The sequence below is a fragment of the Aureibaculum marinum genome (assembly GCF_003813905.1).
Classification (GTDB): domain Bacteria; phylum Bacteroidota; class Bacteroidia; order Flavobacteriales; family Flavobacteriaceae; genus Aureibaculum; species Aureibaculum marinum.
In genome coordinates this window covers 1-57,671 of sequence record NZ_RPFJ01000007.1, presented here as the reverse complement: position 1 = coordinate 57,671, position 57,671 = coordinate 1, and the positions used below count along the sequence as shown (strand labels likewise).

Genomic DNA, 57,671 nt, shown 5'->3' with positions numbered 1-57,671 from the left:
AGAATGTTTTAGTTAAGATTTTTACTTCGTTTGTTTTAAAAGTATGTAAATATTTCTACTATAAATAATAAAACCAAATAATTGCCCGATAAATAAAACAGGATCTCTTCTAATTATGGCATAACTTAAAATCATTAAAGAGCCTACAAGACTTAACATCCAAAATCCAAAAGGAAGCGTTGATTCTTTTATCCGTTCAGAATATAACCATTGATAAACAAATCGTAAAGTGAATATAACTTGACCTATACTTCCAAATAGTAATAACCAAAAAGGAATGTTTTCGTTTTTAAACAAACGTTCTATGTCTATTTGATTATTATTAAAAGAATAAGTAGCAATTAAAAAAGGAAAAGCAAGTAAAAAACCTCGTAAAAATTTTGGTAATTTTCTCCATGAACCTTGTAATTGCATATTTCTGATATAAATAAAATAAGTTAATGATTGTCCTAGCATTATGGCAAAATCGTCACGTAGCCATCCATAAATAAACAATAGAAATGAAGCAATTAAACTTAATTGCCAAAACAATTCAGGAGTTAAAACTTTTTTTACTTTTTCAGATTGAATCCATTGTAGTAACAATCTTGCAGAGAATAAAATTTGAGCTGCAAAACCTATAATATAAACAAAGTATTTGTATGAAAGCCAATCGCTCATGAATCGATTTTTGACTTTTCTATAGTATAATTAATATATCTACTTCGCATCCATCTATAAGCAAAAGTATCACGTAAAGCTTTTAAAGACCTGTTAAAAATATTAAATTTAGATTTACCTGCTATACGTTCAAAATGTTGAACTCTTAGTTGTTTGATTTTACCATTCTGAAGTAATATCAGTGCAGGAATAAAACGGTGCATTCCTTTAAAAAAAGGAATTTTTTTTGCTACATCGGTATGAATTACTTTTAAGGGGCAACCGGTATCAATTATGCCATCATTTATTAATCCTCGTCTAATGCTATTGGCAATTACAGACTGTATTTTTTTATTTAAAGTATCTTTTCGTTTACCTCTATACCCAATAACAGCTTGGTAATTATCAATTTCAGCTAATAAAAGATCAAAGTCGTATGGAGTTGTTTGTAAATCAGCATCAATATATCCTATTAATTCTGTTTTAATATGGTCAATTCCGGCTTTAATAGCAGCACTTAGGCCACAATTATTCTTAAATTTTAAATATTCAAAATCAGGATTTCCTTCACAAATTTCAGCAATTTTAGTAAAACTATTGTCTGTAGAACCATCATCAATAAAAAGTACTTTACTTTTAGTTTTACTTTTTGAAAAATAATCGGTAAATGTAGAGTATATCCTATCTAAATTGTCAATTTCATTATAAACGGGAATGATAATAGTCATTCGATATTGCATGTGATTCAAATTTTAGATAGATTGCAAATGTACAAATATTTGAAAACTACTTTAAAAAGAGATAAAAAAAATAGCTACAAACAATTTAACTATATTTGGAGCTAATTTTTAGAAATAGATGAAGAGAAGTTTAAAACAATATATTGGCATCACACTTAAAGGTGTAGCAATGGGTGCGGCAGATGTTGTTCCAGGTGTTTCAGGTGGTACAATTGCTTTTATATCAGGGATTTACGAAGAGTTGTTGGAGGCAATTAACAGTGTTAACTTTAACACTCTTAAGATTTTGAAAACAAAAGGTATAAAAGCAGCATGGAAATCTGTGAATGGTAATTTTTTGTTTTCATTATTATTAGGTGTTGGAATTAGCATTCTATCATTAGCAAAACTTATAAAATATTTATTAGAAAATGAACCTATATTGCTATGGTCTTTCTTTTTTGGATTAGTTTTGGCGAGTATCTTTTTTGTAGGTAAACAAATTAAGAACTGGAATGTTGGCACCATAATTATGTTATTTATTGGGGCTGTAGTAGCCTATTATATTACTACTTTACCACCCATGGGAGCTCATGATACGCCAGCGTGGTTTTTGTTTTTATCAGGAGCACTAGCCATTTGTGCTATGATTTTACCCGGAATTTCAGGAAGTTTTATTTTATTATTATTGGGGGCATATAAACCAGTAATTGAAGCTTTAAATCAAAAAGATATAAAAACATTAATCATAGTTGTAATTGGTGCAGTAGTTGGGTTGTTAACTTTTTCTAGAGTGTTAAAATGGCTTTTTAATAAATATAGAAATATTACTTTAGCAGTATTAACTGGTTTTATTGCCGGATCTTTAAATAAAATTTGGCCTTGGAAAGAAGTGCTTACATGGCGAGAGAATTCAAAAGGAGTTCTGGTACCTTTTATAGAAGAAAGCATTTCACCATTTAATTATAATGGAGATTCTCAATTAATAGGAGCTTTTGTTTTGGCAATTGTAGGAGTTGCAGTAATTTATGGATTAGAAAAATTTTCAAATGTGAAGGTTGGTTAAATGGCGAACGAGCGTACTTTTTCGGATAAAGTTTTCCTTTTTATTAAAGGATTAGCTATGGGGGCTGCAAATAAAGTGCCTGGAGTATCTGGCGGTATTGTGGCCTTTGTAGCAGGTTTTTACGAAGAGCTAATTTATTCGTTACAGAAAGTTAATGGTAAAGCATTAAAATTGCTTTTAAATGGTCGTTTTAAAAGTTTCTATCAATATACAAATGCTCAGTTTTTAACTTTAATTTTTGCAGGTAGTATATTTAGTTACTTCAGTGTTTCTCAAGTTCTTGATTATTTTATAAAAAATTATGAATTGTTTGTTTGGAGTGCATTTTTTGGCATGATAATCGGTTCAATTTATTATATCAGTAAACAAATTGAAAGCTGGTCTACAAAAAATATTATAGGTATTATTTTTGGTATTATTGTTGGGGTTGCTATAAGTTTTATGAACCCAGCAAAAGAAAATGACAATTTATTGTTTGTTTTTTTCTGCGGTATTATTGGTGTAACAGGTATGACTTTACCGGGTTTATCAGGCTCATTTATTTTAATACTATTAGGTAATTATGTATTGTTATTAGTTGATTCTGTTAATATGCTATACCAGACTATTGTTGATGTTTTTCAAGGGAATTTTGAGTTTTTAAAAGATGCTGTTAGAATGCGATATTTAAAAATTGTTACTGTTTTTGGAGCAGGATCAGTTTTTGGATTGGTATTTACGTCACAAATTTTAGCTTATGTTTTAAAAAGATGGCATCAGTTAGTAACAGCTATTATTATTGGATTTATAAGCGGTTCTTTAGGTATAGTTTGGCCTTGGAAACGTGCGGTATATAAATTAGATAATGGTAATTTTTTACTTGATTCTAAAGGTGAAAAAGTTATAGAAAATTATAAACGTTTTATTCCTAATTTTGCTGAAACAGAGACGTGGATTGCAATAACATTTGTTTTATTGGGAATTTCAATTGTTTTACTGATTGATTATTATGGAAAAAAATCTACAAATAAGGAAATTCGGGTTGATAGGTAAGAATATTTCCTATTCATTCTCTAGACATTATTTTACTAATAAATTTCAAGACCTGAAATTGAAAAATCATCAATATGTAAATTTTGATTTACAAGCGATTGACAATTTTTTAAAGATTAATTTGGAAGAAGTAAGTGGATTCAATGTCACAATTCCTTATAAGGAAAAAATTTTTCAGTTTTTAACAGAAGTTGATAATGTAGCTAAAGAAATAGGAGCTGTTAATACAATAAAAATTACTAATAATAATCAATTAATAGGATATAATACTGATTATTATGGATTTAGAGAATCTTTAAATCCTCTACTTAAACCACATCACACGAAAGCACTTGTACTTGGTACAGGAGGAGCATCTAAAGCCATTTTATATGTTCTTAAAGAGTTGAATATTACCTATTTAGTAGTTTCGAGATCTCCAAAAGATGGGCAAATATCCTACAAAGATATATCTGAAAAAGTAATAAATGATTATACTTTAATAATTAACAGTACGCCCTTAGGAACTTATCCTGATATTGATAAATGTCCAAATATTCCCTACAATTATCTTAGTGATAAACATTTACTATTTGATGTAATTTATAATCCAGAAAAATCTACATTTTTAAAAAAAGGTGAGCAAAAAGGTGCAACAATTATAAATGGGTTAAAAATGTTAGAATTACAAGCAGAAAAAGCATGGGAAATTTGGAATAAGTAGTAGTTTTTTTTCTCTTTTAGCTTTAAAAATATATTACGTTCCACTGTTTTTAACCTAGTGTTTTCTTGATGTCGCATAAATTTTTAACTTGTTAATAATTATTATTTTTCTTATTTTTAAGGTTGGTTGGTTTATTCAATTGTAAATCAGTGTGCTACGCAACCTTTGTGTTGTAAATGTATCTAAAATATAGAAAAATAGTTTTGTTAGTTGAAAAAGCTATTAGTATCTTTAAACACTTTTAATTTTAAAAGCGAACCTTAAACATTTAAAAAGATGTTAGACGAGAAATCAAATAATTCAGAAGTAGAGAATTTATCAAATGAAAACGTTGCTGAAAATGAAAATGTCCTAAAGAAAGAAGTAGTCATTAATGAAACTTCTAATAAACAGGATGCTGAATCAGCAGTTGAACCAAATAATGAAGAAGATATTACTTCCAAAGTTGTTGACGATAAAGAAGGTGAAAAGGAGGAAGAGTTAAAAGAAGAAGTTATATCTGAAAAGGATTTAAAAAGTGAAGATAATGATTCTGTTACAGTAGAAAAAGTTGAAACAGCTGAAAAACCACTAGTGTCTCAGATCGATAATGAAATAGAAGAGGTTAAAAAGAAGAAAACTAATTATGAAAAATTAGATTTAGAAGGGTTGGTAAGTGAACTTCAAAAATTAGTTAAAACAGGGTCTATAACTGAAATAAAAAGTGATGTTGATAGCATCAAAAAGAACTTTAATAAAAAATTTGGTCAACTTTTAGCTGAAAAAAAAGAAGCATTTATAGCTGAAGGAGGAAATGCAATTGATTTCTATTATAGTCCGGCTGTAAAATCTAACTATAATGATTTACTTTTTGAATACAAAACAAAGCGAGAAGCTTACTATGAAAATATAGCGAAAGAGCAAAAGGAAAATTTAGCAAAACGGTTAGAGTTAATTGAAGAATTGAAAGAACTTATTGAGAATGCTGACCCGTCAACCATGTATGGGTTATTTAAAAATCTTCGCGAGAGATGGCGTAGTATAGGTAAAATACCTAGTGCTCAATATAATGATACATGGCGTACGTATGAACATCATGTAGAACGTTTTTACGATCTTTTACATTTAAGTAATGATTTAAGAGATTTAGATTTTAAACATAATTTAGAAGAAAAAACAAAATTAGCAGAAAGGGCAGAAGAATTGGTTGAAATGTCTGATTTAAATGCTGCATTTAAAGAATTGCAAGTTTTACATAGGTTGTGGAAAGAAGAAGTAGGACCTGTAGCTAGAGAACATCGTGAAGAAATTTGGGAGCGTTTTAGTAATGCTACCAAAAAAATACATGAGAGAAGGCATGAACATCAAAAAGAATTAGAATCAAAGTATGAAGAAAATGTAGAAAAGAAAAAAGAGGTTATTGAAAAAATTAGAAATTTAATTGATAATGCTAGTAGTAGCTCTCATAAATATTGGCAACAAAAAATAAAAGAATTAGAAGCATTAAGGCAGCAATTCTTTAAAATTGGAAAAGTACCAAAGAGTCAAAATGATAAAATTTGGAATGCATTTAAAGAAGCTACTCGTAATTTTAATAGGCAAAAAAATTCGTATTATAAAAATGTAAAAATTGAGCAACATAATAATCTCAAAAAGAAGAAAGCATTAGTAGAAAAAGCTGAATCTTTAAAAGATAGTGAAGATTTTGATACTACTACAGATATAATGAAACAAATTCAAGCAGAATGGAAAACAATTGGCCATGTGCCAAGAAAATATTCCGATAAAATTTGGAAGCAATTTAAAGATGCATGTAATTATTACTTTGATAGGTTACATGGCAAACAAGATGAAGCAAATAAAGAGCAAATAGAAGCTTTTAATAAAAAGAAAGAATTACTAGAAAACTTAAAAAGCCAAACTGACAAAAATGAATCTTTGAGTTTAGAGGTTATTAATTCCTATATTGAGGATTGGAATAAACAGGAAACTTTACCACATAATATGCAGCATGTTGAGGCCAAGTTTCAAAAAGTAATAAATTCTTTATATGGAAAGTTAGATATGGATGAAAAGGAAATCGCCATGTTAAAATTTAAAAATATGGTTGATAATTATGTAGAAACTAACAATTATAGAAAACTTGATAATGAGCAATTATTTGTAAGAAAAAAGATAGATGAAATTACACGAGAAATTCAACAATTGGAAAACAATATGGGCTTCTTTGCAAATACAGATTCTGATAATCCACTTTTAAAAGGAGTTCAGAATAATATTAAAAATTATAATGATCAATTAGAATTGTGGAAAACTAAACTAGAGTATATAACATCATTAGATTATTAGTAGTTTTTTTCTAAATCAATTTTCATCGTAATAATTTATGACTTTTATTTTATAAAATATTACGATGAAAATTTAAAAGTAAAGTTTCTTTTTTTTTCTATTACCATCTGATAATTACACTACCCCAGGTAAAACCACTACCGAAGGCTGCAAGTACAACCAAATCGTTATCTTTTATTTTTCCTTTTTCGTAAGCTTCTGTTAAGGCAATTATAATTGAGGCAGCAGTTGTATTACCATAATTCATAATATTATTATAAACCTGTTCATCCTTTAATTGAAATTTCTTTTGAATAAACTGAGAGATTCTTAAGTTAGCTTGATGAGGTATAAGCATATCAATATCAGAAGGGGATAGGTTATTGGTTTTTAACCCCTCCATGATTACTTCACTAAACCGAACAACTGCATTTTTAAACACAAAAGTACCATCCATATATGGAAAATAAGAAGTGTCTTCTTCTGTTGAGGCTATAATTTCAGGAACCCAATGTTTTATACTTGGTGATTTTACAATTAATTTATCGGCATATTTACCTTCACTATGTAAATGAGAAGATAAAATACCCTTGTTATTGTCTTCGGTTCTTGACAACACGCAAGCTCCAGCACCGTCACCAAAAATTACTGATACACCTCGACCACGTGTAGTTTTATCTAACCCATTAGAGTGATATTCTGCACCAATTACCAAAATGTTTTTATACATTCCTGTTTTTATAAATTGGTCAGCAGTAGAAAGTGCATATATAAATCCAGAACATTGATTTCTAATATCTATGGCACCAACAGTTTTCATGTCTAACATAGCCTGAATTTGTACTCCACAGCCAGGAAAATAATAGTCAGGACTTAATGTTGCAAATACAATAAAATCGATATCATCTTTAGTTAACCCAGAACGTTCAATGGCTATTTTAGCTGCTTTAGCTCCCATAGTAGCTGAGGTGTCTTCACTGTTTTTAGGAATCCATCTACGTTCTTTTATACCAGTTCTTTCTTGTATCCACTCATCATTAGTGTCCATAATTTTAGAAAGATCATTATTAGTAACTACATTGTCAGGTACATAAAAGCCTAGTCCTGTTATTTTTGAATTGTACATTTTAGTAATCGTTTTAAAAAATGCAAGATAAGTAAAGATATCGAATGTCTAAAAAAACTCAATCATTTTTATTGTTCAAATTAGTAAGCTTATACCAATTAATAAGCCTTTTTAAGTTACCAATTTAGCGAGTAAAGTTGTCATTATAATTTTATGTGACTGACTTTGTCAATTAAGATTTGTTTTCTCTGACAAATTGGCATTTTTGTGAGAATGGTATTTTTTTTGACTACACCAAAGGAGTTCTATTTAAATTATAATTATTATTAACAAGTTTCTTACCTAACAGGTTATTCTTAGTGAAATTTAAGGTAAGAATAATACATAAAATCATAAAATTATGGCAAAAGGAAAAATTAATGTTTCAGTTGAAAACATATTTCCATTAATTAAAAAATTCTTGTATTCAGATCATGAGATTTTCTTAAGAGAGTTAATATCAAATGCTACAGATGCAACATTAAAGTTAAAACATCTTTCAACTATTGGTGAAGCTAAGGTAGATTATGGAGATCCTAAGATTGAAGTTAAAATTGATAAAGAAGGTAAGAAATTACATATTATCGATCAGGGTGTGGGGATGTCTAAAGAAGAGGTTGAAAAATATATAAATGAAGTTGCTTTTTCTGGAGCCGAAGAATTTTTAGAAAAATATAAAGATACAGCCAAAGATTCTGGAATTATTGGTCATTTTGGTTTAGGGTTTTATTCTGCTTTTATGGTTGCAGAAAAAGTTGAAATTATTACAAAATCTTATGTGGATGAAGAGTCTGCTGTTCATTGGACATGTGATGGTTCGCCAGAATTCGCATTGACTGAGGCTGATAAAAAAGATAGAGGAACAGAAATTATTCTTCATATTGCAGAAGATTCTACTGAATTTTTAGAAGAACATAGAATTAGAGAGTTGTTAGTTAAATACAACAAGTTTATGCCTGTTCCAATTAAGTTTGGTACTAAAGAAATAGATGATCCTGAGTTTGAACCTAAAACTATAAAAGACAAGGATGGTAAAGAAACTAAGGAACCACATAAAAAAATAACAGTTGATAATATTATTAATAATCCTAATCCTGCTTGGACTAAACAACCTTCAGATTTAAAGGATGAAGATTATAGTTCTTTTTATAGAGAATTGTATCCAATGCAATTTGAAGAACCTCTATTTAATATTCATTTAAATGTTGACTATCCTTTTAATTTAACAGGTATATTATATTTTCCTAAGTTAACTACCAATATAGATATACAAAAGGATAGGATACAATTGTATCAAAATCAGGTGTTTGTAACAGATAATGTAGAGGGTATTGTTCCTGAGTTTTTGCAGATGTTGCGTGGTGTAATAGATTCTCCAGACATTCCTTTAAATGTTTCTCGTAGTTATTTGCAAGCAGATGGTGCTGTAAAAAAGATATCAAGTTACATCACTAAAAAAGTAGCTGACAAATTACAATCTTTATTTAAAAATGATAGAGAAGGGTTCGAGAAAAAATGGAATGACATCAAAATTGTTATTGAATATGGAATGTTGTCAGAACCTAAGTTTTATGAAAAAGCATTTAAATTTGCGTTGTTTCCAACAGTTGATGATAGTTATTTTACTTTTGACGAATTGATAGAGAAAGTAAAACCTGCTCAGACAGATAAAGATAAAAATATTGTCTTATTATACGCAACTAATGCAGATGAACAACACAGTTATATTGAAGAAGCTAAAGAAAAAGGATATGAAGTGTTGTTGTTAGATTCTCCGATTGTTTCTCATTTAATACAAAAAATAGAAGGTGAAAATTCTGAATTGTCAGCAGAAAAACAACCAATAAAATTTGCTAGGGTTGATTCAGATTTTATTGATAACTTAATTAAAAAAGATGAGGATAAAGTTTCTAAACTGACTGAAGAAGAGCAAACTAAATTAAAAGAAATAGTAGAAGGTGTTGTTCCAAAAGAGTATACTGTACAATTAGAAGCTTTAGATTCTAATGCAAATCCTTTTGTTATCACTATACCAGAATTTATGAGAAGAATGAAAGAAATGAGTCAAACTGGTGGAGGTGGAATGATGGGAATGAGTAATTTCCCTGAAATGTATAATTTAGTTGTAAATACTAATAATGATTTGATGCAAAAAATTCTTAGAGCAAAAGGAAAAAAAGAAGAGTATGTAAATCAAGCATTAGATTTAGCTAAATTGTCTCAAAATTTATTAAAAGGTAAAGATTTAACAGCATTTATTAAACGTAGCTTTGATATTATGAAGTAGATTTCATTGATTATTTATGGGAACCGTCTTTTAAGTATTACTTAAAAGACGGTTTTTTTATGGTTCATTTTTTTCTTTTGAATAGTTGTTAAAGAAGTAAAAGGGAATTATAAAATGTAGTTAATTTTAAGTTATAACTTTGTTAGTTGAGCATATATTCTAGTAAATGTAATACAGCTTTCTTTAGGTTAATAAACTATCTTTGTGATGTGATTAGTTATGGTAAAAGAATTGTTAAAATCGGTAGAGTTATTTTTTAAAGGGGCTAGTTTTTACAGAGGTGTTGTATTAACTATAGCTGTTGCACTTCCCTTAGTGTTGTTTTATGCTATTAATTTATTAGATTTTGTACTTCCTGTATTAATGGGCATTTTTGTAAATGCACCAAGTGATATTCCAGGAAGTTTAAAACGTAAAGTTAATGGTATTCTAATCAGTATTGCGTTAACGGTAATTATTACTGGTATCGTTTTATTTTTAAAACCTCATTTTTTATTGTTGTTAGTAGCACTGGCACTATTGTCTTTTTTTAGTTCTATGATAGCGGTGTATGGTTTTAGAGGTTCATTAATTGCATTTTCGGGGTTGTTGGCAATCGTATTAGCATTAGCTGTAAGAAATGAACTTCATGGAGTTGAAATAATTATACACATGGGGCTTTTAGCTGTTGGAGGATTGTGGTATTTGTCTATTTCTCTTTTGCTCAATAGATTAGCTTCAGGAAAACAAGAAAATCAGTTATTGTCAGATACTTTAGCACTCACAGGAGAGTATCTTATTCTAAGGGGTAGAATATTTACGGAAAGGGAATCTCATGATGTTTTATTTAAAAAATTGTTAGAACTTCAAACTCAGATAAGTGAAAAATATGAAACCTTACGTGAATCACTACTACTAACTAGAAAAAATACAGGGCGTTCACATCTTGAAGAAAAAAGGTTACTTATATTTATTTCGTTAGTGGATATTTTTGAGTTAGCAATGGCAAATACTGTTGATTACTCAAAAATTGATGCAATTTTTGGTACACAAAAAAAGTATTTATCAGCTTTTAGCAGTGTTAATGAAACCATGGGAAAACACTTAATTGTACTTTCCGAGGTAATGATAAAGAAAGGTAAAATACCAACAAAAAATAAATTGTTAGATGTTTATGCTCAGGCAGATAAAGCTATTAATAATTATATAGAAGAGGTTGGTTTGCCTAAGGCTAGGGAGGGAGTGTTAACATTGCGAAATCTCCATACTTATCAAGGGCAATTGTTAGAACAGGTTAGAGCAATTAGGCGTGTAATGGCAAATGTTGGCAACGCTTCAAAGCTGTCATTAAAGCCTAAAGAAGCCAATCAATTTATTACCTTACAAGAGTATCGATTTGGGTTAATATTGGAGCATTTAAGTTTTAAATCAACAATATTTAGGCATGCGTTAAGATTAAGCATTACAATTATTGCTGCTTATTTATTAGGGAATTTTTTAGATATTAAAAATGCTTATTGGATTATTTTGACTTTAGTTGTGATTATGCGTCCAAATTATGGGCTAACTAAAGCACGTTCTCAAAATCGTATTATTGGAACCGTTATTGGTGCTGTAGTCGCTGTGTTGATAATTTTTGCGACTCAAAACACTATGATTTATGGAGCTTTAGCATTATTTTCATTGACTTTTGCTTTTTCGTTAATCCAGCAGAGTTATAAAACAGGAGCTGCATTTATAACTATTCATGTTATTTTTGCCTATGCGATACTACAACCAAATGCTTTGGAAGTGGTTGGGTATAGAGTGTTGGATACTTTAATAGGTGCAGCATTGGCTATTGTTGTTAATTATGTTCTTTGGCCTTTATGGGAATTTAAAAATTTAGATCAATTTATATTACCAGTAATAAAATGGAATAGTAAGTATTTAAAAGCTACTCAAAAATTATATGGTTCAGGTTCTGAACCTAATAATCAATATAAAATTCCTAGAAAAGAAGCTTTTTTAGCTATGAGTGAGTTGAATGCTGCCTTTCAACGTATGTCGCAAGATCCAAAATCAAAGCAAAAAGAATTTGAACTTATTTATGAAATTGTAACATTAAACCATACCATTGTTTCTGCAATTGCATCATTAGGTAGTTTTATACAAAAACATAAAGTTACTTCCATAAAAAATCAATTTGATGTTTTTGTTGTTCATATTACGAATACCTTAAAAGAAACTGCCAATATTTTAGATAAGAATAGAAAGTTAGAGTTGTCTACCCAACAGAGTATCGAAGAAGCAAAAGAAGAGTTATTAGATAACTATATTAATTTGGCAAATGAAAGAGATAGGGAAATACAGGCAGGTATGTTAGATGTAAATGAAGAAAAAGTAATTGGTTTACAAGAAGCACATCTGCTATATAATCAACTTGTTTGGTTAAAAAATTTGACAAATAATTTAAAAAAGGCTACATATAAATATAAAAAGGTTATAAAATAAACGGATAATAAATATTGATGTTACCTTTAATCTTTCTAACGTATAATTTTGTTTTCTTTTGAAGTTAAATTAAACGTTGTATTAAGAAATAAAAAAAACCGTATTAATGCGGTTTTTTTTATTGGGTTTGGGTTGATTGTTTTTTTATTCTATTGAAAAATCGAAATAGGTATCAGGGTAAGGTTCATTTGCTAGGGTAAAATGCCACCATTCTTTTTCGTGAGGCTTAAAACCGTGTTTTACCATTCTTCGTTGCAACATTAACCTTATAGATCGTTGATTTTTCGTGATGTTTTTATAATTTGTGGCAGATTTTTCATCAAATAAATCAAAAGGGCTACCTAAGTCTAGTATGTGGCCGGTTTTTAAAGATACAATGGTTAAGTCTACAGAACTTCCTCTACTATGCCCTGATTTTGCAGCAATATACTGTTCTTTAAATAAATCTTTTTTATCAAGATTAGGGTAAAATTGTTCCTTCATTCTCGTATCAGTTGAATCTTGAGCCCATTTTACAAATTGATTTACAGCACGCTGTGGACGATATGCGTCAAAAATCAATAAACCAAAGCCTAATTTTTCAAATTCTTCTTGAACATTTTTTAATGCTAAAGCGGCTTCTTTTGTTAATATACATTTTGGTTTTTTATAACCATCAATAGGTTCTCCAATAAAATTATTAGAGGAGTAATAGCGTAAATCTGTTCTAAGTTTAGGTATTATTTCTTTAACATAAACAAAACCATCTGGAAGTGTTCCTGATTTTTCTTGAGCTTGAATTTTGTAAGAAAGGCTAACTAATAAAAGAACTGATAAGAGTTTTATGAAATACGATATTTTCATTAATTTAATCTTTTGGGTTAAGAGTTTAACGCTAAAGTATTCAATATATTTTATAAAATGGCGTAATGATTTGTGTATGGTAAAATGATAGCTGTTATCTAATTATATGATAAAAGTAATTAAAATTAGTTAATAATCATTGCTTAATTAATGTATCAGTATGTGTCAATTGCTTTTAATTACTATATTTATTAAAATTTTAAAAGGTTAAAATGAATCAGAAATTAATGTCAAAGAAAAAACCTGCTTTTCCTATAACTGATAAGTTGTCGGCATATTTAACAAGGCATGGTAGAAATATAAAAATTCCTATTTTTTATGACGATTTGCTACGCTTTCAAGGAGCAATAGAGATATTTGATGAAGATGGAAATGATACATTATGGGTTAGTGTTTATTTTGCGGAACATGAACGTGGAGAAATTGAACTAAGCTTAAAACGTATATATACTATTTTATGTGCAGATGGAAGTGATACACTTATTCCTTATTTAACTGTTGATAGTATTGATTTTTGTACGTTTGGAAATTCAAAGCCTTTTAGGATAAAGGTTAGAAATATTTTAAATGATATATATACTTATTTTTATATTAAAAAAGCCGATGCATCTCGTATCTATGGATTAGAATTAGAACATCTGTTATCGCCAAACTACATTTACTTTTTAGTTTATAAAGACACATTAATTGAAGAGCATATTTCAGGTATACCTGGGGATATTTTTATAGACAAGCATCTTGATCAGTGTTCAGAGCAAGATAAAAGAACTATTGCTAAAGAGTTTGTGAAATTTAACGAAAGGTGCTTTGTGCGTTTGCTGGGGGATATGCGTTCTTACAATTATGTAATGGTTTTAACACATGATTTTGACAGAATACTTTATAGAATTAGGGCAATTGATTTTGATCAGCAAAGTTTTGAAGGCAATCCTAAAGTATATAAACCTCAATTTTTGAAAGAAAATAATAAGTTGGTAGAAATGACTTTAGAATTGCTTCATCAAGAGTCTATTGATCAGTATAAATTGGAAGAGCGGTCTCTTTTGGCAAAAAGGGCAGCAAGCGAAGATGTTCGGTTGAAAGAAGTATTAGGTTGTATGAGCGAAGATGTGTTGTCTACACCTGAAAAAGTTAAAGAACTTAAAAGTGGCTTGTTAGAACTTACCGGAGATGTTGCATTTAAAAAAGCAACAAATATGGGAGATATTTTAAATAGTGCTTTGGCTTTTGTTAGTCGAAATTATGAAAACTTGAATCCGCATTTAATAAGAGATAAGCATTTGTAATTTTACATAATTGAAAAGAGTAGTGTGGCTAACCTATTAAAGTCTAAGGAAGAAAAGCGAAATACGCATAACTAAAATTAAAAAAACTAAACTTACATTTTAAAGGGTAAGTCAATAAGCACTAAGCTATCATCCAAATATATCATTCAATAGTTTTGCTAATCTAATACCAGCTAACTGTAATTGATGTCTTGCAGTATTAAAATGGTCATAGTTGTATTGGTAACGTAAATTTTCCCCAACTTTAACAGAGTTATAAACTTTTTTAGTTGTTTGGTGTACTTCATTTACCCAATCTATTACAGTTCCTTGTTCAATAACTTTTATTTGTGCTTTAGACAAATCTTCAGCGTTATCGGCTAATTCTAAATAACTCATTCCCCATTCTTTAATCATGTCGCTATCCCAAACTCTATGTAAATTTGTACCTCGACCAAACCATTGTACTTGAATAGTGTTTCCACCTTTATCCTCAGGTCTTCCAATGTGCATCGGTTGATGTAAGTCTCCTACTAAATGAACTAACATTTTTAGGTAAAATGCTTTATCTTCTTTAGTACTATTGTTATCTTTTAAAACTTCAATACACTTGTTAATTCCAGTTACAAGGTCTCCTTTAGGATTTTTTTTAGAGGTTTCATATGTTTTATCAAAGGGCATATTTATATAATGCCAACTGTAGAATTCATTATACCTCTTATCAGATTTTATTTCGTCGCCAAAAGTTGATACAAAAGCTAAACTTTGTCCATCTAATAATTTATCAATTTTTTTTAGCACTCTTTTTTTAAGGTGACTTTCTGCTATTTTTCCTGTGGTTCTATGTCCTGTTGGGCCCCATTCATTTAATGAAGCAAATAATGAGTTGGACACAAGCCATGCAGCTACAAATACTAATATTTTGGAATTCATAAGTCTAAATCTTTTTACAAAAATAGGAAATATATTAATGATAATATTTGGAAATGTTAAAAAATATTTTATATCTTTACGATATTAAAATGATATCATTTTAAAATTTAAAACAATATTAAATAAAATACATATGAAAGAAGAGAAAATTATTAAGGTCCGTAACGGATATTTTATGCTGTTTTTAGTAGCTCTATTAATACTAGGAGGTGTTTATGGGTTTTCTAGTATTGATATGGCGTTTATTGTATCCATAATTGTTGGAGTTTTATTGCTTCCTGGATTTTTCCTAGTAAATCCAAATACTTCTAAGGTGCTTTTGCTTTTTGGAAAGTATATTGGAACGGTAAAGGAGAATGGTTTCTTTTGGGCAAATCCGTTTTATACCAAGAAAAGAATTTCTTTACGAGCAAGTAACTTTGATAGTGAACGTGTAAAGGTGAATGACAAACTAGGTAATCCTATTATGATAAGTACTATTTTGGTTTGGAGAGTTCAAGATACATATAAGGCAGCTTTTGATGTTGATAATTTTGAAAACTTTGTTCGTGTTCAAAGTGACGCTGCGGTTCGAAAATTAGCAAGTTTATATCCTTACGATAATTTTGCTGATGAAGGATTAGATGAAGATATTACATTGCGGGCTAGTGTAAATGAGGTAAGTGAGGCTCTTGAGTTGGAGTTATCTGAACGTTTGGCAATGGCAGGTATTGAGGTGCTTGAAGCTAGAATAGGTTATTTGGCTTATGCTCAAGAGATAGCTAATGCAATGTTAAAACGTCAACAAGCTACAGCAATAGTGGCTGCACGTCATAAAATTGTTGAAGGTGCTGTGAGTATGGTAGAAATGGCTTTGGAGGAGTTAAGTAAAAAAGAAATTGTTGATTTAGATGAGGAACGAAAAGCTACTATGGTAAGTAATTTAATGGTGATATTATGCTCTGATAAAGACGCAACTCCTGTGGTAAATGCAGGAACTTTAACATAGTTACAACTATTTAAATTAATAATAAAATGACTAAAAAAAGAAAAAAGTTAATGGTAACCTCATTAGTACTAGCTCTGATTTTGGTAATAATTAGTTTAATTTTTAAGTAAAGTAAATGAAAGAATACAAAGTAATTAATTGGAAGCAAGGTTTAACAGGAAATAATAAAAGGTTAGAAGATACTTTAAATCAATATGCACAATCTGGATGGAGGGTTTGTCATTTAGCTGAGCATACTGCTAGAATAGTTTTTGAAAGAGATAAAAATAGGTGAGTAGAGTTGAGTGTTAAATGTACTTGAGAAAGTTTAAAAATCTATTATTTTTAATATCATATAATGAAAGTATTTACAGAACAACAACGATTTAATCAATGGTGGCTTTATGTTATTTTTGCTCTCTTTTTGATTGGGATTTTACTTCCTTTAAAAATAAATTTTGAAGAAGTAAAAGCCGAAGGTACAGATAGAATTTTATTTTTGATTTCTTTTTTAATAATATTCTTGGCAGCCATATTTATATTCTTGATGCGACTAAATACTAAAATAGACGAAAAAGGGGTTGGTTATCAGTTTTATCCTTTTCATAGAAACTATAAGATACTATATTGGAAAGATATTAATGCCATTTATGTTAGAAAGTATTTGGCGATAAGTGAATATGGAGGATGGGGGTTTAAGAGCGGTATTTTTAATATTAGAGGTCGTGGTGTGGCTTATTCAGTAAAAGGTGATAAAGGGATTCAAATAGTACTCAATAATGGAAAAAAAATATTGATAGGTACGCAAAAAGAAAATGAGGCTAAAAGAGTAATTAATACTTATAAATCAAATATTAAAGAATAATTAAATGAAAAATATAATTTTAATATTGTTGTTGTTTATAAGTTTTATAGGCTATTCTCAAAAAGATGATTATATAGAAAGAGAGCTTCAAATTCCTTCTAAAAACATCTCTGTTAATGGAACTTTAATGATGCCAAAAACTATCAAAAGTATGCCTTTGGTTATTATAATTCCAGGCTCTGGTATGGTTGATAGAAATGGTGGTGATGGTAATTATTTAAAACAATTAGCCTTGGGGTTGGTAATGAGAGATGTTGCAACCTATCGTTATGATAAAAGTTCTATAGCATTAGCCAAAATAGAAGGGTTTAAAGAGGAAAATGTCTCTTTTGACGATTTTATAAATGAGGCTATCACTGTAATAAAGTATTTTAAAAAACAAAATCTATATTCTAAAATAATTGTAGCAGGTCATTCTCAAGGAAGTTTGGTGGGTATGGTTGCAGGTCAATCACGTATTGATGGATTTATCTCTTTAGCAGGAGCAGGACGTACGATTGATAAAATATTAATTGAGCAGGTAGTTAATCAATCTCCGCAGTTTAGAGCAGATATGGAAAAGACTTTTGAGATAATAAAATCAGGAAAAATTGATGAAAATTTTAATCCACTATTGGTTTCTGTATTCAGAAAGTCATTACAGCCTTTTTGGGCCTCTTGGATAAAATATAACCCTCAAGAAGAACTTAAAAAGTTAGATGTACCTGCATTAATAATTAATGGCACTAAAGATATTCAAGTTCCTGTAACCGATGCAGAGTTATTGCATAATGCTTATGATAATTCGCAATTATTAATTATTGATAAAATGAATCATGTTTTTAAAGAAGTAGAGAGTGATAATAGAATGGAGAATATAAGTACTTATACCAAGGCAGATTTACCAATTAGTAAAAAGTTAGTTGAAGGGATTATAACATTTATTACCCAAAAAGTGTAGGTAAATAAGTAATAAAGAATTATGTCGAAGAAAAAAGCGTTTGCATTACGGATAAATGAAGAAACTTTTAGGGCTATTGAGAAATGGGCCGCGGATGAATTCCGAAGTACCAACGGTCAGATAGAGTGGATACTTCAACAAGGATTGAAATCTGCCAAGCGATTGCCAAAGAAAAAAGAAGGTGATTAGAGTTTTTTTGTAAATTTTTCTAATTTTTTTTCTTAATTTATTGTATACATTTGATGCTATAAAATTAAATTATGAAAAATATATTATTTTTTATTACACTATTAGTATTCTCTATTAATAGTTTTTCACAATCAAAATCTCCAAAAGAATTTTTAGGATATGAACTCGGAGATAGATTTACAAGACATCATCAGGTAGTCGATTATTTTAATCATATTGCCACAGAAAATAACAATGTAAAGTTGGTCAAGTATGGTGAAACTTATGAAAATCGCCCCTTACATTTAGCATTTATTACAGCTCCTAAAAACTTTTCTAAACTAGAAAATTTAAGAACAAATCATTTAAAATCTATAGGAATTTTAGAAGGTATTGGAAATTCAGATGTAACTATTGTTTGGTTAAGTTATAATGTTCATGGTAATGAAGCTGTAAGTACTGAAGCAGCTATGAAAACCTTGTACGCTTTAGTTGATCCAACTAATTCTGAAATTAAGAAATGGTTAGAAAATACAATTGTTATTATCGATCCATGTCTAAACCCTGATGGACGAGATCGTTATGTAAACTGGTATAATCAATATCAAAATAAACCATTTAATATTAATCCTGATTCCAAAGAGCATCACGAGCCTTGGCCTGGTGGTAGAGCCAATCATTATTTATTTGATTTAAATAGGGATTGGGCTTGGGCATCTCAAGTTGAAACTCAATCAAGGTTAAAAGAATATAACAAATGGATGCCTCATATTCATGTAGATTTTCACGAACAAGGTATTAATAATCCTTATTATTTTGCACCAGCAGCTGAACCTTATCATGAAATTATTACTGATTTTCAACGTGATTTTCAAGTAGAAATAGGTAAAAACCACGCAAAGTATTTTGATAAAAATGGCTGGTTGTATTTTACCAAAGAAGTTTTTGATTTATTATACCCAAGTTATGGAGATACTTATCCGCTGTATAATGGAGCTATTGGTATGACTTATGAGCAAGGTGGTAGTGGAAGGGCCGGACTGGGCATAAAAACTGCCGATGATGATGTATTGACATTAAAAGATAGAATAGAGCATCACTATACTACAGGTTTATCAACCATTGAAATGGCATCTCTTAATGCTGATAAATTACAACAAGAATTGATAGCTTACTTCAAAAAAGCAACACAAAATTCTTCAGGAAAATATAAAAGTTATGTGATAAGTAGTAACAATTCAAAAGATAAAATAAATAGTCTTAAAAAATTATTAGACACGCATCAAATTAAATATGGTTCGCCAAGTTCTAGCAGTTCAGCAAAAGCATTTGATTATAAAAATAACAGTACAAAAAATGTAAGAATTAAAGAAAATGACTTAGTTATAAATACAAATCAACCAAAATCTAACTTTATAAATGCGTTGTTTGAGCCACAAACTAAATTAGTAGACTCTCTTACGTATGATATTACAGCTTGGTCTATTCCTTATAGTAGAGGGTTAGAAGCGTATGCTCTAACCAAAGCATTAGTATTAAAAGAAGTATCAACTAATGTGGTCGAACCTAATGTAAGTGGGGTGAAAAAACCTTACGCTTATTTAACCAAGTGGAATAGTATAGAAGATGCTTCTTTTTTAGCATACTTGTTACAAAATAAAGTAAAAGTTAGGTTTTCGACATCAGCTTTTTCTATTGAAGGAAAAGAATATGGAGCTGGAACATTAATTATTACCAGAAAAGGTAATGAGAAGTTAGGTAATAAATTTGATGTTATAGTTAGTAATGCTGCTAATAAATTTGATAGAAAAGTAATTGGGGTTACATCCGGATTTGTTTCTAAAGGAAAAGATTTTGGATCTAGTTCAGTACGATATTTAAAAGCTCCAAAAGTGGTAGTTCTCTCTGGAGATGGAGTTTCTTCTTTAGGTTTTGGAGAAGTATGGCACTTTTTTGAACAACAAATTAATTATCCGATAACTGTTTTAGATACTGACTATTTTAATCGTGTTGATTTGAGCCAATATGACGTGTTGGTTTTACCTAGCGGTTATTATGGTAGTATTTTCAATAAAAATAAATTAGATGAATTAAAAACGTGGGTTCAAAAAGGAGGTAGAGTTGTAGCTATAGATAGAGCTTTGTCTACTTTTGCCAGTAGCGATGCTTTTGAATTGTCTAAATATAAAGATGATGACGAAAGAAAAGCAAAAGAGAAAGAAAGAAAAGAACAACAAGAAAAATTAGTGTTAGAACGTTATGATAATCTTGAACGTAAATCATTATCAAATATAACTACAGGTAGCATTTTTAAAGCAAAAATGGATAATTCATATCCACTTGGTTTTGGATATGATAATCATTATTATACGTTGCGTCAAGGGAATAATAATTTTGCGTATCTAACAGAAGGAGTAAATGTAAGTGTTATTGTCAGTAAAAATGATTTGGTTAGTGGATTTGCAGGGGTAAATGCTCTTAAAGATATTGAAACTTCTTTAGTCTTTGGCGTAGAAGAAAAAGGAAGAGGTGCTGTAATTTATTTGGCAGATAATCCTTTGTTTAGAAGCTTTTGGGAAAATGGAAAATTGATTTTTTCTAATGCTATTTTTATGGTGGGTCAGTAGCTATAATTCTTATAATTAGGTTGTTAGCATTATTTTATCTTGAAACTAGAACAAAAAAAATAGTTTTCTGTGAGTTAAGATAGAGGATATCCATGTCGTTTGGAGAAAAAAATAAAGAAAATTATGATAAAAGATAGAATATCTTAAATTAGCAAAAATTAAAATACACACAAAAGATATACAATCAACAACTATGGATACAACCCCTATTTTCACTAATGACACTATCGTTTTCGGACTTTTAATGCTAGCCTTAGGTTTTATTTTTTATACTTCTTCTAAAAAGGATGGTTTTTGGTCAAAGTTTTATGCTATTATACCAGCCTTATTTGTAGCTTATATGTTGCCAGCTGTTTTTACAACTTTAGGGTTAATTGCTCCAGATTGGCAAACGGTTTCAGATAGTGGAGAGGTTACAAAGCATAGCACTAAGTTGTATTATGTGTCTAGTCGTTATTTGTTGCCAGCAGCTTTAGTATTAATGACATTAAGTATTGATTTAAAAGCAGTATTTAATCTTGGCTGGAAAGCATTAGCTATGTTTTTTACAGGAACAGTTGGTATAATTATAGGTGGACCCATTGCAATTTTAGTAATTTCTATTTTTTCTCCAGAAACAGTTGGTGGAGCTGGTCCAGATGCTGTGTGGAGAGGCTTAGCAACCTTAGCTGGAAGTTGGATAGGTGGTGGAGCTAACCAAACTGCAATGCTTGAAATTTATGGATTTAACCAAAAATTATATGGAGGAATGGTGTTTGTTGATATTGTGGTAGCTAATCTTTGGATGGCTATCATTTTAATTGGTATTGGTAAATCTAAACGTATTGATAAATGGTTAAAAGCTGATACTTCGGCTATAGAAAGTTTAAAAGAAAAAGTATCTAATTATTCTGCAGAAATTGAAAGAAATCCTAGTTTGTCAGATTTAATGATTATGGCTGCTGTAGCCTTTGGAACAGTTGGTTTTGCTCATTATGGAGCAGGATATTTGGCTGAACTTTTTTCAGGTATTGTTAGTGGTATTGAAAATCCCACTACTAAAAATATTTTTACTTTTTTAGATTCTGAATTCTTTTGGATGATTAGTATTTCTACAATAGTTGCTATTTTATTGTCTTTTACAAAAATTAAGAATTATGAAGGAGCCGGTGCAAGTAAATTTGGAAGTGTTTTTATATATATACTTGTAGCTTCTATTGGTATGAAAATGGATTTAACGTTAATTTTTGATAATCTTGGTTTATTAGCTATTGGCTTAGTTTGGATGGCAATTCATGCAGTACTTTTAATAACGGTAGCCAAATTAATTAGAGCCCCATATTTCTTTTTGGCAGTGGGTAGTCAGGCAAATGTAGGAGGTGCTGCATCTGCACCAGTAGTAGCCTCTGCATTTCATCCATCATTAGCTACAGTTGGTGTTTTATTAGCAGTGTTTGGCTATGCGGTTGGTACTGTTGGAGCCATTGCATGTACTATTTTAATGCAAATAGTGGCTCAGTAAAAAGGAAATTAATTTGTCATCATTTTAAAAATGGTATAAAAACTAATTGATCATACTTTGTAATTTAGAATAGTACTATTAGCTAAAGACTATTATATTTGCATCGATAAAACATAGATTAACTCAATGAAAAAAATAATTAGTATTGCATTGGTCGGTTTATTGGCTTATGCTTGTGGTAAGGATTCTGAGAATACGATGATTGTACAAGGTAAGATTAAAGATTTGAAAAAAGGCACATTGTATCTTCAAAAGCAACAGGATTCTGTATTTGTAGTTGTTGATTCAATAACTCTTGATGGAACTGATACGTATACATTAAAAGACGAGGTTGAAAGTCCTGAAGTTTATTATTTATCTTTAGATAAATCTCCTAGTAAGGAAATTGCTTTTTTTGGAGAAAAAGGAACCATAACTATTAATACGAAGTTAGATAAATTTAACTATGCTGCTGAAATTAACGGATTGAGTAACCATAAGTTATGGGAAGAATTTAAAGAAGTAAAAAGTAAATTTACGGGAAAACGGTTAGATTTGTTAAAAGCTGATTTTGAAGCAAAAAGAGATAGAGATAGTGTTAAAATTGATTCAGTTTTAAATGCAATAAATAGATTGATAAAAAGTAGATATCGTTATGGTATTAATTTCGCTATCACTAATAACGACCATGAAGTAGCTCCTTTTGTTGCGTTAACAGAATTTAGTGATGCCAATATTGTTTGGATAGATAGTGTACATAAAAGTTTAACTCCTAAAATAAAAGAATCTAAATACGGCAAAATGTTGAGTGAATTTATTCAAGAACGAAAGCAAAATAATAATTAATCTTTACGGCTAATTTTTTGAGAATTATACTCAGTTTTATAGAGGTTTAGTGATTTTACAATAACAATTAATAATATACAAGAAGAGGCTCAGCTATTTGTTTGTGCCTCTTCTGTTTTTAGAACCTATTATCTCCATCTAATAAATCTCCTATTCCGCCTAAAATACTACCTTCACCTTTGTTTTTATTTCCAGTTTGAGGGGCAGACGAAATAATTCTACCAGCAAGTCGGCTAAATGGTAAAGATTGAATATAAACAGTACCTGGACCTGTTAATGTTGCAAAAAACAAACCTTCACCTCCAAATATTGTATTTTTTATTCCTCCTACATATTCTATATCGTAATTTACGTGTTGTGTAAAACCTACTAAACAACCGGTATCTACTTTTAATTTTTCTCCAGCTTGCAATTCTTTTTTAGAAATTGTTCCACCAGCATGCATAAAAGCCATACCATCACCCTCTAATTTTTGCATTATAAATCCTTCACCTCCAAACAATCCTCTACCAAGTTTTTTAGAGAATTCTATTCCTACAGAAACTCCTTTTGCTGCACATAAAAAAGCATCTTTTTGACAAATAAATTTTCCATTAAAATTAGTGAGATCAAGAGGAATAATTTTACCTGGATATGGTGAAGCAAAAGCAACTTTCTTTTTGCCGCGTTCAGCATTCATAAAAACGGTCATAAATAAGCTTTCGCCAGTTAATAAGCGTTTACCGGCTGAAAATAATTTGCCTAACACACCTTCGGTTTGTCCAGACCCATCCCCCAAAATTGTATCCATTTTAATACCATCATCCATCATCATAAAACTACCAGCTTCAGCAACAACGGCTTCTTGAGGGTCTAACTCTATTTCAACAAATTGCATTTCTTCTCCATGTATTATATAGTCTATTTCGTGTGATGTCATAGTTTTTAATTTTTAGTTGTTGTTAGATTGTCGCTTTTAAAATTACTTAGAATTATACTAATATGTACGGTTTCAGTTAAAAATGTTACAACCAAAAAAAAGGTTTATTATAAAGATATTATAATAAACCTTTTGATTGGTACATCACAAAAGAATAACCACAAGAGAGTTAATTCTTTTTAACGTTATAAAAAATAGATGAAGTTTTTTTAATGTTCACTATTTTAGAGCCTCTTCAATAGCATTGCTAAATAATTTATCCAAGGGAATTCCTGCTTCCTTGGCTTGCATAGGCAATAGACTGTTAGAAGTTAATCCGGGTACTGTATTTATTTCAATAAAATAAGGTTCGTCTCCAATAAAGATGTATTCTGCTCTCGAAAAACCTTTCATTCCTAATGCTTTATATACTTTTTTTGCTACGGAATTTAGGTTTTTAAGTTTTGTTTCAGAGATTCTTGCAGGGGTAATTTCTTGACTTTTACCTAAATACTTAGCTTCATAATCAAAAAAGTCATTCTCAGATACTATTTCAGTAGGAGCTAATACTTTTAGTTTTCCTTCATATTCAATTACTCCAATAGAGACTTCAGTTCCATCCAAGAAAGATTCAATCAATAATTCAGAATCTTCTGCAAATGCTTTTTCAATAGCCTTTTTTAAATCTTCTTTTTTAGATACTTTAGAAATTCCAAAGCTAGAACCAGCATTGTTTGGTTTTACAAAGCAAGGTAAACCAACTTTTTCAAAAATTTCATTTTCGTTAATTGTGTCCCCTTGATTTAAATATACAGAAGTTGCAGTTTTTATTCCATAAGCCTTTACTACACTTAAAGTATCACGTTTATTAAAGGTTAATGCCATTTGGTAGAATGGAGCAGAGGTGTGTTTGATTCCTAGCAATTGAAAATACGCAAGGATAACTCCATTTTCTCCAGGACTGCCATGTATAGCATTAAAAACACAGTCAAAAGTGATTTTTTTATTATTAATTTCCGTAGAAAAATCATGCTTGTTTATAGGGAATTCCATATCATTATCATCTAATACAACCCATTTCTCTTTTAAAATATGAACGCGATATGGTTTGTATAATGCTCTATTTAAGTTGTTGTATACAACATTTCCACTTTTTAATGAAATTTCAACTTCGGAGGAATAGCCTCCCATGATTATGGCTATGTTTTTCATTTTTATAAAATTTAACCAATATGCTTATTGTTACTTGTCTATATTGGTTTGTGTCGTACGAATTGTGCAAAAATCTAAGCAGATTTTTGATGTTTAATAAACAGGAAAACAAAAGTATCAAAAAAACAAATAGCTTTTTTCTTTTTTGTGTAAGTTTGTAAGGTTAATTTATCAGATATGAGAATCTTGAAGTATTTAAAAAGTAAAATTTTTATTAGAACCATTATTTTAATGGTTATTTTTATAGTTAGCTTGATTTTTGGTTTAAAGGCGTTTTTGGCGTATACAACAAATCACAATCAAAAAATATTAGTTCCAGATTTAAAAAAAATGTCTTTAGAAGAGACTGAAACTACATTAAAAAATTTAAGTCTTAATTATATAATACAAGATTCTGCAAGTTTTAATCCTGAATATCCTCCTAAATCGGTTATAGACCAAGATCCTGAAGCAGGTGATTATGTAAAAGAAAATAGAAAAATATATTTAACATTAAATCCGTCTAACTATAAAAAAATTGCTATTCCAGACTTGTTAAATAAGACAAAAAGACAAGTAGAAACACACTTAACTTCTATTGGATTTCAAATTGGAAAGTATGAATATATTCCAGATTTAGGTAAAGATGTTGTTCGAAAAATGAAATTTAAAGGAAAAGAGCTTGAAATGGGAGATTTAGTTCCTAAAAACTCAAAAATTGACTTGGTGTTAGGAGATGGGTCCTTAGATGGAGCAGCAGATGATTTAGAAAAAATAGAACAAGATGAAGTTGTTGAGAACTAGTACAAATTAGGATGTCAAATTACGATACTGATCAAGATCAAGATGAGCTTTACGAGCACTATAAGTTTACTGCCGCTGTGGGGCAAGAACCCTTGCGAGTAGATAAGTTTTTAATGAATTTTATTGAAAATGCCACTCGAAATAAAATACAACAAGCAATAAAAGCCGGCAATGTATTGGTTAATAATGCGGTTGTAAAATCGAATTATAAAATTAAACCTTTTGATGTGGTTAGAGTGGTATTGGCACATCCACCACATGAAAATTTATTGGTTGCTGAAAATATTCCTTTAAATATTGTTTATGAAGATGATGAGGTGATGGTTGTTAATAAACCTGCAGGTATGGTAGTGCATCCTGGTCATGGTAATTATAGTGGAACTTTGGTAAATGGATTAATTTATCATATAGAAAATTTACCTACCAATTCAAATGAAAGGCCGGGGTTGGTACATCGTATTGATAAAGATACTAGTGGATTGTTAGTGGTGGCAAAAACGGAATTTGCCATGTCTCATTTGGCAAATCAATTTTTTGATAAAACAACTGAAAGGTTGTATTATGCCTTAGTTTGGGGTAATGTAGAACAAGAAGAAGGCACAATAGAGGGACATATTGGTAGAAGTTTTAAAAATAGACTTCAAATGGATGTTTTTCCTGATGGTGCTCATGGTAAACCTGCCATTACGCATTATAAAGTGTTAGAACGATTTAGTTATGTAACCTTAGTACAATGTAAATTAGAAACAGGTAGAACTCATCAAATAAGAGCTCATTTTAAATATATTGGGCATCCATTGTTTAATGATGAGCGTTATGGAGGTGATGCTATTTTAAAAGGAACTACCTTCACAAAATACAAGCAGTTTGTAGATAACTGTTTTAAGTTATTGCCAAGACAAGCATTACATGCTAAAACATTAGGGTTTGTACATCCAAAAACTAAAAAGAATATGCAATTTAATTCTGAGTTGCCAGAGGATATGCAATTGGCTATTGAAAAATGGCGAAATTATACGGTACACCAAAAATAATAATTACTTTTCTAACACATGCTTTTCTAATACAAAACAAGTAAAATTACCTTCAAAAACTAAACTGTTTTTTTGGTTTGTAATTTTTACAATTACAGTAAACTTCTTATCATTTATTTCTGTAACTTCAGCAATTGCAGTTAGTTTATCATTTAATATTACAGGTTTTAGAAACTTTGTTTCAGCTTTGCCTAATACAACAGTTGGTTTGTTGATAGCAACCATAGCAGCATAATCAGCTAACCCAAAAGTAAAACTGCCATGTGAGAGGTTATAACTATCTACAACCATTTCTTTGGTTATTGTCAAAGAAACTATGGCTTTGTTTTTTGTAATAGAAATTACAGATCCTATTAGCTTTTTTGAAGCTAAAAGGTGCGTGTTTTGTGTAAAAGAAGTCATTGTTTTATTTCATTTAAGAGCTAGATTGCGAATTTCATTTTTTTTAAATTAAGAATGAAACTAAATAGTTCTAATTCCTATTTTTTATTAAAATAAGCATTTTCTTCGTCAGTCAGTAATCTTGAATGAATTAAAAATCGTAGTTCTAAAGGTATTTCTAAAGAAAAACTAGCACCACGACCTTCTGTAATGTCCACGGTTAAATGAGTATGTTTCCAATATTCAAACTGATCTTGGTTCATGTAAAAAGAAACCCCCGATACTTCACCTAAAAGTACATCACTTTCGTCTATATAAAAGTCTTCTTTTTCTAAAAGCATTGGTGCTGACCCATCACAGCAACCTCCACTTTGATGGAATATTAATTCGTTATGTTTCGCTTTTAATTGCTCAAGAACTTTTGCAGCTTTTTCTGTAATTGTTACTCTTTGCATAATTTAGTCGTGTTTGATTTAATAGATTTAATCTAGCCTGTTAGTTAACGATTTTTATAGCCGATAGTAAGATATAATGTTTATAGAACAACTACAAGATATTACTAGTTTTTAAAGTGTTATTTTCTTGTGTTAGAGTTTGGTATTAAGTTATTCTAAAAAAAAGAAGGCTGAATATACATTCAGCCTTCTACTCTAAATACTAACCATTAAAAGAAACCTAATTTATTTTTGTCATAAGAGATCAGCATGTTTTTGGTTTGACGATAGTAATTTAGCATCATTACATGATTTTCTCTTCCAAATCCTGATTTTTTATACCCTCCAAATGGTGCATGTGCAGGATAAGCGTGATAGCAATTCACCCAAACACGACCTGCTTTAATGGCTCTTGGTATTTGATACAATTGGTGAGCATCACGTGTCCAAACACCAGCTCCTAATCCATACATAGTATCATTTGCAATTTCTAATGCTTCTGCTTCATCTTTAAATTTAGTGACACAAGCAACTGGACCAAATATTTCTTCTTGAAAAACTCTCATTTTATTATGACCTTCAAGTAAGGTTGGTTTGATATAGAAACCATTTGCCAAATCTCCGTTTAATTTATTGGCTTCACCACCAGTAAGTACTTTGGCACCTTCGTCTTTACCAATTTTAAAATAGGATTGTATTTTTTCGTATTGATCATTAGAAGCTTGTGCACCAACCATAGTACTAGGGTCATATGGATTATCTTGTACAATGGCATTTGTTCTTTCAATTACACGTTCCATAAAGGCATCATAAATATCTTCTTGTACTAAAATTCTAGAAGGGCAAGTACATACTTCACCTTGATTAAATGCAAATAAAACAGCACCTTCAATAGCTTTATCTAAATAAGCATCATCAGCATCCATAACACTATTAAAGAAAATATTAGGAGATTTTCCTCCTAATTCCATCGTAACAGGATTTAAGTTTTTAGATGCATATTGCATAATTAATTGTCCTGTTGTAGTTTCGCCAGTAAAAGCTACTTTATCTACTCTTGAACTCGAAGCTAGTGGTTTACCCGCTTCAGGACCAAATCCATGAACAACATTAATAACACCAGGAGGAAATACGTCAGCTATTTTTTCCATAAGTAATGTTGCAGAAGAAGGGGTTTGTTCTGCAGGTTTTAATACCACACAGTTTCCTGTAACTAATGCAGGAGGTAATTTCCAGGATAACATTAATAAAGGAAAATTCCAAGGAATAATTTGACCTACAACTCCAAGAGGTTCTTTAATATTCATAGATAATGTATGTTGGTCAAGTTCTGTAGCACTTCCTTCTTCTGAACGAATACAGGCAGCAAAATAACGCCAATGATCTATAGCTAATGGTACATCTGCATTTAAGGTTTCTCGTATAGGTTTTCCATTATCGCAAGTTTCAACCACAGCAAATTCTTCTAAATTGGCTTCAATAATATCTGCAACTTTATTTAATAAGGAAGAGCGTTCAGCAGCAGAAGTATTTCCCCAAGCTTCTTTTGCAGCATTGGCAGCATCTAAAGCCAATTCTATATCTTCTTTTTGTGATCTTGGATATTGTGCAATTAAACTATTATCAATAGGTGAAGTATTCTCAAAATACTGACCTCCTATAGGCTCGACAAATTTTCCATTAATAAAATTGGAGTATTTCTCCTTAAATTTAGGTTTTGAATAACTCATAAATATATTTTTTTAGTGATTAATAATATGATAATGAATTCCTGTTATTTTGTGGATAATTCATTTTTATAAAAGTATTATTTCGATATTAGAAATTATTGAACATATTTATTAATAAACTGAACATATCTATTTTTTTAAATATTTTTTGTATCATTGTGTGTGGGAAAGCTCTTAAATTCACATAAAAGCAATAGAAAAATAACTACTTTAGTAGAAAACAGAACTACTTATAGTGCTGAATATGCGGAGTTAAACATTTTTGAAACGCATAAAGTTGCAGAAAAAGTAAAACTTACTTTTGACTTTCCTGTAATTGCTAGTATGCTTACTGGAAAAAAAATAATGCATTTGGAAGGTTGGCCCAGTTTTGATTTTTTTCCGGGTGAGTCTGTGGTAATGCCAAGGAGTAAACCAATGGTAATTGATTTTCCTGTGGCTAGTGAAAATGACCCAACGCAATGTTTGGCTTTGGGTATAGATGAAAAGAAAATTAGTGATGTTGTTTTAAATTTTAATAATTATGTTGCTATTGAAAATGAAAATAATAATTGGGAATTGGATGCAAACAGTTCTCATCTAAAAAATAATCATGCTGTAAATCATTTGGTAGAACGTTTGGTATATACATTTACCAATAATAATAGATCTAAAGATGTATTGTTAGACTTAATGATTCAAGAATTAATTATACGATTGCTTCAAACTAAAGCCAAGGCTTTAATTTTAAACGACTCACAAAATGTTTTAAACGATACTCGAATTGGCCAAGTTGTTCAGTTTATAAAAGAGAACTTAACTAATAAGGATATTACTGTAGATATGCTGGCTGAAAAAGCATGTATGAGCACTTCTCATTTTCATAAAAAGTTTAAAAATACCTTAGGTATTTCTCCAATAGATTATATTAATTCTGAAAAAATAAAGTTTTCTAAAAAATTAATTAAGGAGAAAAAAAGTTTTCAGATGTCTGAAATTGCTATTAAATCTGGTTTTAATAATACCAGTTATTTTTATAGGCAATTTAAAAAAATGGAAATGATGACACCACAACAGTTTAAAAAATCTATTTCTACTTGATAAGAAACTTAAAAGCTAATTGTACTTAATACTATTTTAAAAATTTAATTAGTTGGGTTTTTAAACTTTTTTAAATTACTAATCCATTTGTTAGGAGATGTTCGTTTTAATTTAGGTTTATCTTTAGAAAATACCTTTATAAAATATCCCCAAGTTCCTAGAGCAAGCATTACGGAGAAAAAGATTAATAATAAAGTAATGTACCAAGGTACTTTATTACCATAAAATATTCCATAAATTAACAGTATATTAAATCCAATCATTAAAAAGGGAATAAAGAAATAAACACCTGCTTTAGAAGAAAAATTAATAAATTTCTCTAGGTTATGGCCTAAAGCATATTTTACTATTCCAATTGAGAGAATGGTAAGAATAAAGAAAAAAATAAAGGAACCTACAAGTTTCATTACCAATGTAAAACCTAGTGTAATTACACTATCATTTGATTTGTTATAATTGATTTTATAGGTATCGCCTATTTTAAGGTCTGATGTAGAAAAATCTAGAGTTTTTTCTATTACTTTACCTGATTCAGTGGTAAATTGAACCGTTGGTTTATACATGGTATAATATCTATTATCGTCAGAGTCATAACGTTCTTCTTCGGTATAACTTACAACTGAGGCTTGGTATATTTTACCTGTTGTAGAAACTAAATAAATATCTTTTAAACTGGTGTACATAAAAAACCAAGATGCAAAAGTAAGAGAAGTAATACTGAATATAAGTATAGCGATATATCCGATAGACATACAGCCAAGTTTGCCTAGTCTTTTTAAAAACAGATAAGTAATTAAAACTACTAGTATTAGATAAAGTATAAAATATATTAAATTCATTTTTTTCTAGTGATGCTACTCAATTTTAATCAATGTGTAAAGTTTAAAATTAATAAAATAAAAAAACTCAAGATTGAATTCAATCCTGAGTTTTTAACACTTATTAATTAGTAGTTTAATTTTTAGTTAATAATAATTTGTTATACTGTTTTAAAGCTTTTAAAATTGAATAAGCTTCTGGTATTCCATCAACTCTCATAATTAATTTGTGTTTCTGCCATGTATTACTTGCTTTATCTGCCAACATTGAAACCCAGACATTGACAAAAGCTTTTTTATCTGATCTTTCTGAAACATTATGAAACTTATAGACATTTGAAAAATCATATAATATACCTTCCTTTGACTTGGCAATTCCTTTTTTATCTAAAACTATTAATTTTAAATAATCTCCTTCAAAAGAAGCTTTGTATTTTTCTTTAAAGCTATTTCTTTCAAAACCATGTTTGTTAATTGTATTTATAATTAATTCTTTTGTTTCTTCAATTTTAATATCAATATCACTTATGTCATTACCAAATGATTTTATAATTCCATTTTCAAATACTATTTTATTGATATTATTTTTTTCCATGATATATGATGGTCCATCTAAATGATTGTACCTTTTATACTTGATTTCATCTTTTTCAATTAATTCAACTTTAGCTTTTATTTTTTCGCCATTTATCTTAGTGATAATGTCTTGTGAATATGAAAAAGTATAGCTATTTAAGCATAAGAATAATAAACTTATTTTAATAATGATTGTATTGGGTTTAAATAAGTGCATAATAAATATGTTTAGAAATTATACAAATTTTTTCATGGTTTTAGCCTAGCGTTATGAGAGCTCTCAAAGGCTTTGCTTAATATTTATTTAACGTTTGTTTGTTTTATTTAGTTTTTTTTAGAGGTAAGAAAATTCTAGATCAGGTTGATTATTCGACTAAATAGATGTTTTTAATATTTGTGCAATATTCTAAATAGTACTTATTTTAATACATTTCTAAGAATTTCAATTTTATGAATTTTAAATAAGTTTAAAGTTCTAATTGAATATTTTATAATTCTAAGTTTGATTTTTCGATATGATTTATTATAATATCTGCAAACTCTCCAACTTTTTGTTTTTAATTGTTGTCATAAAACCTCACCGTATTTAAGAGTTGTTGTTCGAAGAGGTAAATATCGTCAACTGAATTGATTTTTTCTCGTTTTTCATTTTTGTCTTGGTCAAACAGACTGATATACTTAACTCCACCGTTTAAATGTAGTCGACAAATTGGTTTTCTGTTGTTGTTATCTAATAAAACTCCAAAATATGATTGTGTATCACGATAAGCAATTCTATCTCTACTAATTTGTCTTCGCAAAATAGCAACAACAATTTGATAGCCTTCTAATTCCTCTTCCGTTGTTTCAATCTTACTTTTCGGCAGATCCTCAACATTCTCTTCAGCTTGCTGTTTTTCCTGTTCTTTATTCAATGCAGAATTCAGTCTGTCATTCACTCTTTCACTTATAATTTGGTTAAAAGCCTTATTTACAATTTCTGTGAATTCTTCTAATACCTTTGAAGTTAGTCGTCCGCTATAAGCTCTGTTCGCAAATAGTTTTACAAAGCTTTGAGAGGGGGCCGTAATTTCTTGATTAATCAGAGATTTAATTTCACGAGTATATTTTAAATTACTTGCATTGTCAACAATTGATGAAATGTCAAATTTTGATTTATGGAACTTCTCAATTTCTTTGACAGTACTTTCTTTAAGTTTAGTAATATCAAATTCCAAAAAAGGTTTTTCATCCATTTTGTTTGTTTCATCCAAATCTGTATAAAATCTATATTGAATTCCATTTGTCAAAAGTGCAAAACGGGTTTTGGTTACGTGGAAATATCTAAAAAGTTGTGAATTATGCACATCTAAATTTTGTTTCCAATGTTTACACTCTATGATTAGAATTGGATTTCCATTTTGAAATATAGCATAATCAACTTTTTCTCCCTTTTTCATTCCTAAATCAGCTGTAAATTCAGGTACAACTTCAGTAGGGTTGAAAGTGTCATAACCTAAAATATTAATAAATGGTAGGGTAAAAGCGTGTTTAGTTGATTCTTCTGTGTCGATTTTGTCTTTCAGCTGGTCTACTTTTTCTGAAAGCCCTTTTAGTTGACTATGTAATTCCATGTTTTTGTTTTTAGTTAGTTTTTTAGATGATTTGTAATGTTCACTTTAATACATCTTGATTATATTCATAATTTAAATAGCTAAAATGAGAAGGTACTTCAATTGGGTTGAAGTAGGAGATTTATTTAGCGACATGTTCCCAAATTTAAATAATTTAACATAAATTAACAAATTTGGTTGAATATATTAATAAGTGATTAAAGGTTTTTTGATCTTGGTGTTACTATTCTTTAATTACCAATCAGAATCTTTTTCTGTTGTTTTGCCTGTTACATAATTATAGAAAGATTTTGAAAGACTATTCATTGTTAATTCTAAACTAGGAACAGCATCTTTGTATGATTTTCGAACATCTCCATTTTTTTTGAAGAAAGTTCTGTAGTCATAAAGTACTTTTTGTCCACCATCAATATAAAATTGTCCAATTATGTATTCAAATCGGTAACGTCCATCCTTAAATGAAATCTCAATTGTATATTCCATATTGTAAGAATTTCTGATACCTAATGATTTATACCACCACGCATCAGTTGCAAATCCGTCTATTCTAATTTTTTTATCTGTAATATTAGCTTTAAGAACTTTGTTTGGGTTTTTATATGTTTCTTGCACCCAGTTTAAAGCATTTTTATATGTTTCAGATGCAGTTAAACTATCAACTTGAACTACTATTGGTTCTACACCGTTTTGTGTTAATTTTAATTCAGGAATTTCTTGACCAATTGATAGATTTGATATTAAAATTGAAAGTGTTATAGTTAAAATTATCTTCATTTGCTTTTGATTTTTTGTTGTCTTCCTATTGTAAAATATAAAAGAGCTCCTAATACGTTTAGGAAAATAACTACAATTATCCATACAATTTTATTATTTCCTTCAAATTTACTTTTTAAAATATCTACCAAAGCTTATAGTTAAACAATAGTTAATATTTAAATAGCACCTAAGATTAATGTAAGTTGAATAGGGGTAATTAAATTCATAGTTTATTTTTGAGTTAGGATTAAATTTAATACTTATGTGTTTAATAAATCTTATTTATACTCTGTCATTTTTTCTAGTAGCAACCTATGTAAATTATCAAAGTTTGTTTTTAAACTATTGGCAGAAATACTAATAGGGGAACCATAACTTTTTAAATTCATTTTTATAGCATTTCTTTTTATAGGGTTTGTTACTTTATCTACATAATCTTGAGGGTTTTTAACAATAAACATTAAAAATTTTTGGTTCATAATTTTTAATGCTCTAATCTCTTGGATGTCTGTCCAAGGAATTAGTCCTGCTGACACACCACTTGAATTATCAGTAATACCTTGTTTGCTAATAATTAATCCAGGTTTCTTGTCTAAAAGTTTACGTATGACAGTTATTGCTATAAATCCAAAAAATAGAATTGCAATAAGGCCAATTATAAAAATAAAGGTTTCATTGCTAAGAATTGGACTGTTAGTTTTAGATGAATTTACCAAAAACCAAATTCCAATTGCTACAAAAGTGATGGAACCCAACAATGTTAATATCAATTTGTTTTTACTTAAAGGAATTTCAATTTGTTCTTTTTTATTCATTTTTATAGAGGTAAAATATAGTTGAAAGTTTATTAGAGCGTTTCTTTTAGCCATTTATAAAATTCATGTTGCCAAATTAGAGCATTTTGAGGGGTTAAAATCCAATGGTTTTCTTCTGGAAAATATAAAAGTTTACTTTTTATGCCTAATAATTGTGCCGCTTGATAAGCACTTAAACCTTGTTCAATAGGTACACGGTAATCTTTACCTCCTTGAATAATTAAAATGGGTGTATTCCATGCAGATACTTTTGTAATTGGATTAAACTCATTATACGCTTTTTGAGCTATATCATTATTTTTATCCCAATAAGCACCTCCAAAATCATGGTTTACAAAGAATAATTCTTCTGTGGTTCCGTACATACTGCGGGTGTCAAAAACACCATCATGTGCAATAAAAGTTTTAAATCTATTGTTGTGTATTCCTGCTAAATAGAATACTGAATAGCCTCCAAAACTGGCACCAATTGCACCCAAACGATTGTTGTCTACATAAGGTTCTTTTGCAAGTTCATCAATTGCGGTTAGGTAATCGTCCATAACTTGACCACCCCAATCTTTACTAATTGCTTCGTTCCATGCTACACCATGACCAGGCATTCCTCTTCGGTTAGGAGCTACAATTATATACCCTTGCGAGGCCATTAATTGGAAGTTCCATCGGTACGAATAAAATTGTGATAATGGAGATTGTGGTCCACCTTGTGCATATAATAAAGTAGGATACTTTTTAGTAGCATCAAAATTTGGAGGTAAAATTACCCAAACTAACATTTGTTTACCATCAGTGGTAGTTACATATCGTTTTTCAACTTTTGGTAAATTAATGCTGCTGTATAATTTAGTATTAATATTTGTTATTTGTTTAAAACTCTTGTTTTTTAAATTAAAACTATAAATCTCAGCAGCATGGTTCATATCCGTACGAGTAACCAGTAGTGTATTTTTATGTTGAGCAATAATACTAGTGATGTCAAATTGCCCTTCAGAAAGTTGTTCTACTACTGGAGCAATACGTTTTTTACCAGGATAATTTACTTTAAAGAGTTGCTTGGTTCCATTAACTGGTGCCGTAAAATAAATGTCTTTACCATCATTACTCCATAAAAAACCGTTAACAGTACCATCCCAGTGCTCAGTTAAATTCATTTGAATACCATTGTTTAAAACTACAATATCATTTTTATCACTTTCGTAACCATCCGTTTTCATTTGTAACCACGCCAACGTCCCTTTTGTAGAAAATGCTGGATTGGTATCGTAACCTTTGTTGTCTTTAGTAATATTTATAGTGGTTTTAGACTCTATATTGTATTTATAAATATCAGTATTGGTGCTGGTAACATAGGCTTTGCCTTTAAGTTTTTTACTTACATAGTAAATGTTTTTACTATCAGGCGACCAAATATAGTCTTCGTCACCACCAAAAGGACGTTGAGGGCTATGGTATGGCTCATTAGGCATAATATCAGTACCATTTGTATTTTCAGAATCTATTTTTTTATAGAATACATGATTGTAGCTGCCATTTTGCCAAGTATCCCAATGCCGAATGTCTAAGTCAGAATAAATGTATACATCTGATTTTTCTAAATCTTTATATATATATTTACCTTTAATATTTTCAAGATGAACTTCCTTGTTAAATAAAATATAGTTGCCATCAGGCGAAATGTTTTTGTCTATGGCACCAATCTCATCTTTTGGTATTTCAACGGCCGTACCTCCAGTAACTGGAATTTTATAGTATTTGTGCCCAAAGTTATTTTCTTTAATATTTGGGGTAGTTACTCTATAAAATAGTGTTGAACCTTCGGCATTAATACCTATTACCCCTAAACGTTTAACTTGCCATAATAGTTCTGGCGTCATATTTTGTTGGGCTACGGTTAAGCTACTACTTAGTATTAAAATAAAAAGAAGAAGTAATTTTTTCATTATTAAAACTTTTGTTATTGTGCGATTGTCTAATTTGTTCATGACTTTTTATAGGAGGATTTAGTTTTTTACAGAGGTTGTAAATTTATAATTTTCTTTTTGGTATCAGAAATAGCTATTAGATTTTACTCAGTAAAAGTGATACGAAGTTACTTTAATTTTAATAAAATAGCTAAAGAATAGCGTATGTCTTTTGAGTATAAATATTTTCTATATCTACATCAATTATTAAATTAACAAAGCATTTGAATAGTAAAATTTGCGTTGTATTTTTACCAATATAAAAAAGAACTAAAATGAAAATTATAATATCTCCAGCAAAATCTTTAGATTTTGAATCAGAAGTTTCTACAAATAAATATTCTCAACCAATTTTTTTAGAACAGGCAGAAAAATTGAATTCTGTTTTAAAAAAGAAAAGTGCAAAACAACTCTCTAAGTTAATGAATATTTCTGAAAGTCTAGGGCAATTAAATTTTGAGCGAAATCAACAATGGAGTTTGCCATTTACACCAGAAAATTCTAAACAAGCAATTTTTGCCTTTACAGGAGCTGTTTTTCAAGGTATTGCTATAAAAACGTTGCCAGAAGATAAATTAGATCAGTTACAAGATAAACTGAGAATAATTTCAGGGCAATATGGGTTGTTAAAACCATTAGATTTAATGCAACCTTATCGATTAGAAATGGGAACTAAATTAAAAGTAGGTAAAAAAGATAATCTTTATAAATTTTGGGATACTTCTATTACTACAGCTCTAAATAACGAGTTAAAAGAAGGGGAGCCTGTAATTAATTTGGCTAGTAATGAGTATTTTAAGGCTATAAAACCGAAAGAATTAAAATCTGATATTATAACTCCTGTTTTTAAAGATTTAAAAAATGGTGAGTATAAAACTATTATGACGTATGCTAAATTAGCTAGAGGCTATATGGTACGATATATTATTGATAATGATGTTGATACTATTGAAGGACTTAGAGGTTTTGATGTTGAAGGGTATGCTTATGACGCTAATTTGTCTTCAGAAAAACAGCTGGTTTTTACAAGGTAATACAACGGTATTAATTCTAAATAAGAGAAATGTTTTTATTAAATAGGTATTTTTCTTGATATACAATCTTACCAAAAAAACTCCCCCTTAAAAAGGAGGAGTTTTTTTATAGTATAATATTACTTCACATAAATTTCTGCTTCACCAATATTGTTATTTCTGCTAACAGGAATAACAATAAAAGTGGTTCTTTTTCTAAAGTCACGTTTGTTAATGTTTATGTGAGATAGACCTGTTAAACCTATTATTTTTGAAGAATTATTAAGGTCTATATTTTCATTTCTATCAAATTTGTAGATTAAAAATTTTACAGCTTTTTTTTCTTCGTTTTCAGGCATGGCTTTCCATGATAATTGATAAATGCGACCTTTAATTTTAGTTAGTTTTATATTTGAAACCGATTCTGGTATAAATTTTTTAGTATGATTTGTTGGTGGTGGTAAGGTAGGGTATTGGTAATAATTCTCTTTTAAAATTTTATTAATATTAAAAGTGTTTTTAAGAAAGCTTTTCGCACTAAAATAAGTAGAGCCTTTTATGGTCGACAAGGATTTATTTAAATCTAGTTGTTTTTCAATTTCTGTTTTGTTTTGCTGTTTCCAAGCTTCATCTGTCTTGCCGCCTAATCGATACATGGCTTGACCAATGTATAAGTTGGTGTTGTAATTATTTTTTATCCACCATTCTGCTATGGTTTTATAATCAGCTTTATCATGTCCAATTTGCCAATAAATTTGAGGTAGTATATAATCTAGCCATCCATTTTTAAGCCATAATAACACATCAGCATATAAATGATCATAATTGGTTTGACCAGCATCGGTATTAGAACCAGCAGGATCATCACTTTTATTTCTCCAAACCCCAAAAGGACTAATACCAAATTGTACCCAAGGTTTTATTGATTTTATAGTGTTGTGTAGTTCTTTAATAATTGTGTTAACATTGTTTCTACGCCAGTTGTCTAATTGATTTGGATAAAATTGTCCTCCATATTTTTTAAAAGCATCAGCATCGGGAAAAGATTCATTTGCAATTTTATAAGGATAAAAATAATCATCAAAATGAATAGCATCTATATCGTAATTTTGAACAATATCTGCCACTATTTTATTCGTGTATGCTCGCACTTCTGGTACACCTGGATTAAAATATGTGGTGTTTCCGTAATTTATAAACCATTCAGGTTTTTCTTCTATTAAAGCTAATGGAGTAGTTGTCGTTTTTTTGTAATCAATTAGAACGCGATATGGATTTAACCAAGCATGAAATTCCATTCCTCGTTTATGTGTTTCTTCAATAGCAAAGGCTAAAGGGTCGTAGTATGGAGTAGGAGGGCTGTTAATACTATCAGTTAGATAAGACGACCAAGGTTCGTAATTAGAATTGTAAAAAGCATCAGCAGCAGGACGAATTTGAAAAATAATTGCATTAAAGTTTAACTCTTTAAACGTATTTAAAAGATCAATAAGTTCGTTTTTTTGTTTAATTGGATCTAGATTTTTTTTACTTGGCCAATCAATATTGTTGACTGTTGCTATCCAAACACCTCTAAATTCGTGATTGATTTGTTGCGAAAAAATAAAATGAGTTGCAAAAAATAATATTAGAGTTAAAGTTATTTTTTTGTACATGAGAATTAAATTGATTGCTTTGTTGATTTTAATATTGATTACAAATTTACTATAAGAATAATAAAACTTGTTGTAGATTTTTCTATTACATGAAACTTTTTAATGTAAAATTTAGATGATAAAAGCTGTTACTTTGACAGTTTGAATATAAATTTAATTAACAATCTGACAACGCTACATTAACAGCTAAACCTCCAGTAGAAGTTTCTTTATATTTTGTATTCATGTCCTTTGCTGTTTCCCACATAGTATTTACCACTTTGTCTAAAGGTACTTTTACATTTTTAGGATCTGTATCTAAAGCTAATTCTGCAGCATGAATTGCTTTAATGGCTCCCATAGAATTTCGTTCTATACAAGGTACTTGAACTAAACCACCAATAGGATCGCAAGTTAATCCTAAATGATGTTCCATAGCAATTTCTGCAGCAATTAATACCTGATCAGGGGTGCCACCTAATAACTCTGTTAATGCACCAGCTGCCATTGCAGATGACACGCCAATTTCTGCTTGACAGCCACCCATAGCTGCAGAAATGGTAGCCCCTTTTTTAAAGATACTTCCTATTTCACCTGCTACCAATAAAAATTTTTTAATATGTTCAAAATCAGCATTGTGATTTTCTATTACCATGTAATACATTAATACAGCAGGTATTACACCTGCACTACCATTGGTAGGAGCAGTTACCACTCTGCCTAAAGAGGCATTTACCTCATTAACACTTAAAGCAAAGCAACTAACCCATTTTAGTATTTGTCTAAATTTAACTTCTGTTTTTCTAATGGCAACTAACCATTCTTGTGGTGTTTTGTAAGGGGTTGTACCAATTAAAGTTTTATGAATATCAAAAGCTCGTCTACGAACATTTAATCCGCCAGGTAAATTTCCATCAGTATGACAGCCTATATACATACATTCTAACATCGTATTCCAAATACGATGAAACTCATAGTCTATTTTTTCTAACGGTTTAATAGATTTTTCGTTTTCTAGAACTACTGCAGAAATGGGTAAGTTCAAATCTTTACAATAGGTTAATAATTCTGTGGCTAATCGAATTGGATAAGGAAACGTATTTAGAAATATTTGCTTGTTTTTTTTAGAGTTTTTTCGTTCTTCTTTTACTACAAAACCACCACCAATTGAGTAAAGAGTAGAGCGAATTTTTTTACCATTAACAAAGGCTGTAAATGTTATTCCATTGGCATGGTACGGTAAAAATTTTTTATTAAAAATAATATCGGTATCAGGATTAAATGGGAGTGGTTTTTCATTATTAAAGAGTATTGTTTTACTGTTTTTTATAGAAACAATAGTATTTTCTATACTTTCAATAGGTATCAATTCAGGATCAGCACCACTTAAACCTAAAAGTACAGCATAATCAGTAGCATGTCCTTTACCTGTCAGAGATAAAGAACCATATAAATCAACAGTTATTTTTTGAACTTTGTCAAATTTTTTAGAGGTCTTTAATTCTTTAATCCAACGTTCAGCAGCCCTCCAGGGGCCTAAAGTATGAGAACTAGACGGGCCCACACCGATTTTAAGCATATCAAAAACAGAAATACATTCCATAGAGTATAGTTAGTGTTTGAATAATCAAAAATAGACAAAAGAAATGAATGGTACTAACTGATGAAAAAGTTAAAAAAATATGATGTAAAAAGAAAATGTTATCAGTTTAACTGTATGAAAAAGCGTAAAAGTTTACTTTTTTAGATTTTAAATCTGCCACTCTGTCATTAATGTAAAAAAAATACTGTCAAAATCTTAAAATATCTTCGTTGGCATAATGATTGACTATTAAGAATCAGTAATCAAAAATTATAATCTAAAAATTTAATACATATATTATGAGTAAAATTATAGGAATAGATTTAGGAACAACCAACTCATGTGTTTCTGTGATGGAAGGGAATGAGCCCGTTGTTATCCCTAATGCAGAAGGTAAAAGAACAACACCTTCTATAGTAGCATTTGTTGAAGGTGGCGAACGTAAAGTTGGTGACCCTGCTAAAAGACAAGCAGTAACTAATCCTGCAAAAACAATTTACTCTATTAAGCGTTTTATGGGTAACAAATATTCTGAATCTAAAGAAGAAGCAGAAAGAGTATCTTATAAAGTGGTTAAAGGAGATAACGATACCCCAAGAGTTGATATTGATGGCAGACTTTATACGCCACAAGAAATATCTGCCATGGTATTACAAAAAATGAAAAAAACGGCTGAAGATTACTTAGGTCAAGAGGTAAAAGAAGCAGTTGTTACAGTTCCTGCTTATTTTAATGATGCACAACGTCAAGCTACGAAAGAGGCAGGTGAGATTGCAGGTTTAAAAGTAAGTCGTATAATTAATGAGCCAACCGCTGCTGCTTTAGCTTATGGTTTAGACAAATCAGGTCAAGATAAAAAAATTGCAGTATATGATTTAGGTGGTGGTACTTTTGATATCTCAATTCTAGAAATTGGAGATGGCGTTTTTGAAGTATTGTCTACACATGGTGATACACATTTAGGTGGTGATGATTTTGATCAAGTTATTATTGATTGGTTAGCAGATGACTTTAAAAAAGAGGAAGATATAGATCTTAGAAAAGATCCAATGGCTTTACAACGTTTAAGAGAAGCTGCAGAAAAAGCGAAAATTGAGTTGTCATCTAGTACACAAACTGAAATTAATTTACCATATGTAACGGCTACTGCAAGTGGTCCTAAACACTTAGTAAAAACATTAACTAGAGCACAGTTTGAAAAATTATCAGACAGTCTAGTAAAACGTTCTATGGAGCCTGTAAAAGCAGCTTTAAAAGATGCAGATCTTAGTACTTCAGATGTTGATGAGGTAATTTTAGTAGGTGGATCAACTCGTATTCCAAAAATTCAAGAAGAAGTAAAAAAATTCTTTGGCAAAGATCCACATAAAGGGGTAAACCCTGATGAAGTAGTTGCGGTTGGTGCTGCAATTCAAGGTGGAGTATTAACAGGTGATGTAAAAGATGTATTGTTATTAGATGTTACTCCATTGTCTTTAGGTATTGAAACTATGGGTAATGTAATGACTAAATTAATTGAGGCCAATACAACAATACCAACTAAAAAATCACAAGTATTTTCAACTGCGGTAGACAATCAACCATCAGTAGAAATTCATGTGTTGCAAGGTGAACGTGCTATGGCTGGTGATAACAAAACTATTGGTCGTTTTCACTTAGATGGAATTCCACCTGCACCTAGAGGAGTACCTCAAATTGAAGTAACTTTTGATATTGATGCCAATGGTATTATTAATGTATCTGCTAAAGATAAAGGTACAGGTAAAGAGCATAATATTCGTATCGAAGCTTCTTCAGGATTATCAGAAGAAGAAATTAAAAAGATGAAAGCAGATGCTGAGGCTAATGCTGAAGCTGATAAAAAAGCTAAAGAAGCTGCAGAAAAAATCAATGGTGCTGATGCAATGATTTTCCAAACTGAAAAACAATTGAAAGAGTTTGGAGATAAATTATCTGCAGATAAAAAAGAACCAATTGAGTCTGCTTTAGCAGAATTGAAAAAAGCACATGAATCTAAAGATTTGGCACAAATAGATGCTGCCATGGAAACGATAAATGAAGCTTGGAAAGCTGCTTCTGAAGAAATGTATAAAGCTCAACAAGAAGGACAGGCCGGTGGAGCTACTGCAGGTGCAGGAGATGCTGCTGGAGCTGAAGGTTCAACTGCTGAAGGTGATGATGTACAAGATGTTGATTTTGAAGAAGTAAAAGAAGATTAACCAAGTATTGGTAATCTAATAAATTAAAAAATCCCATTTCAATATTTGAAATGGGATTTTTTTATAAAATTTATTGAAAAAAGTGTAAAACATTAATTGTCTTTTCTTAAATCTTTTACTAGACTTATTGTAAAATAGAATATAACTATTCCAGCAATAGCAATACAAAGCCACATAAACCAAGGTTTTTTCCAAAAATCAGTTGCTATTTTAGAAGGGGTAGTAGGCATATTTTTAATTTCTATATGTTCTATATCGACTCTTGGTAATGTATTTGAAATTTCATTTTTAAAAAAAGAAAGATCGTATTGCGGTGCTTTTAAACTTTTGATTCCTGTTTTTACAGTATACGTTTTATTGGCCTTTAAAGGAACTACAATGTATAATGGGTTTTGGTAAAAAAGTACATCTTTAATTGTTAAAGGACTATTATCTTTATTCTCAATTTCTATATAAACATTATTTTCATGTAATTCGGGTATTTTAAAGCTATTTGTGCTATTTGAATTTAAGTAAAATTGAGTAATATACTGTTTATAATTTTCCTTTTTTCCTTTTACTTCTCTAGTGTCTATTTTATAAATTTTAGCACGTCTATTGTAAAGTTCAGGTTTAGTTATTTTAAAGAAAACCTGATTGATAATTTCTTTATTTTTAAAGTCAAAATGAACTTTTGTAATTTTTTTATCTGAAATTTCTGTAATCACCTTTGAAGTATATTTAACTTCTTGTAGCGGTTCATTTCTATAACTATTTTTAGAATTTCCTATGTTTAATATGTTTATTGGCAATGAATTGGTGTTATTAAAAATAATTTTTAAATAACTGTACGTACACTTAGGAAAAGAAATTCTTTTAAAAATAGAAGTTTTGTTAGGATGTTGTAATTCTGATAAACTTGAACTGTTTACAATTCCAAACCATTCTTTTTGATTGTTGCTTCCTAATAGTTTATAATTTTTGGAGCCATTGTAATTCGCAATTTCAAGAACCAGTTGGTTTAGTGTTTTATAAGGAGATTTTATCACATAAACAGAAATAGAATCTTTAACTATTTGTTTTGTAATAATTTCAAATTTTTCAAATTTATTGATTGTAATAGTCTCGTCTTTATGACGAATAAAATAAGGAATCTCATTATCAGAATCATCTACAATTCTAAAATTACTTAAATTTCTATTAGAAAAAGAACGTATTTCATTCGGTATTCTTATTTCATATAACCCATCATTATTCACGTTGCTTAATGTACCCATTACATATTGTTGGGCAGTAACAAACGTTGAAAATAATAGCAATAGAATAAAATTAATTGTCTTCATTTTCATGTTTTAATTTATCATCATCAATTATTAGAACTTTTATTTTTTGGTATACAAAAGAGATTATTAGTATTAATATACCTAATAGGATAAATGCTATAATTTTACCAGTTTCAGAAACATTAGTTATATCATATAAAAATAATTTTACAATGGTAATTGCTAATAAAACTAACGCGATAATACGCAATGTTTTTATTTGTTTTTTTATACCAATTAGTAAAAATATAAAAGCCAGAATACCCCACAATACAGGAAAACTTGTTTTAATTATTTTTAGTTTAGTCTGATTTATAGTTGATGTAGCTATTGAATCGTATAGATAGTTGAGGTTATCTTTGTATAAATCGTAATATTCACTCGCTTCTACTTCTATGGCTGTTACAGGTGAATTTAAAATTTTTAAACCGTGTAACATCACTTCGTTACTAAAAATATAAATTACAACTAGAGCAGCAATCCAAATAAAGGCCTTTTTTTTATATACAGGAAAAGTTAGTTGTAGTTTATTGGTTATATAAATTAAATACCCAAAGAAGCATATTAAAGCAAGTGATAGGTAGTGTAAATAAAATGCAATTTCTATGTTTATTCCAGAAACTAAATACGCTTTATGTTCTCCATAAGTTAATATTGAAATAGAGAATAGATATACTATAATATTAAAAATGGCTATTACATTTACAAGTTGATTGCCAATCAGAGTTCTCTTTTTATAACTAATAAATGATACTATTGCAGTAAAAAGTAAATGATAAATTGCAGGAATTGAAAGTGCAGAAGCAATATTATCTATAAAATAGAAAGATTGATATAAAACTTCAAACAAACCAACAAAGTAACTCAATAAAATTCCGGCAGTAAAAATTAAATTACGATAAACATTAGGATTAAAAGTGAGTTTCCATTTGTGTAGAGACTCATGTTCATTTTTTAATAAATAATACACTAAAAATAATGAGGCTATTCCAAAAAGTCCAGTAGCAAATATAGGATTGATAACAATAGTTAAGGTAGTTACACTATTGTATTTTTGTTCCCAATCCATTGCTAAACTAACAAGCATTAAAACATGTACTATTGCAGAAGCAAATCGATAACTTTTAATTTTAGATTTTTTTGCTAACCACATTAATAAAACGGCTTCTGCTGCCCAAAATAGAGTAATGTAATTTCCTTCAAATTGAATTGGTATTGCTAAGGTTATAAATGTTAAAGTTAGGCCAATCAATAAGTAAACAGCTATTTTGTCTAATTTAAACTTTTTATAGAGTAGCCATGCATATATAAAGTTAAGAACGCCTAATCCAACAGTAAATAATCCTTTTAATTCGGTATGGTATTCATTAAAAATTACCATACCAATACTATAAAATATAAACGTGTTAAAGATTAATATACCTAGTTGTATTTTAGAAAAAGAGCCTTTAGTTGATATGTTGTTAATAATATTAGTAATGATGAAAATAAGATAGAAAGCAAAAGCAAAAAGCAGGGCTCCTAAATACTGTGGTTGATCACTGGCCATTTCTTTAATAAACCAGCCGCCAAATAATAAAGTAGTAAAAATAAAAGCCAGTATATTAACTAAATTCCATTTTTTATAATAGGCTATTGCTAGTATACCAATATTAAGAATAAAAATGTAAGTAAATAAAACAATATAATTCCCAGTACCACTACTAATCATAAAAGGAACACCAAAACCACCTATTAAAGAGAGAATGGCTAATTCTATTCTGTTGTACGATATAGATATGATACTGCTAAAAGTAGTAATTATAACCATTAAGGTAAAGGCTATATTTTGATTAAATAATTGATATTCATGATAAGCAATGCCAATGGTAAAATATAATATAGCTATAGACCCTGCAACTAACACAGAACTGAAAGCACTATACTTTTTACGTAGTTTATGAGCAATTACTAGAATTAATGCACCCGCTAAAATACCTATACCTACTCGGGCAGGCTCATTTATCCAATTTTTATCAATAGCATATTTTACAAAATAACTTATACCTAAAACAAGTATCAATATTCCAATTTTATTAATTAGGTTTTCACCAATAAATTTCTCCAAATCTGGATTTTTTTCTTTAAACTTTTGCCAAAAAGATTTCCGGGTAGGAGTAGGGCTTTGAATTTCTTCAGGTTCGTTTATTGGTTCTTGAACTTTTTCAGAATCGTTAGTTATTGGTTTTGAAGTATAATTAGCATTGCTTAGATTTATTTCTGTTACTTCTTCAATTTCTTTCTTAGTAGGAGGAGTAACTTTTTCCGTTTCTATCTGTTTTTTACTTTCTTCAACTTTTTCTTCTTTAATGATAGAGGTTTTTTGAGGGGAGTCAAATTTTGCTTTTTGAGTTTCTTTTTCTTGAAACTGATATTTGCTTAAATTATCAATTTTTTGGCTTAGTTCGTCTATGCTTCTTTTTAAAACAGTATAATTAGCACTCGTTTTATTACTCAAAACAATTAGTAAAACTAAAATAAGTATCAATAAAAAAGCTGTCATAATATTTGATATAGGTTTGTAGTATACAAATGTAGTTATTTCTTAATCTTACAACCCCCCTGAAATCCGTTATATTACAACCTTAAACTGAATTAAAAGTAAAAATCCCATTTCTAATATAGAAATGGGATTTTTACGGTTTTTGGTTCTGATTAGTATCAGAAAATTATAAATAAGTATTTAGCGGGTCGATTTCTTTTTTTGGTTGAATTATATAACAGTAAAATTTAACTTTTAGTATATTATCTATAAAATAATTGAGTAAAATAATATGTGCCTTTAGCGTTTTTTACTGCGGCAATTCCAGTATGAGTGAAATTTCCTTCAATATTCTCTTTATGAATAGAACTTTTTAACCAAGCAGTTACTACTTCGTTTGCGGTATAGTATCCATATGCCACATTTTCACCTATCCCTTGTGCTTTTTCCATTTGTTTTAGGTTGTCAGTTCTATTTTTAAAATTGTCGTGACTGATTTTGTTTTCGGAAATCATATATTTACTATGCTCTATTGCTAAATTATCAGCAGTACTATTTCTAACTAATTTTTCGAGCCCCTTACTTTCTCTATGTTCATTTACTAATGATAGTATAGCATCTGTAATGCTTACTTCTACAATCATTTCATTACTATCATCTTCTGAACATGAAACAAAAAAAACTAATAACAGCAGTATTGAACTATATTTTATTAGGGTTTTCATAGGTTTAAATATAAATTGGTAAGTACTTAACTAATAAAAATAAAATTTAGTACATCTAGAGTTGTTATTATTAATTTTAATCAATAGATGTCTTATTTTTAATTGCTTATATGTTGTTAATTGAGTTAAAATTATATGATATTCTTAATGTTGCATCGATATTTGTTGTAAAAATAAAAATTATTAGTAAAAATTAAATAAAATAATAATTTAAATTCTTATTTGTTTTTTTATAGATTTTCTTAATCAGTATTCTACGAAAAAGTGAAATATGAAGTATGTAGAATTTATTTAAAACTTAAATTCCAGTATATTAGGCATTTTAATCTTTTATGAAAGAGCTAAATCTTGTTTTTAACGATATTACTTTTTAGATTTATCATTATTTGTTAAATAGTTAGAGGAAAAATAATTGATTAAAGTGTTTTCTTATTGTTATTTTTTTTGATGTAAGTAGTTTAAAGTGTTGATTATCAGTTATTGTATTTTGTTTAGGTATTTTTGATTTATGGTTTGTGCTCTCTTAAAATCTATTACCTTTGCCAACGTTAAAATTTGAAAATTGAACTTAAAAGCATATACATCTGAATTTCGCTATAATTTAAAGCTGGCATACCCTGTTATGTTAGGTATGATTGGGCATACATTAGTTAGCTTTATAGATAATATAATGGTTGGTCAATTAGGTACAGCAGAATTGGCTGCTGTATCTTTAGGAAATAGTTTTGTTTTTATAGCAATGAGTTTAGGCATTGGTTTTTCTACTGCAATTACACCTTTGATTGCTGAGGCTGATGGTGAAAAAAACATTTCTAAAGGAAAGCAAGCATTTAATCATGGATTAATTTTATGTACCATTTTAGGTGTGGTTTTATTTTCGGTGTTGTTAGCTATAAAACCATTAATGTATAAAATGGATCAACCTTCAGAAGTGGTAGATTTGGCTATGCCTTATTTAGATTTAGTGGCTTTTTCATTAATTCCTCTTATAATTTTTCAAGGATTTAAGCAGTTTGCTGATGGGTTGTCACAAACCAAATATTCTATGTATGCTACAATTATAGCAAATGTGATAAATGTTGTACTTAATTATTTGTTAATTTTTGGAAAATTTGGTTTTCCAGAAATGGGGATTATTGGAGCTGCAATAGGAACCTTAGTTTCAAGAGTTGTAATGTTAACATATATTTGGTTGTTATTAAAATCTAAAGACAAGTTTAAGCCTTATTTTGAGAGATTTAATTTTAATAACATCAAGAAAAATATTTTAAAAAAAATAATAAGTCTTGGTTTTCCTTCGGCTTTACAAATGTTTTTTGAGGTAGCCATATTTACTGCTGCAATTTGGTTAAGTGGTGTTTTGGGTAAAAACCCACAAGCGGCTAATCAAATAGCCTTAAATTTATCTTCTATGACATTTATGGTGGCTATGGGATTAAGTGTAACAGCAATGATTAGAGTAGGTAACCAAAAAGGGTTAAAAAACTTTAAAGATTTGAGACGTGTAGCATTTTCTATCTTTTTATTAACTTTTTTTCTAGATATAATTTTTGCATTATTATTTTTAATATTTAATCAAGACTTACCTCGTATTTATATAGATGAGCATGATGTATTGAATCAAATAGATAATATTGAAGTTGTAAGTATTGCAGCTAAATTATTATTAGTATCAGCTGTTTTTCAAATTTCTGATGGGTTGCAAGTAGTGGTATTAGGAGCATTAAGAGGAATGCAAGATGTAAGAATACCAACCCTTATTACTTTTGTGGCATATTGGCTCATAGGTTTTCCTATCTCATTTTATTTAGGAAAGGAAACTATGTATGGAAGTGTAGGTATTTGGTTAGGATTGTTAGCAGGTTTAACCGCTTCAGGGGTACTACTTTTTATTAGATTTAATTATTTAACAAAAAAATTAATCTCTATAGCATAAATTATAGCCATAATAATTAGTAGTGGTATTATTATTTTTTTTGAGCCATTAATAATAATTATTTTTATCATTTAAATAATACTTGTTTTAAAAATAACTTTAAAAAAGACTAACAAAATCTCTAATGGGCATCGTATTAAAGCAATCATTTACCAATACCTTAATTTTATTTTTAGGATTTGCCATTGGAGGAATAAATGTTCTGTTTTTGTATACCCATTTTCTGCATGAAGATTATTATGGTTTAAATACTTTTTTATTATCAACAGCTAATATTTTATTGCCTTTATTGGTTTTAGGAATGCAGCATACGATTATTAAATTTTATACGTCATATCGAACTAAATATGAGCAAGATCAGTTTTTAACTTCGGCGTTGCTACTTCCTTTATTTATTATAATACCATTAGCAATTTTAGGTAGTTTTTTTTATGAAACTATAGCCAATTGGCTGTCTAAGGAAAATAACATTATTAAGCCGTATACGTATCTCATTTTTTTAACAGCGATTTTTATGGGATATTTTGAAGTATTTTATGCATTTAGTAAAATTCAATATAAATCTGTTTTTGGTAATTTTTTAAAGGAAATTTTTTCACGTATATGTACTTCTATTTTATTAGTTGGTGTTTATCTGCAATGGATTACAGATGTGCAATTCATTTATGCTATTGTAATTGTTTATGGTATTAGAATGTTAATAATGATGTTTTCGGCTTTTAAATTATATAAGCCTGATTTTATTATAAAATTTCCAGAAAACAGTAAAGAGATTTTATCGTATTCTTTTTATATCATATTAGCAGGTTCTGCAAGTGGAATTTTATTAGATATAGATAAGTTTATGATTCCACAAATGGAACAAATTGCTGAAGTTGCTTATTATGCAGTTGGTATTTATATAGCATCTGTAATTGCTATTCCTTCGCGTGCAATGCAGCAAATTATAAATCCGCTTACGGCTAAAGAACTTAATAGTAATAATTTAAAAGAAGTAGAAAATCTTTATAAAAAAAGTTCAATTACACTTTTAGTAGCTGGTGGATTATTGTTTTTGTTAATTAATTTAAATATTAATGATTTATATGCCTTTATTAATAAACCTGAATATGCTGTTGGTGGAATGATTGTGTTAATGATTTCTATAGCTGAACTTTATAAGTTATCATTAGGTACCAATGGTGCTATTTTAACAAATTCTAACCATTATAGAGTATTTTTCTATTTTTCAATTGCCATGGCAATAAGTGTTGTTTTTTTAAATAGATGGTTAATTCAGCTTTTGGGTATAGATGGGGCAGCTTTGGCTACTTTAATTGTGGTTTTAATTTTTAGTACAGTTAAAATTATTTATGTGCAATTAAAGTTAAACATGCAACCTTTTACAAAAAAAACAATACTTGTACTAACAATTATTTCAATATTATTTTTGATTTTTTATTCAATTACTATTCCTTTTCACCCTATAGTGAATATGGTTTTAAAATCATTAATAATTACAATAGTTTATATTTTTACCATATATAAATTAAATATATCAGAAGATATTAATGTGTTAATAAAAAAGTATTTTAGGTTATAATATGGATTTTATATTACCCCTATTATTAGGTTTTTTTTCTGCTTTTGTTGGGCTGTTGGCACCAGGAATGTTGAATATGACAGCTGTAAGAACCGCTATTGAACAAGGTAAGAAAGCGGGATATTTATTTGCAACAGGTGCGGCTTCTGTAGTTTTAATTCAGGCTACAATAGCATTGTTATTTGCCAATTATATTAGTAAAAACCTTCATATATTAGATAACTTAAGAGTTGGGGCAATCGTTGTTTTTTTTCTACTAGCCATTTTCTTTTTTACTCAAGCTAGAAAAAAATTTAAAGCTGAAGGAAAAGTTAAAAAAGGTAATATGTTTTTAATTGGTATTATTATGTCATCAATAAATATGTTAGCCATTCCTTTTTATTTTGGACTTTCTACTTATTTTACTGCTAATGGCACATTGGTTATGAAACAACCCTATATCTCATTATTCGTTATTGGTGCTTCTTTAGGATCTTTAAGTATATTTTATATGTATGTGTATTTTGCAAATTTAATTTCTAAAAGAGCTAAATTTATTGCTTCAAACATTAATTATATTTTAAGCGGATTGTTTTTATTATTAGGTTTGGTAACCTTATTAAAGATGTAACTTACCTATATATTTTTTATAATCTCTTTTCTAAAACCTAAAATCTATTTAGCACAAATAAATTATTATCTTTGTTAATTAAGGTTAAAATTTTACTATGATTGATGCTATTGTAAATAATTTAAATAGAGGAGTTAAATTACTAAACGCTATAAGTGACAGTGAATATTCTAATACCTCTGTAAAACCTTACCATTCAAGTATTGGTGTTCATATACGTCATGTTTTAGATATTTTTGATTGTGTTTTTTGTGGGTTAGAAAATAAACATATCAATTTGGCTATAAGAAAACGGAATCAAGAAGCAGAGCTTAAAACAGATGCGGGTCTTCAATATTTTAATGATATTATTGGTAAATTACAAGAGCTAAAAAATACCAATTTAGATGATGAAGTTTACGTTATAGATGATTTAGGATTGGGTACAGTTAAAACAAAGTATACTATAGGAGCAATATTATCTCAAGCTCATAGCCACGCTATTCACCATTTTGCGAGTATAGGATACATTATTTCTCAATTAGGCATTGAATTGCCTGATACTGATTTCGGATATAATCCTACTACTCCCAAAAATGATGTTTTAGCTTAATAATTGATATAAACCCAACCTCTATAAGTTTTATATTTGTTAGTTACTTTATCTTTTAATTTAAGAATAAAAAAGTATGTGCCAACCGGAACAACTATTCCTTTATCAATAGTTAAACTATTTTCTGAAATACCTCCCCAATCGTTATTGTAATTTTCAGTTTCGTAAACCAATTTGCCCCAGCGGTCATAAACTTCAATTGAATTTTCTTGAGATAAATCTAATCCTGTTATTTCAAAATGGTCATTCAATCCATCTCCATTAGGTGAGAATCCAGTGTTTATAGTAAAATCATTTCCAGCTGGTTCAGCAGCTATTGTGAGTACTTCATAATCATCTGGTACAAATGAAACAGAAGTAATGTCTCCCTCTTCTAAATCTCCAGAAACATCATTTCTACCTAAACTATCCCATCTTAGTGTTTTTGTATTCCAACCTACCACTCTTAACAATTCAATATCATCGGTTAGGTTTTTAAGATCACTATCCAAATCCCAAGTAAGAGTAACTTCTACAGGTTCATCTCCATCTAAATCCCAAAACTCTTTGTCATTTACCTTAGAAAGTATAGGGGCAAAGCTATTGGTATCAAAAAGAGTTGTAAATGTAGTAGGACTATTAGGATTCTCATAAAAATAGGCACTCTTAAAATTTGATATTGAGTTTGGTTTCGATATAGATAAGGGTCTTAATTTATCTTCATCACCAATCGGAAAAGTGAAATCTATAGCCCCAAAAAGAGCAGCATACCCATCTACATGTTCAAAATCAGACTCACCTTTGTAATTGGCTTGTAAAAAATCTAATGTTATATTAGAATCGGTTCTTGGAGTAAAAACTTTTCCATTTATAAATTCAAGAGTATTGTAAACACCCATTGATGTTTCTAGATATAGACCATCTAGAACATCAATTTCTGAGTTGTAAAACTCAGCAATTGATGTACCTGAAACGGTTAATTGATTCTCTCCGTAAAATCCTGCTAGTCCCAAATTGTTATTAAACATACCGTCGTTAACTAGGTCGGTATGAAATCCTATTTTACCAGTATCATGTATTTGAATATCTCCAAAATTATGAAATGCTTCTTGGGCATTTAATTGTTGAAGTACAGTAAATAGGATTACTATAAATAAACTATTTATACTTTTGCTCATTTCTTATTTATTTTGTAATTCTAAAATGGCTTTCTCTAAAGCATCAAGTCTATCTTTCATGGATTTGTTTTCTTCCTTTAAAGATTTATTTTTATTTTCTAATTCTTTAACGGCGTTAATTAACATGAAAGTAACTTCATTAGCATCTACTTGTTTAAAATCTTTAATGCCGTGCATTTCTGATTCTATTACCATAGTAGGAACAATTTTTTCAACTTCTTGAGCTATAAAGCCTACATATGTTTTGTCTCCAAAACCTAATTCCTTTTTGTATTGGAAACTTACAGGTCTTAATTGACGCAATTCATCTAAACCTTTGTTGTAATCTAAGATATTATCTTTTGAACGTCTGTCTGAAAGAACGGCCCAAGTACCACCACCAGTTTTCATAGCAACACCATTTACATTTAATGCTCCCGTTCCTCCCGTAGTTCCTATTCCAACTTGATTTTGAAAGTAGTTTTTTGTGTTGGTATCCCCTGTTTGATAAATACCCCAAGTATTAGCTGCTACACCGGTAGAACTCATAATCACTCTGACACCAAAATTACTTCCTGCTATAGTACCACCAGTTGAACCCGCATGAATGTAGGCTCCATAATTGCTTCCACCAATTGATCCTGTATTTCTCGTTCTAGCAATAGAATAAATACCATAGTTAGCACCTTTTACTTCGCCTAAATGATCTGCATTAAAATACCCTGCATAATTGATCCCAACAGAAGAACTTGCATTACCAGGTGTATACGAATAAACACCAAAGTTAGCACCTGTTACTTTACCTCCAACATGACCTGTATGCGTATATACTCCATAATTTGAACCGCCTAACGTACCTCTTACTCTAGAAAAGTTTTGTGAGCCATAGTTGTGTCCAGCAACATCACCATAAATATCAGTTAAATTAACGGTACCATAATTGCTACCCCCCACTTTTGAACCAGCAGGAATAGTTACATTGTTGTAAGTACCAAAATTTGATCCCCCAATGCTACCACCAGAAGTAGGTTGTACATAATTATAAATACCATAATTGGATGCAGTTACAGTACCGCCATGCCTAGCTGTATTATAAATGCCGTATACAGTTCTACCTGTTGCACCACTAGCAACAGCAACATTAAAGTTACCTCCAATAGATGTTGCCCCAACGCTTCCGCCACTTGATATATTTACAGTACCAACTACACCATATGCACTACCAGTTACGGTACCTGCAATTGTATTTCGGCCATATAAACCATGGGTGTTCGTAATTGTTGCTCCACTTGGCATATTAACATCACCAAATACACTATAGTTATTACTTACCTTACCTGTTGAAGTAGGAGTACTATTTGAATAAATACCGTAGTTTGAAGATGCACTACCCGCTACTGTATTAGAAATGTTTGTACCTACTTGCGTTGAAACACTACCTGTTGAACTTGAGTTTATATCTAATTTATAACGAGGTGCATTTGTACCTATTCCTACATTACCTGATACAGCCGAATATTGGTTATTACCTGAAACCGTCCAGTCATTATCTGCAAGACTAGAAGGGTCTTCCCAAGATCCTGTACCGTTCGCATCACTTACCATAACTTTGCCAACACCTTCATTACCATCAGTCATTCTGATACTTCCATTTACTTCTAATTTTTCATTAGGTATTGTTGTACCAATACCAACATTACCATTGCTATTAACTATCATTCTTTGTTGACCTTGTGTTATAAAACCGATTTGATCATTGCTTGTAAATCCATTTTGACCACCAAGAGTAATCATTGTCGCAGCACTTCCGCGTTGATCTCCTTCAATGGCTCTTGCATATACCCAAGGAGTTGCAACAAAACCTGCATTATTTAAAGGACTGGCAGCTTGGAAAGCACCTTGTCCACCTAAAGTAGAATCAAGATTTGTATCGCCTATTATGGCAGCACCTTTAACTGTTAAAGCTTCTGAAGGTGTTTTAGTTCCAACACCTAATCTGTTATTAGTATCATCATAAAATAAATTAGCATTGTCTTCAGTAGGTTTACCATCCGTATCAGCAAAAAATATAGAGCCTTTAGTTCCAGTAAGATCAGCACCATCAGCACCCGTGTCACCTTTAGGACCTTGAGCACCAGTAGCACCTGTCAATCCTTGTATTCCTTGTTCACCTTTTTCACCTTGATCTCCTTTATCACCTTTGGCACCATCTTTACCATCGATACCATTTGTACCGTTAGTTCCGTCTGCACCAGCTGCACCGGTATCACCTTTAGGACCTTGAGCACCAGTAGCACCTGTTAATCCTTGTATTCCTTGTTCACCTTTTTCGCCTTGATCTCCTTTATCACCTTTGGCACCATCTTTACCGTCGATACCATTTGTACCATTAGTTCCGTCTGCACCAGCTGCACCCGTGTCACCTTTAGGACCTTGAGCACCAGTAGCACCTGTCAATCCTTGAATTCCTTGTTCACCTTTTTCACCTTGATCACCTTTATCACCTTTGGCACCATCTTTACCGTCGATACCATTTGTACCGTTAGTTCCGTCTGCACCAGCTGCACCGGTATCACCTTTAGGACCTTGAGCACCAGTAGCACCTGTTAATCCTTGGATTCCTTTTTCACCTTTTTCGCCTTGATCTCCTTTATCACCTTTGGCACCGTCTTTACCATCGATACCATTTGTACCGTTAGTTCCGTCTGCACCATCAGCACCATCAGCACCCGTATCACCTTTAGGACCTTGAGCACCGGTAGCACCCGTTAATCCTTGAATTCCTTGTTCACCTTTTTCACCTTGATCTCCTTTATCACCTTTGGCACCGTCTTTACCGTCGATACCATTTGTACCGTTAGTTCCGTCTGCACCAGCTGCACCCGTATCACCTTTAGGACCTTGAGCACCGGTAGCACCCGTTAATCCTTGAATACCTTGAATACCTTGTTCACCTTTTTCACCTTGATCACCTTTTTCGCCTTTGGTACCCGTATCACCTTTATCGCCTTTGGCACCATCTTTACCATCGATACCATTTGTACCGTTAGTTCCGTCTGCACCAGTTGCCCCAGTATCACCTTTGGGACCTTGAGCACCAGTAGCACCTGTCAATCCTTGAATTCCTTGTTCACCTTTTTCACCTTGATCTCCTTTTTCGCCTTTTGTACCATCTTTACCATCGATACCATTTGTACCGTTAGTTCCGTCTGCACCATCAGCACCGGTAGCACCTGTTAATCCTTGGATTCCTTGTTCACCTTTTTCGCCTTGATCACCTTTTTCGCCTTTGGCACCATCTTTACCATCAATACCATTTGTACCGTTAGTTCCGTCTGCACCAGCTGCTCCGGTATCACCTTTAGGACCTTGAGCACCAGTAGCACCCGTTAATCCTTGTATTCCTTGTTCACCTTTTTCACCTTGATCTCCTTTATCACCTTTGGCACCGTCTTTACCGTCAAT

At 30.0% G+C, this 57,671-nt stretch carries 48 protein-coding genes; 24 read left to right on the top strand and 24 right to left on the bottom strand.

All coding sequences use genetic code 11. The features are described 5' to 3' along the window. Positions 1–21: 21 nt before the first annotated feature. Positions 22–660 carry a lipid-A-disaccharide synthase N-terminal domain-containing protein gene (locus tag EGM88_RS06845; RefSeq protein ID WP_123897240.1) on the bottom strand — a complete coding sequence of 213 codons (639 nt, stop codon included), beginning with the start codon at positions 658–660 and terminating at the stop codon, positions 22–24. Beyond that, entirely contained in the window at positions 657–1,379 is a 723-nt protein-coding gene (locus tag EGM88_RS06840) for a glycosyltransferase family 2 protein (protein ID WP_123897239.1), read from the bottom strand. Before EGM88_RS06840 ends, EGM88_RS06845 begins: the two co-directional genes overlap by 4 nt. 118 nt (positions 1,380–1,497) lie before the next feature. On the opposite strand from EGM88_RS06840, the gene EGM88_RS06835 reads away from it, so the two are divergent. From EGM88_RS06835 to EGM88_RS06820, 4 genes are all read left to right on the top strand, one after another. Next, the gene (locus EGM88_RS06835) at positions 1,498–2,424 is read left to right on the top strand and encodes a DUF368 domain-containing protein (protein ID WP_123897238.1); all 927 of its coding nucleotides are present in this window, start codon (positions 1,498–1,500) and stop codon (positions 2,422–2,424) included. Continuing rightward, on the top strand, positions 2,425–3,456 hold the full coding sequence (locus tag EGM88_RS06830) for a DUF368 domain-containing protein (RefSeq protein ID WP_123897237.1): 1,032 nt from the start codon (positions 2,425–2,427) through the stop codon (positions 3,454–3,456). Continuing rightward, positions 3,413–4,159, top strand: a complete 747-nt coding sequence (locus tag EGM88_RS06825) for a shikimate dehydrogenase family protein (protein ID WP_123897236.1) — start codon at positions 3,413–3,415, stop codon at positions 4,157–4,159. Before EGM88_RS06830 ends, EGM88_RS06825 begins: the two co-directional genes overlap by 44 nt. Before the next feature lie 276 nt (positions 4,160–4,435). Next, complete coding sequence (locus EGM88_RS06820) at positions 4,436–6,487, top strand: DUF349 domain-containing protein (RefSeq protein ID WP_123897235.1); 2,052 nt, start codon at positions 4,436–4,438, stop codon at positions 6,485–6,487. A gap of 100 nt (positions 6,488–6,587) precedes the next feature. On the opposite strand, the gene EGM88_RS06815 is transcribed toward EGM88_RS06820, so the two are convergent. Further along, positions 6,588–7,592, bottom strand: a complete 1,005-nt coding sequence (locus EGM88_RS06815) for a 3-oxoacyl-ACP synthase III family protein (RefSeq protein ID WP_123897234.1) — start codon at positions 7,590–7,592, stop codon at positions 6,588–6,590. A 340-nt stretch (positions 7,593–7,932) separates the two neighbouring features. Here EGM88_RS06815 and htpG point away from each other — a divergent pair, with 340 nt between their 5' ends. Both htpG and EGM88_RS06805 read left to right on the top strand, forming a co-directional pair. Further along, positions 7,933–9,858, top strand: a complete 1,926-nt coding sequence (gene htpG / locus EGM88_RS06810; RefSeq protein WP_123897233.1) for a molecular chaperone HtpG — start codon at positions 7,933–7,935, stop codon at positions 9,856–9,858. A gap of 219 nt (positions 9,859–10,077) precedes the next feature. Further along, positions 10,078–12,330 (top strand): FUSC family protein, encoded by a 2,253-nt coding sequence (locus tag EGM88_RS06805; RefSeq protein WP_123897232.1) that lies wholly within the window; start codon positions 10,078–10,080, stop codon positions 12,328–12,330. Positions 12,331–12,474: 144 nt separating this feature from the next. On the opposite strand, the gene EGM88_RS06800 is transcribed toward EGM88_RS06805, so the two are convergent. Further along, a complete protein-coding gene (locus EGM88_RS06800; RefSeq protein WP_123897231.1) occupies positions 12,475–13,173 on the bottom strand; it encodes a M15 family metallopeptidase in 699 nt (232 codons plus the stop codon). Positions 13,174–13,385: 212 nt separating this feature from the next. Between EGM88_RS06800 and EGM88_RS06795 the strand changes: the two genes are divergently transcribed. Then, complete coding sequence (locus EGM88_RS06795; RefSeq protein WP_123897230.1) at positions 13,386–14,459, top strand: hypothetical protein; 1,074 nt, start codon at positions 13,386–13,388, stop codon at positions 14,457–14,459. 129 nt (positions 14,460–14,588) lie between these two features. Here the strand turns inward: EGM88_RS06795 and EGM88_RS06790 are convergent, their stop codons facing one another. Next, positions 14,589–15,371 carry a S1/P1 nuclease gene (locus tag EGM88_RS06790; RefSeq protein WP_123897229.1) on the bottom strand — a complete coding sequence of 261 codons (783 nt, stop codon included), beginning with the start codon at positions 15,369–15,371 and terminating at the stop codon, positions 14,589–14,591. 133 nt (positions 15,372–15,504) lie between these two features. Here EGM88_RS06790 and EGM88_RS06785 point away from each other — a divergent pair, with 133 nt between their 5' ends. The 8 genes from EGM88_RS06785 to EGM88_RS06750 all read left to right on the top strand — a co-directional run bounded on the left by EGM88_RS06785 (position 15,505) and on the right by EGM88_RS06750 (position 23,264). Then, positions 15,505–16,359, top strand: a complete 855-nt coding sequence (locus EGM88_RS06785; RefSeq protein ID WP_123897228.1) for an SPFH domain-containing protein — start codon at positions 15,505–15,507, stop codon at positions 16,357–16,359. A gap of 115 nt (positions 16,360–16,474) precedes the next feature. Next, positions 16,475–16,633 carry a DUF4177 domain-containing protein gene (locus EGM88_RS06780; protein ID WP_123897227.1) on the top strand — a complete coding sequence of 53 codons (159 nt, stop codon included), beginning with the start codon at positions 16,475–16,477 and terminating at the stop codon, positions 16,631–16,633. Positions 16,634–16,696: 63 nt separating this feature from the next. Further along, positions 16,697–17,203 (top strand): hypothetical protein, encoded by a 507-nt coding sequence (locus EGM88_RS06775; RefSeq protein WP_123897226.1) that lies wholly within the window; start codon positions 16,697–16,699, stop codon positions 17,201–17,203. A 4-nt stretch (positions 17,204–17,207) separates the two neighbouring features. Next, on the top strand, positions 17,208–18,143 hold the full coding sequence (locus EGM88_RS06770; RefSeq protein WP_123897225.1) for an alpha/beta hydrolase: 936 nt from the start codon (positions 17,208–17,210) through the stop codon (positions 18,141–18,143). 21 nt (positions 18,144–18,164) lie between these two features. Beyond that, on the top strand, positions 18,165–18,332 hold the full coding sequence (locus tag EGM88_RS06765) for an Arc family DNA binding domain-containing protein (RefSeq protein WP_123897224.1): 168 nt from the start codon (positions 18,165–18,167) through the stop codon (positions 18,330–18,332). Positions 18,333–18,403: 71 nt separating this feature from the next. Further along, positions 18,404–20,938: a M14 family metallopeptidase gene (locus EGM88_RS06760; RefSeq protein WP_123897223.1), complete on the top strand. Its 2,535-nt coding sequence runs from the start codon at positions 18,404–18,406 to the stop codon at positions 20,936–20,938. 193 nt (positions 20,939–21,131) lie between these two features. Next, positions 21,132–22,439, top strand: a complete 1,308-nt coding sequence (locus EGM88_RS06755) for a DUF819 family protein (protein WP_123897222.1) — start codon at positions 21,132–21,134, stop codon at positions 22,437–22,439. A 126-nt stretch (positions 22,440–22,565) separates the two neighbouring features. Further along, positions 22,566–23,264, top strand: a complete 699-nt coding sequence (locus tag EGM88_RS06750; RefSeq protein ID WP_123897221.1) for a DUF4369 domain-containing protein — start codon at positions 22,566–22,568, stop codon at positions 23,262–23,264. Positions 23,265–23,382: 118 nt separating this feature from the next. Here the strand turns inward: EGM88_RS06750 and EGM88_RS06745 are convergent, their stop codons facing one another. After that, positions 23,383–24,183: a TIGR00266 family protein gene (locus EGM88_RS06745; protein WP_123897220.1), complete on the bottom strand. Its 801-nt coding sequence runs from the start codon at positions 24,181–24,183 to the stop codon at positions 23,383–23,385. Positions 24,184–24,402: 219 nt separating this feature from the next. After that, positions 24,403–25,374, bottom strand: coding sequence for a D-alanine--D-alanine ligase (locus tag EGM88_RS06740; RefSeq protein WP_123897219.1), 972 nt, complete (start codon positions 25,372–25,374; stop codon positions 24,403–24,405). 177 nt (positions 25,375–25,551) lie between these two features. Here EGM88_RS06740 and EGM88_RS06735 point away from each other — a divergent pair, with 177 nt between their 5' ends. Together EGM88_RS06735 and EGM88_RS06730 are read left to right on the top strand one after the other, a co-directional pair. Beyond that, entirely contained in the window at positions 25,552–26,157 is a 606-nt protein-coding gene (locus EGM88_RS06735) for a PASTA domain-containing protein (protein WP_123897218.1), read from the top strand. Positions 26,158–26,168: 11 nt separating this feature from the next. Beyond that, the gene (locus EGM88_RS06730) at positions 26,169–27,191 is read left to right on the top strand and encodes an RluA family pseudouridine synthase (RefSeq protein WP_123897217.1); all 1,023 of its coding nucleotides are present in this window, start codon (positions 26,169–26,171) and stop codon (positions 27,189–27,191) included. A gap of 3 nt (positions 27,192–27,194) precedes the next feature. On the opposite strand, the gene EGM88_RS06725 is transcribed toward EGM88_RS06730, so the two are convergent. The 3 genes from EGM88_RS06725 to EGM88_RS06715 form a co-directional block, all read right to left on the bottom strand. Continuing rightward, on the bottom strand, positions 27,195–27,593 hold the full coding sequence (locus EGM88_RS06725; protein ID WP_123897216.1) for a hotdog domain-containing protein: 399 nt from the start codon (positions 27,591–27,593) through the stop codon (positions 27,195–27,197). A 77-nt stretch (positions 27,594–27,670) separates the two neighbouring features. Beyond that, complete coding sequence (locus EGM88_RS06720) at positions 27,671–28,027, bottom strand: DUF779 domain-containing protein (RefSeq protein WP_123897215.1); 357 nt, start codon at positions 28,025–28,027, stop codon at positions 27,671–27,673. A gap of 209 nt (positions 28,028–28,236) precedes the next feature. Further along, positions 28,237–29,736, bottom strand: a complete 1,500-nt coding sequence (locus tag EGM88_RS06715) for an aldehyde dehydrogenase family protein (RefSeq protein WP_123897214.1) — start codon at positions 29,734–29,736, stop codon at positions 28,237–28,239. Positions 29,737–29,898: 162 nt separating this feature from the next. Here EGM88_RS06715 and EGM88_RS06710 point away from each other — a divergent pair, with 162 nt between their 5' ends. Continuing rightward, on the top strand, positions 29,899–30,816 hold the full coding sequence (locus EGM88_RS06710) for an AraC family transcriptional regulator (RefSeq protein WP_123897213.1): 918 nt from the start codon (positions 29,899–29,901) through the stop codon (positions 30,814–30,816). A 44-nt stretch (positions 30,817–30,860) separates the two neighbouring features. Here EGM88_RS06710 and EGM88_RS06705 read toward each other — a convergent pair whose 3' ends face one another. The 7 genes from EGM88_RS06705 to EGM88_RS06675 form a co-directional block, all read right to left on the bottom strand. Then, complete coding sequence (locus EGM88_RS06705; protein ID WP_123897212.1) at positions 30,861–31,655, bottom strand: DUF3592 domain-containing protein; 795 nt, start codon at positions 31,653–31,655, stop codon at positions 30,861–30,863. A 115-nt stretch (positions 31,656–31,770) separates the two neighbouring features. Then, positions 31,771–32,427: a hypothetical protein gene (locus EGM88_RS06700; RefSeq protein ID WP_123897211.1), complete on the bottom strand. Its 657-nt coding sequence runs from the start codon at positions 32,425–32,427 to the stop codon at positions 31,771–31,773. A gap of 340 nt (positions 32,428–32,767) precedes the next feature. Beyond that, positions 32,768–33,823, bottom strand: a complete 1,056-nt coding sequence (locus EGM88_RS06695) for a type I restriction endonuclease (protein WP_123897210.1) — start codon at positions 33,821–33,823, stop codon at positions 32,768–32,770. Positions 33,824–34,057: 234 nt separating this feature from the next. Beyond that, positions 34,058–34,597 (bottom strand): DUF4468 domain-containing protein, encoded by a 540-nt coding sequence (locus EGM88_RS06690; protein ID WP_162497551.1) that lies wholly within the window; start codon positions 34,595–34,597, stop codon positions 34,058–34,060. Further along, positions 34,594–34,728, bottom strand: coding sequence for a PLD nuclease N-terminal domain-containing protein (locus EGM88_RS16010; RefSeq protein WP_238988397.1), 135 nt, complete (start codon positions 34,726–34,728; stop codon positions 34,594–34,596). Before EGM88_RS16010 ends, EGM88_RS06690 begins: the two co-directional genes overlap by 4 nt. Before the next feature lie 129 nt (positions 34,729–34,857). Next, a complete protein-coding gene (locus EGM88_RS06680; RefSeq protein ID WP_123897208.1) occupies positions 34,858–35,394 on the bottom strand; it encodes an STM3941 family protein in 537 nt (178 codons plus the stop codon). A 32-nt stretch (positions 35,395–35,426) separates the two neighbouring features. Next, on the bottom strand, positions 35,427–37,334 hold the full coding sequence (locus EGM88_RS06675; protein ID WP_123897207.1) for a S9 family peptidase: 1,908 nt from the start codon (positions 37,332–37,334) through the stop codon (positions 35,427–35,429). Between the two features lie 296 nt (positions 37,335–37,630). Here EGM88_RS06675 and yaaA point away from each other — a divergent pair, with 296 nt between their 5' ends. Continuing rightward, on the top strand, positions 37,631–38,389 hold the full coding sequence (gene yaaA / locus EGM88_RS06670) for a peroxide stress protein YaaA (protein WP_123897206.1): 759 nt from the start codon (positions 37,631–37,633) through the stop codon (positions 38,387–38,389). A 119-nt stretch (positions 38,390–38,508) separates the two neighbouring features. On the opposite strand, the gene EGM88_RS06665 is transcribed toward yaaA, so the two are convergent. Then, complete coding sequence (locus tag EGM88_RS06665; RefSeq protein ID WP_123897205.1) at positions 38,509–40,023, bottom strand: glycoside hydrolase family 10 protein; 1,515 nt, start codon at positions 40,021–40,023, stop codon at positions 38,509–38,511. A gap of 157 nt (positions 40,024–40,180) precedes the next feature. Further along, the gene (locus tag EGM88_RS06660) at positions 40,181–41,605 is read right to left on the bottom strand and encodes an L-serine ammonia-lyase (protein WP_123897204.1); all 1,425 of its coding nucleotides are present in this window, start codon (positions 41,603–41,605) and stop codon (positions 40,181–40,183) included. 278 nt (positions 41,606–41,883) lie between these two features. Between EGM88_RS06660 and dnaK the strand changes: the two genes are divergently transcribed. Next, on the top strand, positions 41,884–43,803 hold the full coding sequence (dnaK, locus tag EGM88_RS06655; protein WP_123897203.1) for a molecular chaperone DnaK: 1,920 nt from the start codon (positions 41,884–41,886) through the stop codon (positions 43,801–43,803). Between the two features lie 92 nt (positions 43,804–43,895). On the opposite strand, the gene EGM88_RS06650 is transcribed toward dnaK, so the two are convergent. From EGM88_RS06650 to EGM88_RS06640, 3 genes are all read right to left on the bottom strand, one after another. Then, a complete protein-coding gene (locus EGM88_RS06650) occupies positions 43,896–45,125 on the bottom strand; it encodes a hypothetical protein (RefSeq protein WP_123897202.1) in 1,230 nt (409 codons plus the stop codon). Continuing rightward, positions 45,112–47,646, bottom strand: coding sequence for a DUF2339 domain-containing protein (locus EGM88_RS06645; protein ID WP_123897201.1), 2,535 nt, complete (start codon positions 47,644–47,646; stop codon positions 45,112–45,114). The genes EGM88_RS06650 and EGM88_RS06645 overlap by 14 nt, the downstream gene beginning before the upstream one ends. 242 nt (positions 47,647–47,888) lie before the next feature. After that, a complete protein-coding gene (locus tag EGM88_RS06640) occupies positions 47,889–48,350 on the bottom strand; it encodes a CAP domain-containing protein (protein WP_123897200.1) in 462 nt (153 codons plus the stop codon). A 562-nt stretch (positions 48,351–48,912) separates the two neighbouring features. Here EGM88_RS06640 and EGM88_RS06635 point away from each other — a divergent pair. From EGM88_RS06635 to EGM88_RS06620, 4 genes are all read left to right on the top strand, one after another. Next, positions 48,913–50,286 carry an MATE family efflux transporter gene (locus EGM88_RS06635; protein ID WP_203229441.1) on the top strand — a complete coding sequence of 458 codons (1,374 nt, stop codon included), beginning with the start codon at positions 48,913–48,915 and terminating at the stop codon, positions 50,284–50,286. Between the two features lie 124 nt (positions 50,287–50,410). Continuing rightward, on the top strand, positions 50,411–51,868 hold the full coding sequence (locus EGM88_RS06630) for an oligosaccharide flippase family protein (RefSeq protein WP_123897199.1): 1,458 nt from the start codon (positions 50,411–50,413) through the stop codon (positions 51,866–51,868). 1 nt (position 51,869) lies between these two features. Beyond that, positions 51,870–52,478, top strand: a complete 609-nt coding sequence (locus tag EGM88_RS06625) for a LysE family translocator (protein ID WP_123897198.1) — start codon at positions 51,870–51,872, stop codon at positions 52,476–52,478. Between the two features lie 97 nt (positions 52,479–52,575). Further along, positions 52,576–53,070 carry a DinB family protein gene (locus EGM88_RS06620; protein WP_123897197.1) on the top strand — a complete coding sequence of 165 codons (495 nt, stop codon included), beginning with the start codon at positions 52,576–52,578 and terminating at the stop codon, positions 53,068–53,070. Here EGM88_RS06620 and EGM88_RS06615 read toward each other — a convergent pair. Both EGM88_RS06615 and EGM88_RS06610 read right to left on the bottom strand, forming a co-directional pair. Continuing rightward, positions 53,067–54,227, bottom strand: a complete 1,161-nt coding sequence (locus EGM88_RS06615; protein WP_123897196.1) for a gliding motility-associated C-terminal domain-containing protein — start codon at positions 54,225–54,227, stop codon at positions 53,067–53,069. The genes EGM88_RS06620 and EGM88_RS06615 overlap by 4 nt on opposite strands. 3 nt (positions 54,228–54,230) lie before the next feature. Continuing rightward, on the bottom strand, positions 54,231–57,671 hold a 3,441-nt coding region (locus tag EGM88_RS06610; RefSeq protein WP_123897195.1), incomplete at its 5' end, for a tail fiber domain-containing protein.

Bases quoted from the DNA above. Each gene is read 5' to 3' on its own strand.
- EGM88_RS06845 (WP_123897240.1), bottom strand. From the start codon at position 660: ATGAGCGATTGGCTTTCATACAAATACTTTGTTTATATTATAGGTTTT.
- EGM88_RS06840 (WP_123897239.1), bottom strand. From the start codon at position 1,379: ATGCAATATCGAATGACTATTATCATTCCCGTTTATAATGAAATTGAC.
- EGM88_RS06835 (WP_123897238.1), top strand. From the start codon at position 1,498: ATGAAGAGAAGTTTAAAACAATATATTGGCATCACACTTAAAGGTGTA.
- EGM88_RS06830 (WP_123897237.1), top strand. From the start codon at position 2,425: ATGGCGAACGAGCGTACTTTTTCGGATAAAGTTTTCCTTTTTATTAAA.
- EGM88_RS06825 (WP_123897236.1), top strand. From the start codon at position 3,413: ATGGAAAAAAATCTACAAATAAGGAAATTCGGGTTGATAGGTAAGAAT.
- EGM88_RS06820 (WP_123897235.1), top strand. From the start codon at position 4,436: ATGTTAGACGAGAAATCAAATAATTCAGAAGTAGAGAATTTATCAAAT.
- EGM88_RS06815 (WP_123897234.1), bottom strand. From the start codon at position 7,592: ATGTACAATTCAAAAATAACAGGACTAGGCTTTTATGTACCTGACAAT.
- htpG (WP_123897233.1), top strand. From the start codon at position 7,933: ATGGCAAAAGGAAAAATTAATGTTTCAGTTGAAAACATATTTCCATTA.
- EGM88_RS06805 (WP_123897232.1), top strand. From the start codon at position 10,078: ATGGTAAAAGAATTGTTAAAATCGGTAGAGTTATTTTTTAAAGGGGCT.
- EGM88_RS06800 (WP_123897231.1), bottom strand. From the start codon at position 13,173: ATGAAAATATCGTATTTCATAAAACTCTTATCAGTTCTTTTATTAGTT.
- EGM88_RS06795 (WP_123897230.1), top strand. From the start codon at position 13,386: ATGAATCAGAAATTAATGTCAAAGAAAAAACCTGCTTTTCCTATAACT.
- EGM88_RS06790 (WP_123897229.1), bottom strand. From the start codon at position 15,371: ATGAATTCCAAAATATTAGTATTTGTAGCTGCATGGCTTGTGTCCAAC.
- EGM88_RS06785 (WP_123897228.1), top strand. From the start codon at position 15,505: ATGAAAGAAGAGAAAATTATTAAGGTCCGTAACGGATATTTTATGCTG.
- EGM88_RS06780 (WP_123897227.1), top strand. From the start codon at position 16,475: ATGAAAGAATACAAAGTAATTAATTGGAAGCAAGGTTTAACAGGAAAT.
- EGM88_RS06775 (WP_123897226.1), top strand. From the start codon at position 16,697: ATGAAAGTATTTACAGAACAACAACGATTTAATCAATGGTGGCTTTAT.
- EGM88_RS06770 (WP_123897225.1), top strand. From the start codon at position 17,208: ATGAAAAATATAATTTTAATATTGTTGTTGTTTATAAGTTTTATAGGC.
- EGM88_RS06765 (WP_123897224.1), top strand. From the start codon at position 18,165: ATGTCGAAGAAAAAAGCGTTTGCATTACGGATAAATGAAGAAACTTTT.
- EGM88_RS06760 (WP_123897223.1), top strand. From the start codon at position 18,404: ATGAAAAATATATTATTTTTTATTACACTATTAGTATTCTCTATTAAT.
- EGM88_RS06755 (WP_123897222.1), top strand. From the start codon at position 21,132: ATGGATACAACCCCTATTTTCACTAATGACACTATCGTTTTCGGACTT.
- EGM88_RS06750 (WP_123897221.1), top strand. From the start codon at position 22,566: ATGAAAAAAATAATTAGTATTGCATTGGTCGGTTTATTGGCTTATGCT.
- EGM88_RS06745 (WP_123897220.1), bottom strand. From the start codon at position 24,183: ATGACATCACACGAAATAGACTATATAATACATGGAGAAGAAATGCAA.
- EGM88_RS06740 (WP_123897219.1), bottom strand. From the start codon at position 25,374: ATGAAAAACATAGCCATAATCATGGGAGGCTATTCCTCCGAAGTTGAA.
- EGM88_RS06735 (WP_123897218.1), top strand. From the start codon at position 25,552: ATGAGAATCTTGAAGTATTTAAAAAGTAAAATTTTTATTAGAACCATT.
- EGM88_RS06730 (WP_123897217.1), top strand. From the start codon at position 26,169: ATGTCAAATTACGATACTGATCAAGATCAAGATGAGCTTTACGAGCAC.
- EGM88_RS06725 (WP_123897216.1), bottom strand. From the start codon at position 27,593: ATGACTTCTTTTACACAAAACACGCACCTTTTAGCTTCAAAAAAGCTA.
- EGM88_RS06720 (WP_123897215.1), bottom strand. From the start codon at position 28,027: ATGCAAAGAGTAACAATTACAGAAAAAGCTGCAAAAGTTCTTGAGCAA.
- EGM88_RS06715 (WP_123897214.1), bottom strand. From the start codon at position 29,736: ATGAGTTATTCAAAACCTAAATTTAAGGAGAAATACTCCAATTTTATT.
- EGM88_RS06705 (WP_123897212.1), bottom strand. From the start codon at position 31,655: ATGAATTTAATATATTTTATACTTTATCTAATACTAGTAGTTTTAATT.
- EGM88_RS06700 (WP_123897211.1), bottom strand. From the start codon at position 32,427: ATGCACTTATTTAAACCCAATACAATCATTATTAAAATAAGTTTATTA.
- EGM88_RS06695 (WP_123897210.1), bottom strand. From the start codon at position 33,823: ATGGAATTACATAGTCAACTAAAAGGGCTTTCAGAAAAAGTAGACCAG.
- EGM88_RS06690 (WP_162497551.1), bottom strand. From the start codon at position 34,597: ATGAAGATAATTTTAACTATAACACTTTCAATTTTAATATCAAATCTA.
- EGM88_RS06680 (WP_123897208.1), bottom strand. From the start codon at position 35,394: ATGAATAAAAAAGAACAAATTGAAATTCCTTTAAGTAAAAACAAATTG.
- EGM88_RS06675 (WP_123897207.1), bottom strand. From the start codon at position 37,334: ATGAAAAAATTACTTCTTCTTTTTATTTTAATACTAAGTAGTAGCTTA.
- yaaA (WP_123897206.1), top strand. From the start codon at position 37,631: ATGAAAATTATAATATCTCCAGCAAAATCTTTAGATTTTGAATCAGAA.
- EGM88_RS06665 (WP_123897205.1), bottom strand. From the start codon at position 40,023: ATGTACAAAAAAATAACTTTAACTCTAATATTATTTTTTGCAACTCAT.
- EGM88_RS06660 (WP_123897204.1), bottom strand. From the start codon at position 41,605: ATGGAATGTATTTCTGTTTTTGATATGCTTAAAATCGGTGTGGGCCCG.
- dnaK (WP_123897203.1), top strand. From the start codon at position 41,884: ATGAGTAAAATTATAGGAATAGATTTAGGAACAACCAACTCATGTGTT.
- EGM88_RS06650 (WP_123897202.1), bottom strand. From the start codon at position 45,125: ATGAAGACAATTAATTTTATTCTATTGCTATTATTTTCAACGTTTGTT.
- EGM88_RS06645 (WP_123897201.1), bottom strand. From the start codon at position 47,646: ATGACAGCTTTTTTATTGATACTTATTTTAGTTTTACTAATTGTTTTG.
- EGM88_RS06640 (WP_123897200.1), bottom strand. From the start codon at position 48,350: ATGAAAACCCTAATAAAATATAGTTCAATACTGCTGTTATTAGTTTTT.
- EGM88_RS06630 (WP_123897199.1), top strand. From the start codon at position 50,411: ATGGGCATCGTATTAAAGCAATCATTTACCAATACCTTAATTTTATTT.
- EGM88_RS06625 (WP_123897198.1), top strand. From the start codon at position 51,870: ATGGATTTTATATTACCCCTATTATTAGGTTTTTTTTCTGCTTTTGTT.
- EGM88_RS06620 (WP_123897197.1), top strand. From the start codon at position 52,576: ATGATTGATGCTATTGTAAATAATTTAAATAGAGGAGTTAAATTACTA.
- EGM88_RS06615 (WP_123897196.1), bottom strand. From the start codon at position 54,227: ATGAGCAAAAGTATAAATAGTTTATTTATAGTAATCCTATTTACTGTA.